At 57.1% G+C, this 56,819-nt stretch carries 53 protein-coding genes (1 of these 53 running past the window's edge); 24 read left to right on the top strand and 29 right to left on the bottom strand.

All coding sequences use genetic code 11. The features are described from left to right. Positions 1-123: 123 nt before the first annotated feature. The 3 genes from R0J87_RS12135 to R0J87_RS12145 form a co-directional block, all read right to left on the bottom strand. A complete protein-coding gene (locus tag R0J87_RS12135; protein ID WP_311065361.1) occupies positions 124-303 on the bottom strand; it encodes a PLDc N-terminal domain-containing protein in 180 nt (59 codons plus the stop codon). Positions 304-374: 71 nt separating this feature from the next. Continuing rightward, complete coding sequence (locus R0J87_RS12140) at positions 375-890, bottom strand: retropepsin-like aspartic protease family protein (protein WP_404463957.1); 516 nt, start codon at positions 888-890, stop codon at positions 375-377. Positions 891-916: 26 nt separating this feature from the next. Beyond that, on the bottom strand, positions 917-2,263 hold the full coding sequence (locus R0J87_RS12145) for an MFS transporter (protein WP_498886379.1): 1,347 nt from the start codon (positions 2,261-2,263) through the stop codon (positions 917-919). A 143-nt stretch (positions 2,264-2,406) separates the two neighbouring features. On the opposite strand from R0J87_RS12145, the gene R0J87_RS12150 reads away from it, so the two are divergent. Genes R0J87_RS12150 through R0J87_RS12160 form a run of 3 tightly spaced genes read left to right on the top strand, consistent with a single transcriptional unit; the run spans position 2,407 to position 5,211 of the window. Next, positions 2,407-3,195, top strand: coding sequence for a substrate-binding periplasmic protein (locus R0J87_RS12150; RefSeq protein ID WP_498886381.1), 789 nt, complete (start codon positions 2,407-2,409; stop codon positions 3,193-3,195). Further along, positions 3,188-3,925 (top strand): substrate-binding periplasmic protein, encoded by a 738-nt coding sequence (locus R0J87_RS12155; RefSeq protein WP_498886383.1) that lies wholly within the window; start codon positions 3,188-3,190, stop codon positions 3,923-3,925. Before R0J87_RS12150 ends, R0J87_RS12155 begins: the two co-directional genes overlap by 8 nt. Next, positions 3,922-5,211 (top strand): GGDEF domain-containing protein, encoded by a 1,290-nt coding sequence (locus R0J87_RS12160; protein ID WP_498886385.1) that lies wholly within the window; start codon positions 3,922-3,924, stop codon positions 5,209-5,211. The genes R0J87_RS12155 and R0J87_RS12160 overlap by 4 nt, the downstream gene beginning before the upstream one ends. 34 nt (positions 5,212-5,245) lie before the next feature. Here the strand turns inward: R0J87_RS12160 and R0J87_RS12165 are convergent, their stop codons facing one another. Together R0J87_RS12165 and R0J87_RS12170 are read right to left on the bottom strand one after the other, a co-directional pair. Further along, positions 5,246-5,392, bottom strand: a complete 147-nt coding sequence (locus tag R0J87_RS12165; RefSeq protein ID WP_311065367.1) for a hypothetical protein — start codon at positions 5,390-5,392, stop codon at positions 5,246-5,248. Between the two features lie 44 nt (positions 5,393-5,436). Then, positions 5,437-7,062 (bottom strand): BCCT family transporter, encoded by a 1,626-nt coding sequence (locus tag R0J87_RS12170; protein WP_498886388.1) that lies wholly within the window; start codon positions 7,060-7,062, stop codon positions 5,437-5,439. 241 nt (positions 7,063-7,303) lie between these two features. Between R0J87_RS12170 and R0J87_RS12175 the strand changes: the two genes are divergently transcribed. Continuing rightward, positions 7,304-7,657, top strand: coding sequence for a hypothetical protein (locus tag R0J87_RS12175; protein ID WP_498886390.1), 354 nt, complete (start codon positions 7,304-7,306; stop codon positions 7,655-7,657). On the opposite strand, the gene R0J87_RS12180 is transcribed toward R0J87_RS12175, so the two are convergent. The 6 genes from R0J87_RS12180 to trmB form a co-directional block, all read right to left on the bottom strand. Beyond that, a complete protein-coding gene (locus R0J87_RS12180) occupies positions 7,654-8,547 on the bottom strand; it encodes an AEC family transporter (RefSeq protein WP_498886392.1) in 894 nt (297 codons plus the stop codon). The two genes, R0J87_RS12175 and R0J87_RS12180, sit on opposite strands and share 4 nt — an antisense overlap. Positions 8,548-8,707: 160 nt before the next feature. Beyond that, complete coding sequence (gene glnE, locus R0J87_RS12185) at positions 8,708-11,698, bottom strand: bifunctional [glutamate--ammonia ligase]-adenylyl-L-tyrosine phosphorylase/[glutamate--ammonia-ligase] adenylyltransferase (RefSeq protein ID WP_498886393.1); 2,991 nt, start codon at positions 11,696-11,698, stop codon at positions 8,708-8,710. A gap of 53 nt (positions 11,699-11,751) precedes the next feature. Then, positions 11,752-12,123 (bottom strand): diacylglycerol kinase, encoded by a 372-nt coding sequence (locus R0J87_RS12190; RefSeq protein ID WP_404343466.1) that lies wholly within the window; start codon positions 12,121-12,123, stop codon positions 11,752-11,754. A gap of 26 nt (positions 12,124-12,149) precedes the next feature. After that, positions 12,150-13,631 carry a D-alanyl-D-alanine carboxypeptidase/D-alanyl-D-alanine endopeptidase gene (gene dacB / locus R0J87_RS12195; protein WP_498886395.1) on the bottom strand — a complete coding sequence of 494 codons (1,482 nt, stop codon included), beginning with the start codon at positions 13,629-13,631 and terminating at the stop codon, positions 12,150-12,152. Positions 13,632-13,642: 11 nt separating this feature from the next. Further along, positions 13,643-13,972, bottom strand: coding sequence for a DMT family transporter (locus R0J87_RS12200; protein ID WP_498886397.1), 330 nt, complete (start codon positions 13,970-13,972; stop codon positions 13,643-13,645). Beyond that, complete coding sequence (gene trmB / locus R0J87_RS12205) at positions 13,969-14,634, bottom strand: tRNA (guanine(46)-N(7))-methyltransferase TrmB (RefSeq protein WP_498886398.1); 666 nt, start codon at positions 14,632-14,634, stop codon at positions 13,969-13,971. The genes R0J87_RS12200 and trmB overlap by 4 nt, the downstream gene beginning before the upstream one ends. A 220-nt stretch (positions 14,635-14,854) precedes the next feature. Between trmB and R0J87_RS12210 the strand changes: the two genes are divergently transcribed. The 7 genes from R0J87_RS12210 to R0J87_RS12240 all read left to right on the top strand — a co-directional run bounded on the left by R0J87_RS12210 (position 14,855) and on the right by R0J87_RS12240 (position 22,051). Further along, positions 14,855-16,738, top strand: a complete 1,884-nt coding sequence (locus R0J87_RS12210) for a beta-ketoacyl synthase (protein ID WP_498886562.1) — start codon at positions 14,855-14,857, stop codon at positions 16,736-16,738. Next, a complete protein-coding gene (coaD, locus tag R0J87_RS12215) occupies positions 16,735-17,229 on the top strand; it encodes a pantetheine-phosphate adenylyltransferase (RefSeq protein WP_404343474.1) in 495 nt (164 codons plus the stop codon). Before R0J87_RS12210 ends, coaD begins: the two co-directional genes overlap by 4 nt. Positions 17,230-17,300: 71 nt before the next feature. After that, positions 17,301-17,549 carry a YfhL family 4Fe-4S dicluster ferredoxin gene (locus R0J87_RS12220; RefSeq protein ID WP_039182874.1) on the top strand — a complete coding sequence of 83 codons (249 nt, stop codon included), beginning with the start codon at positions 17,301-17,303 and terminating at the stop codon, positions 17,547-17,549. Positions 17,550-17,599: 50 nt separating this feature from the next. Then, the gene (locus tag R0J87_RS12225; RefSeq protein ID WP_498886401.1) at positions 17,600-18,916 is read left to right on the top strand and encodes an MATE family efflux transporter; all 1,317 of its coding nucleotides are present in this window, start codon (positions 17,600-17,602) and stop codon (positions 18,914-18,916) included. Positions 18,917-19,089: 173 nt separating this feature from the next. Then, complete coding sequence (locus tag R0J87_RS12230) at positions 19,090-20,400, top strand: short-chain fatty acid transporter (protein ID WP_404343479.1); 1,311 nt, start codon at positions 19,090-19,092, stop codon at positions 20,398-20,400. Positions 20,401-20,492: 92 nt separating this feature from the next. Then, positions 20,493-21,011 carry an acyl-CoA thioesterase gene (locus R0J87_RS12235; RefSeq protein ID WP_311065380.1) on the top strand — a complete coding sequence of 173 codons (519 nt, stop codon included), beginning with the start codon at positions 20,493-20,495 and terminating at the stop codon, positions 21,009-21,011. A 35-nt stretch (positions 21,012-21,046) separates the two neighbouring features. Further along, positions 21,047-22,051, top strand: a complete 1,005-nt coding sequence (locus R0J87_RS12240) for an ion transporter (protein ID WP_498886402.1) — start codon at positions 21,047-21,049, stop codon at positions 22,049-22,051. Here R0J87_RS12240 and R0J87_RS12245 read toward each other — a convergent pair whose 3' ends face one another. Beyond that, positions 22,052-23,446, bottom strand: coding sequence for an aminotransferase-like domain-containing protein (locus tag R0J87_RS12245; protein WP_498886404.1), 1,395 nt, complete (start codon positions 23,444-23,446; stop codon positions 22,052-22,054). A gap of 96 nt (positions 23,447-23,542) precedes the next feature. Between R0J87_RS12245 and R0J87_RS12250 the strand changes: the two genes are divergently transcribed. After that, positions 23,543-24,148 (top strand): LysE family translocator, encoded by a 606-nt coding sequence (locus tag R0J87_RS12250; protein WP_253502092.1) that lies wholly within the window; start codon positions 23,543-23,545, stop codon positions 24,146-24,148. Here the strand turns inward: R0J87_RS12250 and R0J87_RS12255 are convergent. Together R0J87_RS12255 and R0J87_RS12260 are read right to left on the bottom strand one after the other, a co-directional pair. After that, positions 24,145-24,504 carry an I78 family peptidase inhibitor gene (locus R0J87_RS12255; RefSeq protein WP_498886406.1) on the bottom strand — a complete coding sequence of 120 codons (360 nt, stop codon included), beginning with the start codon at positions 24,502-24,504 and terminating at the stop codon, positions 24,145-24,147. The two genes, R0J87_RS12250 and R0J87_RS12255, sit on opposite strands and share 4 nt — an antisense overlap. Before the next feature lie 97 nt (positions 24,505-24,601). Further along, entirely contained in the window at positions 24,602-24,733 is a 132-nt protein-coding gene (locus R0J87_RS12260; RefSeq protein WP_498886408.1) for an entericidin A/B family lipoprotein, read from the bottom strand. A 166-nt stretch (positions 24,734-24,899) separates the two neighbouring features. On the opposite strand from R0J87_RS12260, the gene R0J87_RS12265 reads away from it, so the two are divergent. After that, on the top strand, positions 24,900-25,319 hold the full coding sequence (locus tag R0J87_RS12265; protein ID WP_498886410.1) for an HIT domain-containing protein: 420 nt from the start codon (positions 24,900-24,902) through the stop codon (positions 25,317-25,319). Positions 25,320-25,321: 2 nt separating this feature from the next. Here R0J87_RS12265 and R0J87_RS12270 read toward each other — a convergent pair whose 3' ends face one another. Genes R0J87_RS12270 through R0J87_RS12285 form a run of 4 tightly spaced genes read right to left on the bottom strand, consistent with a single transcriptional unit; the run spans position 25,322 to position 27,991 of the window. Further along, a complete protein-coding gene (locus tag R0J87_RS12270; RefSeq protein ID WP_498886411.1) occupies positions 25,322-26,326 on the bottom strand; it encodes a nickel/cobalt transporter in 1,005 nt (334 codons plus the stop codon). A 59-nt stretch (positions 26,327-26,385) separates the two neighbouring features. After that, the gene (locus R0J87_RS12275; RefSeq protein WP_498886564.1) at positions 26,386-27,009 is read right to left on the bottom strand and encodes a DUF1007 family protein; all 624 of its coding nucleotides are present in this window, start codon (positions 27,007-27,009) and stop codon (positions 26,386-26,388) included. 47 nt (positions 27,010-27,056) lie between these two features. After that, positions 27,057-27,431 carry a hypothetical protein gene (locus R0J87_RS12280; protein ID WP_498886412.1) on the bottom strand — a complete coding sequence of 125 codons (375 nt, stop codon included), beginning with the start codon at positions 27,429-27,431 and terminating at the stop codon, positions 27,057-27,059. After that, entirely contained in the window at positions 27,428-27,991 is a 564-nt protein-coding gene (locus R0J87_RS12285) for a hypothetical protein (protein WP_498886414.1), read from the bottom strand. Before R0J87_RS12285 ends, R0J87_RS12280 begins: the two co-directional genes overlap by 4 nt. Before the next feature lie 117 nt (positions 27,992-28,108). Here R0J87_RS12285 and R0J87_RS12290 point away from each other — a divergent pair, with 117 nt between their 5' ends. Beyond that, the gene (locus R0J87_RS12290; protein ID WP_498886416.1) at positions 28,109-29,242 is read left to right on the top strand and encodes a glycerate kinase; all 1,134 of its coding nucleotides are present in this window, start codon (positions 28,109-28,111) and stop codon (positions 29,240-29,242) included. A gap of 235 nt (positions 29,243-29,477) precedes the next feature. Beyond that, on the top strand, positions 29,478-29,954 hold the full coding sequence (locus tag R0J87_RS12295; protein ID WP_083024364.1) for a Dps family protein: 477 nt from the start codon (positions 29,478-29,480) through the stop codon (positions 29,952-29,954). Between the two features lie 84 nt (positions 29,955-30,038). Here R0J87_RS12295 and R0J87_RS12300 read toward each other — a convergent pair whose 3' ends face one another. Beyond that, a complete protein-coding gene (locus R0J87_RS12300; protein ID WP_498886418.1) occupies positions 30,039-31,496 on the bottom strand; it encodes an aminoacyl-histidine dipeptidase in 1,458 nt (485 codons plus the stop codon). Positions 31,497-31,528: 32 nt separating this feature from the next. Beyond that, a complete protein-coding gene (locus R0J87_RS12305) occupies positions 31,529-33,733 on the bottom strand; it encodes a tRNA(Met) cytidine acetyltransferase TmcA (protein WP_498886420.1) in 2,205 nt (734 codons plus the stop codon). Positions 33,734-34,065: 332 nt separating this feature from the next. Here R0J87_RS12305 and dctP point away from each other — a divergent pair, with 332 nt between their 5' ends. The 3 genes from dctP to R0J87_RS12320 all read left to right on the top strand — a co-directional run bounded on the left by dctP (position 34,066) and on the right by R0J87_RS12320 (position 37,057). Beyond that, complete coding sequence (gene dctP / locus R0J87_RS12310; protein WP_253507664.1) at positions 34,066-35,169, top strand: TRAP transporter substrate-binding protein DctP; 1,104 nt, start codon at positions 34,066-34,068, stop codon at positions 35,167-35,169. 62 nt (positions 35,170-35,231) lie between these two features. Then, positions 35,232-35,735, top strand: a complete 504-nt coding sequence (locus R0J87_RS12315; RefSeq protein WP_083024367.1) for a TRAP transporter small permease subunit — start codon at positions 35,232-35,234, stop codon at positions 35,733-35,735. Next, positions 35,732-37,057, top strand: a complete 1,326-nt coding sequence (locus R0J87_RS12320; protein ID WP_498886423.1) for a TRAP transporter large permease — start codon at positions 35,732-35,734, stop codon at positions 37,055-37,057. Before R0J87_RS12315 ends, R0J87_RS12320 begins: the two co-directional genes overlap by 4 nt. Positions 37,058-37,133: 76 nt before the next feature. Here the strand turns inward: R0J87_RS12320 and R0J87_RS12325 are convergent, their stop codons facing one another. Together R0J87_RS12325 and R0J87_RS12330 are read right to left on the bottom strand one after the other, a co-directional pair. Next, positions 37,134-38,141 carry a LacI family DNA-binding transcriptional regulator gene (locus R0J87_RS12325; RefSeq protein ID WP_498886425.1) on the bottom strand — a complete coding sequence of 336 codons (1,008 nt, stop codon included), beginning with the start codon at positions 38,139-38,141 and terminating at the stop codon, positions 37,134-37,136. Positions 38,142-38,166: 25 nt separating this feature from the next. Continuing rightward, complete coding sequence (locus tag R0J87_RS12330; protein ID WP_498886426.1) at positions 38,167-39,105, bottom strand: 3-hydroxyacyl-CoA dehydrogenase; 939 nt, start codon at positions 39,103-39,105, stop codon at positions 38,167-38,169. A 236-nt stretch (positions 39,106-39,341) separates the two neighbouring features. On the opposite strand from R0J87_RS12330, the gene hisD reads away from it, so the two are divergent. From hisD to R0J87_RS12345, 3 genes are all read left to right on the top strand, one after another. Next, a complete protein-coding gene (gene hisD / locus R0J87_RS12335; protein WP_498886428.1) occupies positions 39,342-40,652 on the top strand; it encodes a histidinol dehydrogenase in 1,311 nt (436 codons plus the stop codon). Further along, a complete protein-coding gene (locus tag R0J87_RS12340) occupies positions 40,649-41,401 on the top strand; it encodes an SDR family NAD(P)-dependent oxidoreductase (RefSeq protein WP_498886429.1) in 753 nt (250 codons plus the stop codon). Before hisD ends, R0J87_RS12340 begins: the two co-directional genes overlap by 4 nt. 170 nt (positions 41,402-41,571) lie before the next feature. Then, complete coding sequence (locus tag R0J87_RS12345; protein WP_498886430.1) at positions 41,572-43,272, top strand: ABC transporter permease; 1,701 nt, start codon at positions 41,572-41,574, stop codon at positions 43,270-43,272. A 13-nt stretch (positions 43,273-43,285) separates the two neighbouring features. Here the strand turns inward: R0J87_RS12345 and R0J87_RS12350 are convergent, their stop codons facing one another. Next, positions 43,286-44,383, bottom strand: a complete 1,098-nt coding sequence (locus R0J87_RS12350; RefSeq protein ID WP_404343518.1) for an ABC transporter ATP-binding protein — start codon at positions 44,381-44,383, stop codon at positions 43,286-43,288. Between the two features lie 224 nt (positions 44,384-44,607). On the opposite strand from R0J87_RS12350, the gene R0J87_RS12355 reads away from it, so the two are divergent. Continuing rightward, on the top strand, positions 44,608-45,633 hold the full coding sequence (locus R0J87_RS12355; protein ID WP_498886432.1) for a Fe(3+) ABC transporter substrate-binding protein: 1,026 nt from the start codon (positions 44,608-44,610) through the stop codon (positions 45,631-45,633). A 116-nt stretch (positions 45,634-45,749) separates the two neighbouring features. Here the strand turns inward: R0J87_RS12355 and polA are convergent, their stop codons facing one another. Then, the gene (gene polA, locus R0J87_RS12360) at positions 45,750-48,515 is read right to left on the bottom strand and encodes a DNA polymerase I (RefSeq protein WP_498886434.1); all 2,766 of its coding nucleotides are present in this window, start codon (positions 48,513-48,515) and stop codon (positions 45,750-45,752) included. A 174-nt stretch (positions 48,516-48,689) separates the two neighbouring features. On the opposite strand from polA, the gene R0J87_RS12365 reads away from it, so the two are divergent. Next, entirely contained in the window at positions 48,690-49,646 is a 957-nt protein-coding gene (locus R0J87_RS12365) for a homoserine kinase (RefSeq protein WP_498886436.1), read from the top strand. After that, on the top strand, positions 49,646-51,568 hold the full coding sequence (gene speA, locus R0J87_RS12370) for a biosynthetic arginine decarboxylase (protein WP_498886438.1): 1,923 nt from the start codon (positions 49,646-49,648) through the stop codon (positions 51,566-51,568). The genes R0J87_RS12365 and speA overlap by 1 nt, the downstream gene beginning before the upstream one ends. 123 nt (positions 51,569-51,691) lie before the next feature. Here the strand turns inward: speA and R0J87_RS12375 are convergent, their stop codons facing one another. From R0J87_RS12375 to R0J87_RS12395, 5 genes are all read right to left on the bottom strand, one after another. After that, the gene (locus R0J87_RS12375; RefSeq protein WP_404343528.1) at positions 51,692-52,357 is read right to left on the bottom strand and encodes a fumarylacetoacetate hydrolase family protein; all 666 of its coding nucleotides are present in this window, start codon (positions 52,355-52,357) and stop codon (positions 51,692-51,694) included. A 127-nt stretch (positions 52,358-52,484) separates the two neighbouring features. Further along, positions 52,485-53,468: an ectoine hydroxylase gene (thpD, locus tag R0J87_RS12380; RefSeq protein WP_498886439.1), complete on the bottom strand. Its 984-nt coding sequence runs from the start codon at positions 53,466-53,468 to the stop codon at positions 52,485-52,487. Positions 53,469-53,701: 233 nt separating this feature from the next. Continuing rightward, complete coding sequence (locus R0J87_RS12385; RefSeq protein WP_498886440.1) at positions 53,702-54,505, bottom strand: Crp/Fnr family transcriptional regulator; 804 nt, start codon at positions 54,503-54,505, stop codon at positions 53,702-53,704. Positions 54,506-55,451: 946 nt separating this feature from the next. After that, a complete protein-coding gene (locus R0J87_RS12390) occupies positions 55,452-55,955 on the bottom strand; it encodes a ferritin-like domain-containing protein (protein ID WP_498886442.1) in 504 nt (167 codons plus the stop codon). Positions 55,956-56,000: 45 nt separating this feature from the next. Further along, positions 56,001-56,819, bottom strand: the 3' portion of a protein-coding gene (locus R0J87_RS12395; RefSeq protein WP_498886443.1) for a manganese catalase family protein. It continues 18 nt past the right edge of the window; only the last 819 of its 837 coding nucleotides appear in the window; the start codon falls outside the window, past its right edge; the stop codon is at positions 56,001-56,003.

Genomic DNA, 56,819 nt, shown 5'->3' on the forward strand with positions numbered 1-56,819 from the left:
TCCGGTATCAGAGAGTCACTGATACCGGAATATCGCATTGTCAGTTCATTGATGAAACTCTTAACTGACTGGCATTAGGCCATAGGGCCTGCCTTTTTTGTACGCGTACCGCCGTTAGTCTAGCTACCCTTTGGGTCCAAATAAGAACCAAGCGATCAGACCCACCAGGGGAAATACCAGTAGCGCGAGAATCCATAGTAACTTAGCCAGCCCGCTGGCCGAGCTTTTGGCGACTTTAACAATGGCCCATACCACAATTACAAGCCAAATAAGCCCCAGTAAACCGCCGACTTCAATACCCATTGTCACTCCTTGCGTTTTAGCATCCATGAGCCTTTAGCTAAGCACATGACTGCTATGCGCACAAGTTGGCCTTACGGTTCGTGCAGGCGTAGCACCATTTCTCCACCGCGAATTTCAATCGCGAGCTGGTTTAAAAAGCTCATGCCCAGCAGCACGGTATCGCGCTCCATGCCGGGACTAATCGAGCCTTGCACATTGCGCATGGTTATCCCACCCAACACCACTTCATCAAGCTGCGTTAGGTTGCCCTCAACACGCCCGTTAGCCGTGTTAAACCACGCGCTGCGACCAGGCTCAAGGCGCAACCTTTTGGCAAGTTCACTCGGCACCGCCACATAGGTGGCACCGGTATCTAGTAAAAACGTAACCGGCTCGCCGTTGATTTGGCCTGGCGCCTCAAAATGCCCCGCCCGGTTGCGCTTCAGAGACACGGGGCCATTATCGGGTGAAGTGTTCATGATATTGACGTTGGGATGAAATATATCGTCCAGCCCACCCTGTATCCACCATGTCCCGACCGCCATCAAGAGCACCCAAAACAGCAGCATCATCACAATGCTGCCGCGCTGTGACCTGTGTGTCACCATCGCTCACCTCATGCCATTAAGACGCATTAAGAGCTTTTCCAGGCGATGGCCGCCTCGCGACCACGGCGCTCATTGACACCTACACAAATCACCATCGCTGCGATAAATAGTCCAACACATAAAAGAATAGACGCTTGGAGACCAATCAGCGTTTGCAATACACCCAGCATCACAATGCCCAACACACCCGCCAGCTTGTTCGCCAATCCCCAGAAGCCGAAAAACTCTGCCGACTTCTCTAATGGCGAGAACACACCCACCAGCGCGCGACTGGCTGATTGGCTAGAGCCTAAACTCAGGCCCGCTAAACAGCCGACCACTAAAAACAGGTGTTGTGCCTGCCACTGCCATCCAAACTGCTGATTGAGCCACGCGGTTAACTCAGGCGTTGCCCAAATCGCGATAATCGCCGCCACCCACAGTGCCAGCGTCATTTGATAGGTGTGCTTGGCCCCCAGCTTATCTTGTAAAAAACCGAACCCAATGGCTCCAGCAGCTGCCGTGACCTGGACAATAATAAACATAATATTGCGTACACTCTCATCCCAACCAATGACCTGAGCCCCGTAGATAAAAGCAAAGGCAATAATGATGTAAACGCCTGCCATGGAAAACAGCAGCGACACTAAGAAGATGCTTAAATCTTTGAAGTAGCGAAGCTCTTTAAAAGTCCCCAGCAACCGCTGTTGAGCAATATGACGATAGGAAACGCCTGTAGGTTTAGCCACTCCGCGCTCTTTTAGCCACAAAAAAGTGGGAATGGCGGCTACTAGAAAGAAGCCTGCTGCAAAGGGGCCAACCCAGCGAATACGCTCAAAATTGTCCGCCGTGGCCTCTCCTAGCACGATCAGCGTGAACCCAGCCGCCACCAGGCCACCGATGTAACCCAGCGCCCAGCCAAAACCAGAAATTTTGCCCAGCGCATCCGGCGGGCCAAGCTCTGGCAAAAAGGCGGCAATAAATGACTCTCCCATGGAGTAGGCATAGTTGGAGAGCACAATAAGCAGCAGGCCAAGCACCACATAGCCAGGTTCGACAAAATAGAGCATGGCGGTGGTCGCCACAGTTGCCGTATAGCTAAACAGCAGAAAGCGCTTTTTCTCAGCGCGATAATCCATAATGGCGCCACACAAAGGCGCACTCACTACCACCATTAAATAGCTGATCGCTAAGGCTAAGCTCCATAAAAAGTTCGCTAAGCGGTAACTATCGTTACGCTCACCGACAATCACCGTGGTAAATAGCTCACCAAATACCACGGTAATTATGAGCAGCGTGTAGGCTTGATTGGCAAAATCAAACATTGCCCAACCGAAAATTTCTCGCCGCGTGGCATAGGTAGTGGCGGTGGGCGTAGCAGTTGCAGACGGCATATCAGCACTCGCTTAAAAAGAGTCGTAAGATTATCTGTCAACAATGCCACACGGCTATGGACAGCGTTAACAGAATAGAGGTGACAGAAACACAAAGTTACTCTAACTTTGCTAGATTAAATTAATAACAGGGACGCAGTTAGATGGCGCATGGCAACGTTATAAAAAAGCGTTTACTCGCCACCCTTTCACTTTTGTTAGGGTGCGCATGGATCGCCTCTCCTCTCTCTGCAGATACTCCCACTGCATCATTAGCGTCGCTTACGTTTATTACTGAAGAGTATCCGCCCTACAATTATTTAGAGGGTGACCGCTTAGCGGGCACGTCTGTCGACCTTTTGCAGGCCATGCTGGCCCACACCGATACGCCCCTCGATAGAGACAATATACGCTATTACCCCTGGGTGCGTGGCTATGAACTCGCTCTTCACCGGCCGAATACAGTGCTCTTTTCAACCACGCGTACGCCTAACAGAGAGCCGAGGTTTCATTGGATAGGCCCTATCGCCAGAGACCAAGTCGTACTGCTGGCGCGACAAGGTGCGAACATCCAAGTTGCGTCGTTAGAAGATGCGATCGATCAGGGCTTAAGCGTGGCGGTGATCCGCGAAGACATTGGTGCCCAAACGCTGATAGAAGCCGGCTACCCTGAGTCACTGGTACGCCCAGCCATCGACAATCGCAGCGCACTGCACATGCTGCTTAATCAACGGGTCGACCTATGGGCCTATAGCGCTGACGTTGCCACCTGGATTGCCAAACAGGAAGGGTATCCCGGTGAGATGGTGGTGCCGCTCTACACACTCAGCGAATCTTATCTATACTTTGCACTCAACCCTGATACAGACCCGCAGCTTGTGGCCCAGCTGCAGCAAGCCTTTGAACGCGTGAGATCCCTTTCAGTGGCCATACAGGCAGGTAGCGATGGTTAAACAGCCGCTCACCCAACCAAAGCCTTACTGGCTCCTTGTGGCGCTAAGCATATTAATGGTTAGCCAGCCCAGCACGTCCGTTCGTGCACAAACCCCGGCACTGACGATTAATACCGAAGAGTACCCTCCGTTTAATTATCAAAACGCGCAGGGAGTTGTGGACGGCGTTGCGACCCAGCAGTTGCGTAACGCGCTGCACCATGCCGGTATTGAGGCTAACTTTCGGATCCTGCCTTGGGCACGTGCCTACACTGAGGCTAAGCTGCGAGATCATCACTGTGTCTACTCCACCACCCGAACGGCTGAAAGAGAGCAGCAGTTTCATTGGGTGGGGCCGCTGGTGATTAACGAGTGGTCGGCCTTTGGCCTCGTCGAACGGCAGTTGGATGTGTCACAGCTCAGCGAGTTGCACGAGTGGCGGGTAGGCAGCTTCCGTGAAGACGCCGTGGGGGACTACGTCACCCGTCAAGGCATTAACATTTTACGCGCGCCCACCGAGCGAGAAAACATGGCCCGTTTGGCGGCAGGACTGCTGGATGTGATTGTGACAGGCAGAGCCACGGGGGAGTACCTTGCGCAGGAACAAGCGCTCGCTATTGAGCACTTATTCACCTTTCATTACGCGCCGCTTTACCTTGCCTGCCACCCTAGCGTTGAGCGCACCGTCATTGAGCAGCTTCAGCGCCATCTTGATGCTCCGCCGATAACTCAGCAGGAGCAATCGCCTTGAGCACCGTTAAGCCTTCTTTCAAGCCCTCTATCAAACCCTATCTCGCCAGTGGCCGTTTGACACTCAAACAAGCCTTACTGACGCTACTCATCGCCATTGTCATTAGCTTGGTGGCGGGAAGCATTGAGCTCCTCGGACATGCCAGCAGCATGCGTGAAGACGTTCAGAAGCGCACCTTACAACAGTTAGCAATTGTGAATGGCGCAGCCGCCGAAGCGGCGTTTCAGCTTAATCCTGATTTAGCCCATCAAATCGCCTTTGGCTTATTTAGCAATAACGAAATATCCCAGGTGGCTATCCGGGACGACTTTGGACGTACCCTGGCAGAGTTCTATCCCACACGTCCTATGCCCTCTAGCTGGCTCAGCCAACAGCTCTTTGGGGATATTGTTGATCACGAAATGCCGTTGCGCTATTACATGGGCAGTGAAGCCCCAGAAACTACGGTGGGTGAAATAGCCCTCTCGCTGGATACGGTGTACCTCACCCGAGAGTTTTTAGCCCTAGGTTACGCCATCGTAGCCAGAAGCGTTTTGGAAGCCTTTTTACTCAGCGGCCTAGTCATTGCGCTGTTTCATATTTTTATTACTCGCCCACTGTTAAAAGTGCACGCCGCCATTACCCAAACAGACCCCACGCGGCCTGGCCAGTGGCCTAAGCCCACTCTTAAAGGGCATCACGATGATGAATTGGGTCATCTGGTAGAGAGCTTGGATCACCTGCTGAATGCATTCCAGTCAGGCTTAGAGCAGCGTGACCACCTGCATCAGCTTTCTCAGTATGACGGTTTAACCGGCGTGGCAAACCGTCGTCACTTCGATATGTTTATGGCTCAGCAGTGGCAGTGGGCAAACCGGGCCAAGCGACCGCTATCGGTGATTTTTATTGATATCGATAACTTTAAAGAGTTTAACGACCACTATGGCCATGCCATGGGCGACGACACGCTGCGTGCAGTCGCTTCTGCGCTAAATCAGTGTATTGATGCCAGCCGTGACCTTCTGGCTCGTTACGGCGGCGAAGAGTTTATCTGCGTACTGCCCGGTAAAGACGAAGCTGAAGCAGTGCGTATTGCACACTGCCTGCGCCAATCAGTGCTCTCTCTTGCCATACCTCATGCCTACTCCAGTACCCACTCACACCTGACGGCGAGTATGGGCGTGGCGACCATGTCCTCTTCCCAACCATTAAGCGCGGATGACCTGCTTAGCCAAGCTGACCAACAGCTTTATTTAGCCAAGCGACGCGGACGCAACCGCATTGAGATACACGAACGCCCGGCGTAGCCAGGCGTTCGTGAAGGCATCAATAGGCGCTGCGTTACAGCAACCAGTGAGCAATAACTGCTGATACGCCCACTACCATCGCGGTTACGACGGCAACGGTGACCACCCGATCTAACCAGCGGTCGAAGGCAACCCCTTTAGGCTGCCGACGCGTTGCCCCGTGACGTCCCTGTCGAGCCATTAGCACGCTGTTTCCATAGGTGCTTCCTCTACTGAAGCCGTTGTTTAGCTATTAATGCGCCGGTTAACCACGCTGGGCGCACGGCGCAGACGCTCTTCTTCCCCTAACTGCTCTGCCTCAAAGGCGTCGGCACCCACAGGGGTTTCGCCGTGGCGACGGTAAAGCTGGGTCAGCATCGCTTTGCGATCCGCGCGCAGTTCACGCACCAGCACAATCACCATCATATACAGAATAAAGGTAAACGGCAGCGCTGACAGCACGGCTGCGGATTGCAGCCCAGAGAGGCCGCCAGCCACAATCAGTGTCAGGCAAATCGCGGCAATCAGTACGCCCCACACCACGCGCTTATAAAGCGGCGGATTGATGGAACCATTATCGGTCATTTGCGCCACGATGTACGAAGCAGAATCAGCTGACGTCACCAAAAAAATGAAAATCAGCATCATCGCAACCACCGACAGCACGCCTGAGAACGGCATTAAATCAAACATCTCAAACAGCGCGACGGTAATATTGGCTTCGGTGGCCGCCGCAAGACCGACGTCGGTGCCGTTCAGCTCAAGATTCAGCGCCGCACCGCCAAACACGCCGATCCATAGACATGCCAGCAACGGCGGTACAAACAGCACCCCAAAGACGTACTCTTTAATCGTACGGCCGCGAGAAACACGCGCCACAAAGGTACCTACAAACGGAGACCAGGCAATGACCCACGCCCAGTAAAAAATTGTCCAACTGCTAGCCCATTGGTTATCGCTATAGGGTGAAATGCGCAGGCTCATGCCAATAAAGTTTTGCAGATAGTCGCCTATGCCCAGCGTAATCGTTTCCAAAATAGCAATGGTCGGGCCGGTGACCAGTACATACAGCATTAAGCCAATACACAGCACCATATTTAAGTTAGACAAGCGCTTAATGCCTTTATCCAATCCAGACCATGTAGACGCCATATAGGCACAGAACATCACAAATAGAATGACAAACTGCCAAAACCCATTCTCCGGCAAGCCAAATACCGCGTTAAGACCGCCATTCATTTGTAATACGCCAAGCCCTAGCGACGTCGCCACCCCCATCACGGTTGCCACCACGGCAAATACGTCCAACCAAGAGGCATAAGGACGTATACGGGGATGCTTAGCCGTCACCGAAGAGAGCACGGAAGACACCAAGCCCGCCTGCCCCTTACGGAACTGGAAGTAAGCAATAATCAGCCCCACCACGGAGAATGCCGCCCACTGGTGAATGCCCCAGTTAAAGTAGCTGTACTGAATAGCATAGCGAGCAGCGGCTTCGCTTTCAGCCGGCACATCGCCGTAAGGCGGGTTAATGTAGTGCGTCATGGGCTCTGCCATGCCGTAAAACACTAGGCCAACACCAAAGCCTGCGGCCAATAGCATGCTGATCCATGAGAAAAAGCTGTAGCTGGGTGTACTGTCCTGGGGCCCCAGACGCACTTTGCCGTATTTACTAAGCGCAAGGCCAATTAGAAATACGACAAAGCCAAATACCGAGAAGAGATAGAACCAGCCAAATAGCTCGGTAACCGTTGTGAGAGCGGCTTCAGCAGCATTACCAAACCCAACGGGAAACGCAGCCCCCACAATCACTAAGCCGAAAATAATCACTGCCGATGCGATAAACACCGACTTCCCTCCATGATTCGTCATAGCACCACCCTGGTTAATGAAAATACTGGTTAATAAATGCGTGGATGTTATAAAAACACGGCACTTTATTTTAGTGCGCCCACTTAAATCCTAACATCCGAGGCTAGCAATCGCATGTTAAGGGCTTAATACAGCAGAATTAGCGCCAACTGATATATTCGTTTTAACGCTCAAAAAAGAAGCAGTGAACTTGCATGCTTCGCTATGTTCCAATGGGTGCAAATGAACGATGGAGGCTTTCATGCCGCATATGAATCGCGATCAACGTAATGCCGCTTGGCAGGCTGCCAACCAGTGGCGCGCCAGAGCTGCACAAACGCAGCCTAACGGGCTAATGGGCAGCTTAAAACTGCTGTTGACGTGGCTAGCGTTTGGCGCACTAATGATTGTTGGCGTTGTGCTGGGGCTATTTTTCCTGCTGATTGGCTGGGCGATGATGCCGTTTGTTCGCCATAAGATGAAAAAGCGTATGGAACAGATGCGCGCTGATCACGCTCAAGATATTGGCGGCGGTTACGCTGGCGAGCAGCCTTCTAGACAGCACGATGCCCTGGAAGGTAGCTACGAAGTCAAAGACGAACCCCGCCGCCACTAAGGCGGCGGCTGGATCCAGGCAAAGGCGGCGGCAAGCGTTAGCGGCATGACAATCAAACTGCCTAAATTGCCAATCAGCACCAACGAAGCGACCTTGTGCGGAGCTAGCTTGTACTGCTCCGCCACTAGGTAGTTCAACACCGCTGGCGGCAGTGCCGCAAACACTAGCAGCACAGCGGTTTGCAGCGGGTTAAGCGGCAGTAGCCACATAAGCGGGAGCGCAATGACTAGCCCCGATAGCGGGCAGAGCACAGCCCCCAAAAGTCCCGTTCGCCAATCGCTAAAGTCAATCTCCAGCAGGCGCACGCCCAGCGCAAAGAGCATTAGCGGGATACACACACCGCCTAACATATGCATGGCTTCTAGCAGCCAGCCGGGAAGTGCCACGCCCCCCACGTTGACCAACAGCCCCGCAACGCTGGCGGCCACAATCGGCATACGCAGCATCCGCCACAGCGAGGTGCGCGGGTCTAACATATAGAGCCCCACCGAGAAGTGCAGCAGCATCTCGACGATAAACACCACCACCGCAGCGGGAAGCGCTTCCTGCCCAAAGGCCAGCACCAGCAGCGGCACGCCCATATTGCCAGAATTATTGAACATCATTGGCGGCAAGAAGACTTTGCTATCCAGCGAAAGCCACTTCACCACCGGCCACAGCACTAACCCCGACCCCAGCACCACCGCGGCAGCCGCAGTGGCAAGCCACGCGTACTCCGCCAACGGCGCTTGGCGGTCAGCCAGCACCGCAAACACCAGTAGCGGAACAAACAGCTCCATATTGAGGGTGTTTAAACTGCGAATATCGGGAGTGCGGTAGCGCCCATAGGCGGCACCGCTACCCGCAATCAAAAACACCGGCAGCAGTGTCGCTAAAATTTGCCCAATCATCAGCGGGCTACCTCAATGGGCAGCCGCATGGGGGTTTGGGTGTGCATTCCTTCGTCCTTATTGTTATTTGTGTCACGAGCGTTATAGGCGCCGCGAGCATCTATTCATTGTTAACAGGCTAGCTTTTATCGATGCTACTGAAAAATGCTCTGCACGCCAATCAGGGCTCTAGAAAACGTTGCCACAGGGAGGTGACCACTCGTCGATGCGCAGCAAATTCGCTGACCAGCCCCAGCGCCTTTTCACCGGTTAATGCGGCCCGATGGGTACGGCTACGATAGGCCAGATACGCCTCGCGCAACTGCTCAGCTTCCGCTGAGGTGATGTGGCCGCTCTCTGCTAAGGTCTCCAGAATGCGAATATTATCGCTATAGGTGATCAGCGCGGGCGTTTGATGGGAGAGCGCGAGCACCGCGTACTGGCAAAGAAACTCGATATCCACCATGCCGCCAGCATCGTGCTTCAAGCTAAACGTGGCGTCTGTGCTGGCATTTTCGCTATCGCCCCGCTCAGACTTGGCGCCCTCGCCTTTCGTGCCCAAGTGATCACGCATTTTATGGCGCATGCTCACCACATCATCACGCAGCGCCTGCGGGTCGCGCTCGCGGCGTAAAATCGAGCCACGCAGCTCGTCAAACTTATCAGCCAGCGCCTCACTGCCCGCCACCACTCTGGCCCGCACCAGCGCCTGATGCTCCCAGGTCCAGGCGTTTTGATGCTGATATTCGGCAAACGCGTCCAGCGACGTGACGAGCAGCCCCGCATTCCCTGATGGACGAAGGCGCATGTCCACTTCATAAAGACTGCCCGCCGGGGTTACCGCGGTCAGCAGATGAATGATGCGCTGGCCCAGGCGAGTGAAAAACACCGGCGTATCCAAAGGCCGGGGGCCATCGGTACTGCCTTTACCGTCGTTATCGTGCAGGAACACCAGATCGAGATCAGAGCCGTAGCCCAGCTCAATGCCGCCCAGCTTGCCGTAACCAATAATCAAAAAGGCAGCTTCGCGGTTATTACACCCCGCAGGCGCGCCGTGCTTGCGGGTGACATGTTTCCACGCCATCGCCAGCACCGCGTCTAAAATAACTTCCGCGATATAGGTTAAGTAATCGCTTACTTTCATAAGATGACGCGTACCGGCCACATCTGAGGCGGCCACGTGCAGCATCTGCGCATGCTTGAACACCCGCAGTGCTTCTAGCTGCGCTTCTTCATCATCCTCAGGCAAACGGTTGAGCGTTTGGCGCAGCTCGTCGGCAAGGCGCGATTTATCGGCAGGCGTGTAGAGCGTATCAGGGGTAAGCAGCTCATCCAGCAGGATGGGGTAGCGTGCCAACTGCTCGGCAATCCAAGGGCTCGCCGAACATAGGCGCATCAAGTGTTCAAGGGTATGCGGATTTTCGCGCAGCAGCGCCAGATAGGCCGTGCGTCGTAGCACCGCCTCGATCAACGGCTGCACCCGAGCCAGAGCCGTATCCGGCGTATCGCTCTGCGCCACGGCAGCCAGTAACAGCGGCATCAGTGCATCCAAGCGCTCAAAACCAATACGCTGCATGCTCTGCACGGCGCGCGAGTGGTAAAGGCTTTTCAAGCGTTTGAGCGCTTTTTCCGATTCGTTAAAGCCCGCTTCGCTGAGAAGGGCCTGCGCCTCATCCTCTTCGAGCTCACCGCGCCACAAAAGCCGCCACTGGGAGAGGCTGGCGTCGCTTTGCTCTTCATCGGCCTCTTCTTCAGGGTCCGCGATCACCGCATCAAAATGCTGGCGCACCCGCTCGCGGACTTCATCTAGCTGGGCGATAAGCCCAGGCCAATCCTCGTGCCCCATGGCGAAAGCAACGCGCTCGCGGTTCTCATCGTCGTTGGGCAGCATCTGAGTTTGGCGATCTTCCAGCGCCTGAAGGGCATGCTCCACATCGCGTAGGAAGGCGTAATCTGGCAGTAGCTCGTCCACCACGGTTTGGGGCAGCAGCCCAAGCTCCGGCAAGCGCTTGAGCGCTGTTTGCAACGAGGTGACCTGCAGCTCAGTATCGCGCCCGCCACGAATCAGCTGAAACGCTTGCACCACGAACTCCACTTCGCGAATGCCCCCCGGCCCCAGCTTGATGTTGCTTTGCATGCCTTTACGCTTCACTTCGCGATTAATCATCGCCTTCAGCTCGCGCAGCGACTCAATGGCCCCGAAATCCAAATAGCGGCGATATACAAACGGCCGCAGGCTGGCCAGCAGCTCTTGGCCCGCGTCGATATCTCCCGCCACCGGGCGCGCCTTCAGCATGGCGTAGCGTTCCCACTCACGGCCTTGGTCTTGATAGTAGCTGGAGAGCATCGAAAAGCTGCCCACCAGCGGGCCGCCGTCACCCAGCGGGCGCAAACGCATATCCACGCGGAATACAAAACCATCCGCCGTCATGGCATCAAGGGCGGCGATCAGGCGTTGGCCAAGCTTGGTGAAGTACTCTTGATGCTCTAGCGGTTTGCGGCCGCCTTCGGTCTCACCCTTTTCAGGGAAGGCAAAAATCAGATCGATATCCGACGAGAGGTTGAGCTCCCCCGCGCCCAACTTACCCATTCCCAGTACCACCAGCCGCTGAGGCTCACCATCACTGCGAGCGGCGGGCGTCCCCCAGCGGGTTGCGTAAAAACGCTCCAGCCAGCCAAGCGCCGCTTCGGTGCACACTTCAGCCAGCCAAGAGACCGAGCGGGCGGTGTCCCACATGGTGGCACCGTCGGGGCGATTTAGATCGCGCCAAACAATGCCCAGCATGCGCGCTCGGCGAAAGCGACGCAGTGCGCGGTGTAGCGCGTCTTCGTCCTCGGCGCTCGCTAGGGCGTCGTCTAACCACTGAGTCAGCGCCTCTTTGCTGGGGGCGCTATCCAACTCCCCTGCCGCGTCCAGCTCGGCCAGCCAGTGGGGAAAGCGCGCCAGCGTATCAAGGGCGAAGGTGGAAATCGTTACCACCCGGGCCAGCGCTTCCTGACGGTTCGAGGAGAGTGCCTCCCAACCGCTGGAGGGCAGCGGCTGCTTGGTCATTGAGGCGATGTTATCCGCTTGGCTCAAGGCCTCGCCCAGACGCTGCTGGGCCTGGGCGGCAGCCGGTGCGAGCGCTTTGGGTAGCGTGGCCGTAGGGAATAACGCATCGTGGGTCTGCATAAGCACCTCTTTGCCAAGCGGTTGTTATGATTATTACCGACATTCTGGGCCAACTAGCCCATCCATTTTTCCCAGCCTAACAGCCCCCAGGTCAGGCCCGCCATCATCAGCGACAGCATCACCGCCGCCGAGCCAATGTCCTTAGCACGCCCAGATAGCTCGTGGTGTTCGGTGCCAATACGGTCGACCACGTTTTCAATCGCGCTGTTTAGTAGTTCGACGATCAGCACTAAAAACAGGCTGCCGACCAGCAGCAGCCAGCTTACTGGGCCTTCGCCGATCCACCAGGCAAACGGCAGCAGCACGGCGGTAATCGCCAGTTCCTGACGAAAGGCCGACTCATTGCGAAACGCCGCCTTCAGGCCTTTCCAGGAGTAGCGTGTGGAGTGCAGTAAATGGGTTAACCCCGTGTGACGTGGCTTCATGCCCGTTGCCTCACCTAAGCGTTTAATTAATTAGCTAAAATCATTGCATCTAGATCTAACGACAGCGGGTCAAGCACCTCAGGCCAGCTTAGGTAGGGCGTGCTGCCGCTACCGTTCACTAACACGCTAAACACCCCCCAGCGCCCTTGGGCCGTGCGGAAATAGCCCGCCGCTGCACGCACGGCAAACGGCTGGTTGAGCGTGCCGGTTTTCAGCATGACGTTATTTTGGAACGTGGGCGAGCCGCGACGGATAAAGCGCATCACGCCGTTGGCGGGCGACTGGAAAGAGGCCACAAAGCTTGGAAATAGCGCGCTTTGGCGGAACATATCCTCCAGCATCACGTTAACGCCATGGGCTGAGGTGCGGTTATCGGTGGTTAAACCGCTGCCACTATGCAGCGCCACAGGGCCATGCCCTGGCAGGCTCTGTACATACGCTTCAATCGCCTGACCCGACTGGCGCAGCTGTGCTTGGGGCGTTTCCACCAAATTCAGCGCCAGCACATCGGCCATATAGTTGTTGGAGTAATTCATCGTGCGTAACAGCAATTCCTGCAGCGGCTGACTATCCACGGCGGCAAGACGCTGGGCGCTGCTTGGTGGCTGAGTAGAGCTAACCCGCCAGGGGTCGCGCACGCTCACTCCTGCCTGATTGAGCATACTCAGCAGCACCTGGGCGGTTTTTTCAGCCGCATCTCCGGCACCGCGGTAAACATCCCGCGCCGCTGCATTGGTAGAGATTTGCCCCGTCAAACGCATCACATCGCCACGCTCATCGGTGATTCGCTCGGCGCTAATTTCCGTGCCACTGTTCGCCGGGCGCGTTACCACCTGATTATCAATCACGATCAACGGTGCCTGGCTATCGCACAGACCCACTCGCGCAGGTTCACCGGGGGTCGCGGCAGGCGCTACGTTGACACACCACGTACCAAAATTGACGCCTGCCGAGGTTAGCGGCGCGCTGTAGGCATTGGTGACTCGGGTACGCGCGTTGCAGCGATCAGTGGTGATGCACTCTACTGGGCCAAAGCGCCACTGGCTGACCACAAGCGCACCGTCGACGTGCGTCACTCCGGCAAGCTGCAGGCGCTGGACGAGCCGCCATAAGTCTTCCGTAGTGAGCCCAGGGTCGCCGCCACCCTCAAAGACCAAATCACCGCGCAGAACGCCATTATCCACCGCACCGGCACTGACAAACTGGCTGGTAAAGCGATGCTGTGGGCCAAAACGATTCAGCAGTGCAGCGGCCATATAGGCTTTCGTCACTGAAGCAGGTGAGAGCTGACGCTCTGGGCTGAGACTGCCCAGCAGCGGATTGCTGCCGCTATCGGCATCTAACAGGCGCGCTTCAGCGCTAATGGCAAAGCCCTTGGCCTCTAACTGGCTTAGGCGGCTGAAGTCTGCCCATAGTGCTGAACTGGCACACAGCGCAGCCGCTGCCACGCCTGCCACCACGCTGCTACGCAGCCATTGGGTAGATAAAGTACGAAAAAAACACGTCACAGTGGGCTACCTCAATGCACATTCATTTTAGAAAAGACCTGGAGAGTGACCACACCGGCCACAATCAGGCTAATACCGAGTACGGCAGGCAGGTCGGGCTTTTCGCCAAACACGATAATGCCCACCAGTGTGACCAGCACAATACCTAAGCCCGCCCAAATGGCGTAGGTAATGCCCACCGGCAGCGTACGTAACACCAGGCTGAGCAGATAGAACGCCACCCCATAGCCACCTACTACCAAGATGCTAGGCAGGGGACGAGTAAAGCCCGCCGAGGCTTTTAGGGCGCTGGTGGCAATCACTTCCGCGACGATAGCGAAAATCAGATAAACAAACGTCATGAACGCTCCAGGTCAATGCATAACCGCCATAATGCCTGACCACTCTGGTCGTATTTGGCTTCAAACGGTGTCAGGTAGTCAGCGTTGGGTGTTACCTGAGTGATGCTCGCCTGTTGGCCGTTCACTACCGCCACGGCTTGGGCAAACTCTTCCACATACAGCTTCCAGTTCGAGCGCAGCTCTAGCCGCCCGCCAAGCGCTAACAGTGTGGGGAAAACGGGATGCCCATGCCAGCGCATTTTCAGGTGTGCCGCTTTAGGGTACGGGTTGGGATAGAGAAGGTAGTGACGCTCAGGGGCCCAGCCAGCATCCAGCGCTAGCCGCCAAAAATCCACCAAGTCAGCGCGTACCAACAGCGCGTTATCGGGCAACTCACCGTGCGCCCGCCCCAGCCGATCCTCGCTGCGATCAACCCCCACTACTTTATGCTGGGGGAACTGTAACGCTAACCGGCGGGTCGATAGCCCGACCCCGCAGCCCGCATCGAGAATTAGCGGTGCCGGACGCTGCTGGCACCATGCATCGGCATGTTCAAATGCTTGGCGCGTATGGTCGGCAATCGGTTTACGCAGCGGATGCGCTAAGGCACGCGCGACCCGGCGCGCCACATCATGATGCGGTCCAGGCTGATTGGACGTCACTGGCCGTGAGGTGTACTGCATGCCATCCCCTGCATTAAAAAAGCGTGATTCTACCAGTCTCCCGCGTGCGCGGCATGACGCCGTTGCACGCCCGGTGCTATGATCACGCCAGAGTATTTTATGAAACTGAACATTAAGCTCAGATCGGCCATGTGTTTCAGGGCGATCTGACAATAACTGTTATTAAAAACCACCGCACCACGAGGAACCCGGCTTGTCACACTTACCGGTGATTGTCGGCATGGGCGGCATCAATCCCGCCGGCAGAACCTCGGGCCATCAGGCCTTCCGCCGCACCGTGCTTGATGCTCTTCCAGCTGACCAGCAGCGCCAAACCCTGGGGGGGCTGGCCGCGCTTATGCGCCTTGCCGAGCACTCCGATAACGGATGGCACGACAGTGCAGGGCAGCCCATTGACGACCCTGCCCAGAGGCTGCGCGATCAGGTGCTTAACCACACCTTAATCCGCCGCAATGAAGACCCACGTTTTCTAGCACCGGGCATGCCCGCCAATCGCCGAGCCGACCTCGCTTTGGCCGAGCCGCTGTGCGTGACGCTTCGCCGTCGTCAATTGCCAGAGCAGTTGCCGGATGGCTGGCAGGTCCGCGAGATAGATGCCCGTGAGGTTGAAGTCACGATTCCTGCGGGCACGTTTGACGTGCTGCTGCCGGATGCCCAAGAACCCAAAGTACGCGCCGCCGCGCAGCTGCCTTCTGGCTTTGACCCAGCAAGCCTATACCGCAGCGTGCACCACCCGCGCGGGCTATCCATGGCGGTTTTTGGTGCTAGCGACTGTTTAGGTGCCAGCGGCCTCTCCTGGGAAACTCTGCGCCAGCAGCTCAACCCTGACCATATTGCCGTTTACGCAGGTAACTCAATTGGCCAGCTAGACGACCAAGGCTGGGGCGGGCTGCTAAAAAGTTTGGTCAGTGGCCAGCGCGCCACGTCTAAACAGATGCCGCTGGGCTATGGCCAAATGCCTGCCGACTTCCTCAACGCCTATGTACTAGGCAGCGTGGGCGGCACCGGCGCGGCACTGGGTGCCTGCGCCAGCTTCTTATATAACCTGCGCCTGGGGATCGACGATATCCGCGCTGGCCGTCGCCGCGTAGTGATGGTGGGCACAGCCGATGCGCCGATCACGCCCGAGATTATCGAAGGCTTTCGCGCTATGGGCGCGCTGGCAGACGATGCCAGCCTAAAAGCCCTGGATGCGCTAGAGCTGCTCACCGATGCCGATTACCAGCGAGCCTGTCGCCCCTTCGCCCGTAACTGCGGCTTCACGATGGCAGAGGCTAGCCAGTTCGTATTACTGATGGATGACAGCTTGGCGCTGGAGCTAGGAGCTGACATCTTAGGGTCGGTGCCAGAGGTGTTCGTTAACGCCGACGGCTACAAGCGCTCTATTTCGGCACCTGGCATCGGTAACTACATTACGCTGGGCAAGGCAGCCGCTTTCGTGAAAGACATGCTAGGAGAAACTGCCTTAAAACAGCGCACCTTTTTGCATGCTCACGGCACCAGCACGCCTAAGAACCGCACAACGGAATCCCACGTATTCGACGAAATTGCACGTGCCAACGGCATCGAGCAGTGGCCTGTGGTGGCTATTAAAGCGTTTATCGGCCACTCGCAAGGCTCGGCGGCGGGCGACCAGTTGGCCAGCGCCTTAGGCAGTTTTGCCCACGGCCTGCTGCCCGGTATCCCGACGCTAGACGCAGTGGCTGACGATGTCTACGCCGACCGGCTACGCTTCTTCACCACGCCCCAGACGTTTAGCGCCGATGCGGCGTTTATTAATGCCAAAGGCTTTGGCGGCAATAACGCCACCGGCGTAGTGCTCTCGCCAGACGTTACCGAGCGGCTGCTTACCAAGCGCCATGGCAGTGCGGCTATCGATGCATGGAAAGCGCGCCGGGAGAGCGTGCGCGCTAACGCCGCCGCTTATCTAGCCCAAGCAGACCATGGCCATTACGCACCTCGCTATCAGTTTGGCGAAGCCGTACTGGAAGGCCCAGAGCTTGAGATTCACGCAGACCGCATTAAGATCCCCGGGTACGAGCATGCGGTTTCGCTGGCCGCCGATAATCCGTTTGGTTCGCTAGATGAGGAGACGCCGACATGAGCACCCGCCGCGAAAATATCGCCGTCTACCCAGGGACGTTCGATCCGATCACCAACGGTCATTTCGACCTGATCGAGCGCGGCGCGCGCATGTTCGACAAAGTGGTGATTGCCGTGGCGGCCAGCCCCGGCAAACGCCCAAGCCTGGATTTAGAGGAGCGAATTGCGCTGGCCCAATCGGTTTGCGCATCGCTGCCGAATGTCAGCGTGATTGGCTTCTCGACGCTGCTCACTACCATGATGCACGAACAGGGCGCGACGATTATTCTGCGCGGCCTGCGCGCGGTCTCCGACTTTGAGTACGAGCTGCAGCTGGCCAATATGAATCGCGCTCAAAATCCTGAGCTTGAGAGCGTGTTTCTTACCCCGGCAGTGGAAAACTCTTATATCTCCTCGACCATCGTGCGGGAAATTGCCAAGCTGGGTGGCGATATTTCCCCGCTGGTGCACCCGCAGGTCGCAGAGGCGCTGCGTAAGCACTACACTACCTAGCTATCGATATTGTTGAGTAAAACACTCGGGTATCTAAAACCCGAGTGACACGCCATTCGTGAGGTATGCCCATGGCCCTGATGATCACCGACGAATGCATTAACTGCGACGTCTGCGAACCGGAATGCCCCAACGACGCGATCTCTCCCGGCGAGGAGATTTACGTGATCAACCCCAATCTGTGCACCGAGTGCGTCGGCCACTTCGACGAGCCTCAGTGCCAGCAGGTGTGTCCGGTGGACTGTATTCCCCTCGACCCAGAGCGCCCCGAGACCCAAGAGCAGCTGATGGAGAAGTACCGCATCATCACTGCCGCTTAACTCGCCCACTTAAGATGTGCCTGTACGTCTGCAAGCGAAGGTTACTCTGAATGCGTATTTGGACCCTCGCTTGGCCCATCATTTTGTCAAATATCACCGTGCCCTTGCTGGGCCTGGTAGATACCGCTGTGGTCGGGCACCTGCCCGACTCCCGCTATTTAGCCGGCGTTACCCTTGGTGCCACCCTATTTAGCTTCCTTTATTGGGGCTTTGGCTTTTTGCGTATGGGCACCACAGGGCTGGTGGCCCAGGCGATAGGGCGCGAGTCGACTAGTGACGTGCGCAACTTGCTAGGCCAGTCGCTGATCATGGCAGGTGTCATCGGCACACTATTAATCGTGTTTGGCACACCGCTCATCTCGCTTGGCCTGTGGCTTCTAGATGGCAGCGTACAGGCCACGCCGCTGGCCCGCGAGTATGCCGAGATTCGCCTCTGGTCTGCCCCTGCCGTACTGGCCAATTACGCCATACTGGGCTGGTTCTTAGGGCAGCAGAATTCCCGCGTCACGTTGATGATTCTAGTGCTGACCAATAGCGTCAATATCGTGCTCGACCTATGGTTTGTGGTAGGTCTGGGGATGACCAGTAACGGCGTAGCGCTGGCCAGCGTGCTCGCCGACTACAGCGCGCTGATGTTCGGGGGCTACTTGGTGTTGCGTCAGCTGGGGCATCTTGAAGGCCACTTTCAACGCCAACGGCTGCTGGCACTCAAGGCTTACTCAGCGCTGTTCAACGTCAACGCCAACCTGTTCGTGCGTACCCTGGGGCTGCTGTTTGCCATGGCATTTTTTACGGCTCAAGGCGCCCGTCAGGGCGATACCGTGCTCGCTGCTAATGCCGTGCTGCTGCAATTTATTATGCTCACCAGCTACGCCTTGGATGGCTTTGCCCACGCGGCTGAGTCGCTGGTAGGGCGCGCCTACGGGCGTCGTGATTGGCAGGAATTTGCCGCCACGGTGCGGGCCACGGCACAGTTTTCTTTCTGGACCTCCGCCGCTGCCGCGCTGCTCTTTGCGCTGGGCGGCAACCAGCTCGTGGCGCTACTGACAGGGCTTAGCGAGGTACGCGCCACCGCCGCCAGCTATTTGCCGTGGATGGTCGTCATGCCGCTGATTGCCGTCTGGAGCTACCTGCTTGACGGCGTGTTTATCGGCACCACGGCAGTACGCGAGATGCGCAACAGTATTTTTGCAGGCCTTGCAGTCTACCTGCCAACCTGGTGGCTATGCCAAGGGCTTGGCAATCATGGCTTATGGCTGGCGTTTACGCTCTTTACTCTCACCCGCTCGGCCGTGCTGATTGGCTACTACCGCCGCTACCGTCTTACCCGCTGGCGTGACTCCCCTATCAAGACTCCTCTTCGTTAAGCAGCGTTGAACCCCGCAACGGGCATGACCTAAAAACTGCGCTAACGTAACCTTATGCATAAAAATGCACAAAAGCTAAGCGCCCTGCGCGTTGGCCGTTGAGGGGTGAAAATTGTGCCGCACCGCCGTATATTAGCCGCGCACTTCCTAATAACGAATAAAGTGAGCACTCCATGCTAAAACTCATATCAAAACCAGCGGTTAAGCTGGTCGAGCGTTATTTGCCAGACCCGTATATCTTCGTTCTATTGTTGACTCTCGTTGCCGCTGTGGCCGCCATTGCGGTGGAGCGCCAAACGCCCTTGGCTGTGCTGCGTATGTGGGGCGACGGCTTCTGGGGCTTACTGACCTTCTCGATGCAGATGCTGCTCGTGCTGGTCACCGGCTTTATGCTGGCAAGCTCGCCACCGGTAAAACGCATTCTGCAAAAAATTGCCGGCACTGCGAAGTCGCCCGGCGGCGCGATTATCCTCGTCACGCTGGTCTCTTTAGCCGCTAGCTGGATCAACTGGGGTTTTGGCCTGGTCGTCGGTGCTCTGTTCGCCAAAGAGCTGGCGCGTGTGATTAAGGTTGATTACCGCCTGCTGGTGGCCAGCGCTTACTCGGGCTTCGTGGTATGGCACGGCGGCTTGGCAGGCTCGGTGCCGCTGACGATTGCTACCGAAGGCCACTTCTCTGCCGACCAGATCGGTGTGATTGGCACTGGCTCGACTATTTTTGCCTTCTTCAACTTGGCCATAGTGGTGTGTCTGTTTATCGCCGTACCGCTGGTCAACCGTATGATGCTGCCCGATGAAAAAGACAGCGTGTACGTCGACCCCAAACTGCTCGACGACGAGCCAGAACCCGTGGGCCGTATTACTCGCCCTGCTGAAAAGCTCGAAAACAGCATGCCGCTGGCGCTGCTGGTGGGCGTGCCGGGCCTGCTGTTCCTGCTGGATCACTTCTTGCTGCGCGACGGTGGTTTGAACTTGAACGTGGTGAACTTCATGTTCCTGTTCCTGGCGATTGTGCTGCACCGCACGCCCCGTAACCTGCTCACCAGCCTGAACGAAGCCATTAAAGGCGGCGCGGGTATCGTCATTCAGTTCCCCTTCTATGCGGGCATTATGGCGATCATGGTGCAGTCGGGCCTTGCACAGAGCATGTCAGAGTGGCTGGTCTCGTTTGCAACCGCTAACTCGCTGCCGTTCTGGTCGTTTATTAGTGCCGGTATCGTGAACCTGTTTGTGCCTTCCGGTGGCGGTCAGTGGGCGGTACAGGCGCCGGTCATGCTGCCTGCTGCAGAAGCGCTGGGTGCCGATATTGCCCGCGTGGCCATGGCGGTGGCCTGGGGTGATGCCTGGACCAACCTGCTGCAGCCGTTCTGGGCACTGCCAGTGCTGGCGATTGCAGGTTTAAAAGCCAAGGACATTATGGGTTTCTGTCTCATTCAACTGTTCATCACCGGTATCATTATTTCTGTAGGCTTGGTTTGGTTCTAAGCCTCTAAGCATTACATCTACGCCCGCCCTTGCTATGTCTAGCGCTATGTCTAGCTGAGGGGCGGGCATTTTTCGCTTTTAAGGTGACGTTTATGTCCGACACTTCCTCCGAATACAGCGCACTCCCCGGCCAGCATGAGCTCTCCATGACCGTGTTGATGACGCCGGATATGGCCAACTTCAGCGGTAAAGTCCACGGGGGTGCTATCCTTAAAAAGCTCGATGAAGTGGCCTACGCCTGTGCCAGCCGCTACTCCGGCCACTATGTGGTCACGCTATCGGTGGATCAGGTATTGTTTAAACAGCCGATTCACGTGGGAGAGCTGGTCACCTTTCTTGCCAGCGTCAACCATGTCGGCCGCTCCTCCATGGAGATTGGTATCAAGGTAGTGGCAGAGGATATCCGCCAGAAGCTGATTCGCCATACCAACAGCTGCTATCTCACCATGGTCGCGGTGGATGCCGACGGCAAGCCCGCCCGAGTGCCCCCACTGGCATTAGAGACCCCGCTTCAGCAGTTGCGCTTCGATAAAGCCGCGCTGCGCAAGAAGCTACGCAAGCAAGCAGAGCGCGAAGAGGAGCTTACCCAGCAACAGCACCATCAACGCTAAGCAAGCGCCTCTCCCCACTACGACAAGGAGTCATCATGCCTACTAGGCAGCGCTACCCCCACCTGCCCAAGGCCGTTGAGTATGCGCATATCGGCTGGGATTTTCTGATCCTCGCCGCCGTTATTATTAACTTAAGCCTGCTGCTGTTTGACTCGCTGTTTCTAATTGGCCCGATCAACCAAGCGATTGCCAACATCACACCCGGTTTTCACCGTTTTTACGATACGACGATTCACAGCCGATTTATTGCCATTGATTTGGTCTTTGTCAGTTTCTTTATCGCCGATGTGCTGCTGGGCTGGGCCGTGGCGATTGCCGAGCGACGCTATCACCGCTGGTTCTTTTACCCCTTTGTGCACTGGTACGACGTGCTGGGCTGCATTCCCCTCAGCGGGTTCCGTTGGCTGCGCGTGTTTCGCGTTATAGCGCTCCTGCACCGTTTGCATCGGCTGCGCCTGATTAACGTCACCCGCTGGTCGATCTATCAATTTTTCGCTAAGTACTACGATATTCTGCTGGAAGAGCTGTCTGACCGTATTGCGCTACGCCTGCTGGGCAATGTTCAGCAGCAAATCGTTGCCAGCGACTCGCTCACCGAGCGCGTCATTGAGCGGGTGATCATGCCGCGTAAAACCCAGCTGATCCATGAAATTGCCGAACGCTTAGAAGCCACGGCAGGCAGGGCATATCAGCAAAATCGCGCCGCCATTATGGCGGCCATTGATGATCTGGTGAGCCGCACGCTACGGGAGAGCCCGGAAATTCAACGGCTGCACCGTTTACCCATGGGGCAAACCGCGTCCAGTGCGATGCAGGCATCCATTAGCAACGTGGCCCAGCGCTTGGTGGATGAAATGGCCCAAGGCATGTACTCCCCCGCCTTCCGCCAGCTCGTGGAGCGCACGGCTGAAAGCGGCTTCGACAGCTGGCTTAGCGTCGACGACACCAGCGCCAAAGTGACCGAGCAGGTGCTTTACGACGTACTCGAAATGCTTAAAGAGCAGGTACGCCACCAAGGCTGGAAAGACCGCTACGACTAACTAGACCGTTGCGGTTGCCAAGGGAGGCTGCTCAAGGCTCGCTCGAAGGATCGCCAGCGCACGCTTGAGCGCCGTTTGGTCGGCAGCGGCCCCGATGCAAATTCGCACCGCCTGGGGTGCGGGGGCGCTGCCCACGCAGAAGGGTTCCGCGCTGGTCACTTTAACGCCCTGCTGATTGAGCCGCTCGCACAGTTCTAGCGCCCGTACGCCATCGGGCAGCGTTAGCCATACGTTGCTGCCGTTAGGCTGGCGGCTCAGCGAATAGCCCGCCAGATAGTCCGTCACGATCTGCTGCCGCGCTGCCAGCTCCTGGGTTTGCCACGCCAGCAGCTCATGTGCGGTGGGCTGGCTCACCCAGTGGCAGACCAAATCCACCATCAGCGGTGGCACCATCCAACTTTGCGCCCTCAATGCCGCCGCCAGCCGCTCCAACAGCGCAGGCGGCGCGCGCAGCACGCCCATACGCAGCCCGCCTGCCAGCACTTTCGCCGAGCTAAACACAAACAAGGTTCGCTCTGGCGCCAGCTCATACAGCGGTGTGCCGCGATGCTCAACGGGTAGGTACTGCACGCCATCCTCCAGCAGCCATATATCGTAGCGCCTCGCTAAAGCCACGAGCTGCTCCCGGCGCGCTTCGCTCAGGCAGAGGCCGGTGGGGTTGTTTTGATCGGGGGTGAGGTAAATCAAGCGGGGCGGCTGGCGGGCGCACTGCGCCTCTAGCGCCTCCATACACATCCCATCCTGATCAAAGGGAATGGCGACCACCTTGAGATGCGCCTGCTGGGCTGCGCTAATCGCCCCTGGGTACGTCAGCGCATCGGCGGCGACCAGCTCCCCCGGGCGCAAAAGCGTGCCGAACGCCAGGCTAATGCCGTGCTGCCCGCCTTGAGTAATCAGCAGTTCGTCAGCACTCAGGGTCATGCCTAACTGCGTGAGCCACTGGGAGAGATAAGCGCGGTGGTGGTCGCTGCCCTGAGAGCTTGAGTAAGCCACGCTGCGCCTGAGCGCATCCGCCGAGGTGCTTAGCGCACTCAGTGCCGTGCTCATCGCCTGCTCTCGCAGGGGGTGGGGCGGCGGTAGGCTGAGGCTTAAATCAATCGTGTCGTCATCGGCTTGCGTGGCGGGCTGACCGCCAAACACACGGGCTGGCCCGCGCTGTTTCACGTAGGTGCCGCTGCCTACCCGGGCGCTCAACCAGCCGCGATGCTCTGCTTCGGCATAGCCACGGGTGACCGTGCCAACGGTGACGCCTAACGCATCCGCCAATCGTCGCTGGGGCGGCAGCTTGTCATCTGGCGCTAATTCACCGCTGGTAATGGCATCACCAATCGCCTGGGCAATCGCCCGATAGCGCGGTCCGGTTATGTGTTCAAGCGTAGGCACCCAAATTGTCATGGTGACAATAAAACCTTTGACGTGAAAATTAGCCACATTATGCTAACAAAAACGCCCACTAACAACTCAATCATCAAAATTGTATGGATACAAAAAATGAACAGTGAATGGCTAATCCTTGGCCCTGCCGCGCTCTATATGATGTCGATGACGCTCACCCCTGGGCCCAATAACATCATGCTTACCGCATCGGGGGCTAACTTTGGCTTTCGGCGCACCATGCCGCATATGTGGGGGATTTTAGGAGGCTGCTTTTTACTGTTTGCCGGCATTGCGCTGGGGTTAGGCGTATTGTTTGAACGCTTCCCAGTGGTGCAAACCACGCTGCGCTGGGTAGGGAGTGCTTATTTGCTCTACCTTGCCTGGAAAATCGCCACCGCACCGCCGCCCAATTTACACGGTAGCCAGCATGGGGTGCCGCTGACATTTTGGCAGGCGGCCATGTTCCAGTTCGCTAACCCAAAAGCGTGGGTGATGGGGCTGGCGCTGATGGCAGGTTTTCTACCGGAAAGCGGCCAGCCGGTCATTAATGCCTTGGTGCTGGCCGGGTTTGCGGAGCTGGTGGCACTGCCCTGCATTGCCCTATGGGCCGCGTTTGGCAGCGCTATCGGGCAGTGGATTAAAAGCGACCGGGCATGGCGCGGGTTTAACATCACCATGGGCGTGCTCACCGCTGCCTGCGTGTGGCTGATTTTGCGTTAGCCGCAGCGCAGCGCCTCAATCATGTCGTTGCTTTCCAAGTGAATATTGAGCCGATCGTCACGGTAGTCCATGGTCGCGGCGCTGCCGGGGCGCAGCACACGCACCTGACGAGCGCCGCTCTGCTCTTCTAGCGTCGCCACGTTGGCCTCGTCAAAGGGCGCACCAATCGCGTACTGCACGGCGCTGGCATCGCATGTTTGGCTGGTTGGCGTGGTTTGATCAACCGTCGGCGGCTTAGGCGCGGCGGACTCATGGGGCGCGCTGCTACACCCGGCTAGCAGCATCACGGCCAGCGCACTGCCCAGACCTTTTATATGGCGCTGCGTGGTGGTCATCCAAAGCTTTCCTGGCGTCATTATTTACCTCCCTACACAAATCCCTGTCTCGATAGCAGTGCGGGCCAGGCATTGCTGCCTAGCCCGCACATTGCACAACAAACCGTTAGACCGAAGCTTAGCTCGCAGCATCCTGTACTGCTTGGCCGCCCTCTTCAACGTCTTGTCCTGCCCCTGCAATGGTGTTGCAGCCCGCTAGAGCACCCACAGTGATGAGTAGAATAAAGCTCGTCGCCAATAATTTTTTCATCGTGTTCTCCATAACAAATCATTCAACATCGGGAAGCTCCGGCGGCAGCCTTACCGCCTGGGAGTGTTTTCAGCGTAACAGATTTTAATAATTTCGCCTGTTTTCGCTGAGTTATCCGCTGCCTGCTATGATGCTTGCCAAACCGTTTGGCTTAGGAGCGCTCCGCTTGGCAACCTTTGAACTCGACCCACGTTTAGAAGCAGATACCCTACCCTTAGCGGATCTTCCGCTCTGCCGCGCGCTGTTGATGAATGACGCCCGCTACCCCTGGGTCGTGCTGGTGCCCAGAGTAGCATCGATCAGCGAAGTGTTTGAACTCAGTCAAGAGGAGCAAGCGCAGCTCTGGCAGGAGGCCACTCAACTGGGAGCGGCCATGAAAGAGGCCTTCCAGGGCGACAAGCTCAATATCGCCACGCTGGGCAACGTGGTCAGCCAGCTACATATCCATTTAGTGGTGCGCTTTACCGATGACGCCAGCTGGCCTGCGCCAGTATGGGGCAATGGCGCTCCCACGCCTTACGAACTCGCCCAGCAGGGAGAGCGACGGGAACAGCTGCTAGCGCAAATTGAGGGGCTGGCACTTTAGACTTAACCGCCCAGCAGCGAGCCACGCGCGGGCGGCTCGTTGAGTAGCGGGCCGCTGGCAGGTTGGGCCGCCCCGGCCAGCGCCAAGGAAATCCCCAGCGCAATAATCACCGCCCCACCGGTGAGTGCAGCCCAGCCAGCGGCTTTTTCGACCCGCTGCTGGCTCTGCTTTTGTAGCCGCTTGGTGGCCCACCCTCGGGCCACAATACTCGCCAGGGCCAGTATCGACACGGTAATGCCCGTGCCCAGCGACATCGCCACCACCGACGCGACCCCCACGTAAAATTGGCCCAAAAGGCTCGCGGCACCTAGCATCAAGATCGCTCCGCTGCAGGGGCGCATACCAATCGCCCCGACGGTCATCAAGGCCGTACGCCAATCCAACGCCTGCTCGGGTTCAAGGTGATGGGCACCGCCACAGCAGTGGGTATGGTCGTGGCTGTGGCTGTGGCTGTGGTCATGAGCATGCGTGTGCTCTATTAAGGGCTCATTGCGAGTCGCGTAGGCGTGGCGCAGCTGCTTCACCGCCCGCCAGCAGAGCCAAGCCCCTAATAGCGCTACCAGCAGAAAGCTGGCCTGCTCCACCCATACCACGCTGCCCATGGCTTGGCGCGTCACCCAGCCTAGCCCGTGCACTAACACCGTTACCATTGCAATGGCAGTGGCTCCTTGCAGCAGCGATGCGGCAAACGAGAGCCCAAGCGCCCGGCGAGTCGCGCCACCATGAGACGCCAAATAGGTGGCCAACACCGCTTTTCCATGCCCAGGCCCTGCGGCATGAAACACGCCGTAGGCGAAGCTCACGCTAAGCAGCGTTAGCCACGTACCGGTGGAAGGCGTGCGTGACAACTCGGTAATCGCCAGGGTCAGGCTGCGGTGTAGTTCTCGCTGCCACGTAAGTAGCTGCAGGCTGACACCCTGTAAGTTCGCCTGTACCGCCCACACCAGCAGCGCCACGCCTAATAGCACCAGGGCACCGGTGGCCAACTGTCGTCCCGTTAACGGCATTTCCCCTCCGCACAAAAGATATAAAGTAACACTTTATACATGACCGCCCTAGCTGGCCGCTAGCGGCAATCGACCCGCCCCGTTTCCGCAAAGTGGCGACCCAGCCCTGGCTCACCCTCTTCGTCCGTATCCAGCAGCGCCGCTTGCATAACCAGCTCTGGGTCTGGGTCGGCGGGCAGTACGCTTAGCGCGCACTCAGGTTCGCCGTTGAGAATCAGCGCCTGTGGAGAGGGCTCGTCGCCCTCCTCCTCGTGTACCATCTCGATGTAGTACGTGGGGTCAAAGACTTGGTACTCCAGCACCTGACCGCTCAGGGGCTGGGGTGAGGCCAGCGGTAAAATAAACATAAACGTTAAACGGCCGCCTCGCTCCAGTGCGGTGTACTCGGTCACATCACCAAAGGACTGTTTTTCGCTGCCGATGCGCACTTCGGTAAAGTAGTGTTGGGCCGCCAGATTATCGCGAATTTCTCCGCCGAGCTGGTCAAGCCCCTCTTCCATGCTGCCGCCCGGTACCTGCTGCAACTCCTCAAACACAACCAAACTATAAAAAGGGTCCATCCGCCATGTTTGGTGCAGCCCGGTTGCCACACCGTTATCATCGGTGATGACCCGCACGCTCATATCGATCCAGCCGTGGGGGTGCGCCATGGCTAAATGGCTAGCCAACAGGCTGCCTGCCACTAACGCCTGACAGGTGCGCCGAACCGATACCCGTGGCCATGCTCTTATCACGGTAATTCTCCTAATTTGCGCTGTAACTCCACGAGCCAGGGATCTAGCACATAAGGCGGTATCGGCTGGCTACCGCGCAGTGCTGACACGCTGACCAGACTTCCCCCTTGAGCTTCGCTTACTTGAAGCTGAATCCGATAACCGGGCCAGCGTGCCAGGCTTGACTCGGCGCGCCCTAAGGTCAAGTCAGCGTGGCGTATCACATAGCCCTGCTCCATCATCAGTGCCACCGCCTCGCGGAAGGTTTGCTCCATTGGCGCGCTATAGCGCAGCTCGCGCGGTTCAAGGGGTTGCGTGGTGGCACAGCCTGCCAGCCATAACGTGGCGCATAGCGTGAGCGCTACCCATGAGATATGGCGGAATGGTGTCATGATGCCCCCTGCGGCGTGACGGATGACGAGAAAGCTTCCTGGAAACGGCCACAGAAATCATCGTTACTGGCGCTATAGGACTCTCGCAGGTCGCCAAGGTGATCAAAGCGGCGAATGTCCCTTGAAATGCGCAGATGGCCATCGCGGGCAAGCAGCGATACCCGCTCTACTTCAACGGGCTGCTGGCCAAAACCTGGGCCGAAGGAGCCACCCACGCCAATCCCTACGCCGCGACCAATACCAAACCCGCCAAACAGGCGGAAGCCGCTGCCGCTGCCATAGTCGTAGTCATAGCGGTCGTAGTAGCCGATCAGCTCGCGCTCCCGGGAGGCACTCACTAGCCCAAGTTCAGTATCAGTGGTCTCCAACGAAAACCCCCAGGCTTCCAGCACGTCGATGCTATCCGTCAAAACGCTCAGCGTTTCATCTGACGCAGACTGACCAGTGGGGAAGTAGCAAGCCGCCGCAGGCGCAGGCTCCGCTTGGGGCAGCCGGTCAGGAACCGTCTGACATCCCGCAAGCGCCAATAGGCAGGTGATGCTAATGGGTATGGCCTTCATGATAAATCCTCTCGCTACCTTCGTGGCTGGTGTGTCACCAAGCAGCGCGCTAAGCTCGCCAACAGACATAAAAAAGAACGACAACACGCTGAGACAACGTTTTAAGGAGGTTGTGCGATGAAGGTACTGCTTTGCCCAGACAGTTTTAAAGACTCCCTAAGTGCCGAACAGGCTGCCCAGGCCATGGCACAAGGTATTCACCGGGCAGCGCCCAACGCCATCACACACCTCTGCCCCCTGGCGGACGGCGGCGAAGGCAGCCTAGATGCCTTAATTGCCGCCACCCATGCCGAGCGCCGCACGCTCACGGTGCAAGACGCCCTTGGGCGGCCACGCCAAGCCGCCTGGGGCTGGCTTAGCGAGCAGCGTACCGCGTTTATCGAGCTGGCAGAAGCCAGCGGCCTACAGCATCTGACCCGCCAAGAGCGCAACGCCCTGCACACCACCACCTTCGGCGTGGGCGAACTCTTCCTCGCCGCCCTTGACGCCGGGGCTACCCATGCCCTGCTACTACTCGGCGGTAGCGCCACCAACGACGCTGGAGCCGGGATGCTCCAAGCATTAGGGGCCACTCTACTTGACGCCAAAGGCCAGCCGCTACCGCCAGGCGGTGCAGCGCTCCAGCAGCTCGCGACCCTGGATCTCTCAACGTTAGACCCGCGTCTTGCCGAATTACGCGTAGAGGCCGCCGTGGATGTGGATAACCCGCTGCTGGGCGAACGCGGCGCCAGCGCCGTCTTCGGCCCACAAAAGGGCGCGACAGACACCGATGTGGCAACGCTAGACCGCGCGCTCGGCCACTTTGCCGACCTCACTGCCAAAGCGCGGGGCAGCGATGATCGAGGGCTGCCAGGGGCGGGGGCGGCAGGCGGCATGGGGTTTGCGGCGCACTGCTTTTTGAACGCGACGCTAACGCCGGGCATTGAGATGATTATGCAGCAGGCGAATTTTGCCCAATGGCTCAACGATGCAGATTTAGTGATTACTGGCGAGGGCCGCCTAGATGGCCAGAGCTTGGCGGGCAAAACGCCGATTGGCGTCTCCCGCGCCGCTAAACGCCAGGGCAAGCCGGTGATTGTGCTCGCGGGTAGCCTGGGCGACGGCTGGCAAGCCTGCACGGAAGAGGGCGTTACCGCCGCCTTTGCGCTGGCCGATGGCCTTATGACATTAGAACAGGCGCTACCCCGTACGGCAGAGCTTCTGGCAGACCGCTGCGAAAGCATCGCACGCCTGTGGCTGGCAAGCCGCTGAGCATGTTTTTAAGCGAGCCTTGAAGATAAGCCCCTTGAAATGACGCGCCTGCGCCTACATCTCTTTATTCATCAGCGATGAGTCAGCCGTCGCCAGCTCACCGCTCTAATGGTAGGGCGCCATAGCTGCGATGCAAAAAACCTGTTTTGCATCGCAAGCACAGCGTCCTAAGCTAGATCAAACGATTTGATGGCCGTACTTTTTCAGCGCGGCTCCAACCATGGAGGAGCACACAATGGATGATATGAACAGCATTGGCCTACACGAAGGCAGCGCCAGCCAGCTGGCAGAGAAACTCAATCACCTGCTGGCCAACTATCAGATTTTTTACATGAATGTGCGTGGCTACCACTGGAACGTGAAGGGCAACGATTTCTTTGAACTGCACGCCAAGTTTGAGGAGTTCTACACTGACCTGCTGACCAAAGTAGACGAAGTGGCCGAACGTATTCTTACCCTGGGGCATAAGCCGGTACACGCCTACAGCGATTACGTGAAGCTATCGAGCATTCAGGAAGACAAAGACGTTCACGATGGTAAAACCTGCGTGAAGGGAGTTCTTACCGGCTACCAAACGCTGATTGAGCTACAGCGCGAGCTGCTCTCTTTGGCTTCTGACGCCGATGATGAAGGCACTGCGGCCCAAGCGGGCGACTACATCCGCGAGCAGGAAAAAACCGTGTGGATGCTTAACGCCTATTTAGGTAAATAAGTGCGTTAAACAGCCCTGGTTAACAGGTAGTGAATAAAAACGGCACCTCGGTGCCGTTTTTATTGTTGCGGGTGAGTGGCATGTTTACTTCGCCAGCGCTTCCACCAGATCGCGCAGCATGGCCCAGAACTCCGCCACAGACGCTATTTCCACTCGCTCATCCGGGGAGTGCGCGCCGCGAATCAGCGGGCCAAAGGAAATCATATCCAGGTGGGGGTATTTGCTGCCTAAAATGCCGCACTCAAGCCCAGCGTGGATCACTTTCACCTCGGCCGCGTGGCCCATCAGCGCCGCATGGCGTGCCTTAAACGTCGCCAGCAGCGGGCTTTCGGGGTTGGGTGCCCAGCCGGGGTAGCCGTTCTCGACTTTTACCCGTGCGCCCATCAGACCAAACAGCGCCTGAAAGCGCCCGGCCATTGCCTCGGCAGCGCTGTCGTGCAGTGAACGCACTAAAGCGCAGAGGTGGAAGCGCCCTTGCTCAACGCTTAGCACGCCTAGGTTATTGGAGGTCTCCACCACGCCGGGCACGTCTGCGCTCATGCGCTCGACGCCGCAGGGGGCGGCATGAAGCGCGGCAAGCAGCATGGCGCTGGCGTCCAGGGTCAGCGGCTCGGCGTCGGCCTGTTCGGCACGGGCGGCGGTCAATACCAGGCTGCTGTCACCGCTGCCTAGCTCGGCTTTGAGAGTAGCGGCCAGCTTCTCGACAGTTGCCAGAGCGGCGTCCATATCGTCGGCGGGCAGCGCTACCTGGGCAAAGGCTTCACGGGGAATGGCGTTGCGCAGCGTGCCACCCTGGTAGCTCACCAGGCGGGCATCGAAGGCCTCCAGTGCCCACAGCACGCGCACCAGCAGGCGGTTAGCGTTCCCCAAAGGCTTATGGATATCCATGCCCGAGTGGCCGCCTTTCAGGCCAGTGAGCGAGAGCGAAAGCAGCTGCTCATGCTCCTGCAGGGCAGCGCTGGGCAGTTGCGCATCGACCACCACATCCGCGCCGCCCGCACAGCCGATATACACCTCGCCTCGGTCTTCGCTATCCAAATTCAGCAGCAGCGAGCCTTCCAACCAGTTTTCGGCAAGATTCAGCGCACCGCCCATGGAGGTCTCTTCCTCCAGGGTGAACAGCGCTTCCAGCGGGCCATGGGTCAGTTCGGGGTCTTCCAGCACGGCCAAAATGGCCGCTACGCCCATGCCGTTATCTGCGCCCAGCGTGGTGCCTTCCGCGTGAAGCCAGCCCTCTTTGACCACGGTGCGAATGGGGTCACGGGTAAAGTCGTGCTCATGCCCCGCGTTGGCCTGGGCCACCATATCCAGGTGCCCTTGCAGCACGATACCCGGCGCGCCTTCACAGCCGGGCGTGGCGGGCTTGCGAATGCGCAGGTTGCCGAATGCATCACGGTCGTGGGCCAGCCCTTGAGCATCGGCCCAGGCTTCTAACGTCGCCACCAAGGCGGCTTCATGGCCGGAGGGGCGCGGCGTGTTACACAGGGTGCGAAAGTGCTGCCATACAAGGCGTGGTTCGAGCGCTGCTAGATGTGCGTTCATGGAAACTCTTCATTATCGATAACCGGCTTACTTTACCGCTCTGGCTCACTGGGGAAAAGCGCGCATGCTTCGATCACCTGCTGCACAGCCTGACGTAAGCGTTGTACGGCCTCTTTTTGAGCCTTCGCTAACGGCTGATTTTGGTAGGCCCAAGCAGCGAGCTGCTGATGCGCCTGCTGGGCCTCGCCTAGCGGCTGCTGGCTGGCTTTTCGCGCCAGCGCCTGTAGCGCCGGACGAGCCAGGGCGGGGTCGCGGCGGGCATAGGCGACATCGTGAATGGCTTGGTGCTCGGCTGCGCTAAGCGGCTGCCCGGGGAGCGAGGTGAGCAACAGCGCCACCACCGGAGCGGGCAGTGTTGCCAACTCAAACGCCAACAGGCCGGGTAGCGAAGCGGCAAAGCCTGCGGTTAATTCACCGAGCACCGACTGACCCTCTTGGTTGAGCGCTTTGGCGACCATCACGGCGTATTCACCAGTGGCGGCCTCTCGGGTAATGCCTAAACGCACCGGCACAAACCCCAGCGCCAGCCAAAATTGGAGCAACCCTGCCTCAGCCCCAAAAGTAGCCCCATACAGGGCAATGCCTTGCTGAGCAGCGCTAGCGATATCCTCTTCCAGCAGCTGCCGCCCCAGCCCTTCGCGACGGCGCTGTGGGTGGGCAGCAATGCGCGCCACCCGCCGCCAGCGGGCGGTTAGCGCCTCACGGCTGCCGCAATGCGCCGCCAGCGACTGCGCCAACAAATGCCCCTGAGGTCTGCGCTCGCCTCGCGCTACCTGCTCAGCAAGCGCGGCATCAAAGCCGCCCTCCTCTCGCGTGACCAGTACCGCTTGGGGGTCAGCCCCATCGCTGCCTAGCATCATGCGCAGCGCCGTGCCGGGGCCATCCAGCAGTTGGCGTAAATCACTCGGCGTGGTGCGGTAGTGGGACTGCACCAGCAGGCCAAACAGCTGTTCCAGCAAAGTCCCCCGCTCCGCTAGCTGCGCTTGGCTAAGCACCATGCTGGGAAGCCGCTCGCCCGGGTGTGCCTCTGCTTTGGGCAGCGGTGCATCGAGTAAAAGCAGGTGCTGAATGACGGCTTCCAGCGGGTCACCGGCTGACCAGCGTATTGGCGTTTGCAGCGTCAATTCACGCCACTGGGGCGCTTGGCGGTCCAATACATCGCGAAAACGTAGCGCAAAGCCGCGCCCCGAGCCTTCGTAGCCATGCACCGTCGTGGCAAACGCAATGCGCGGAAAGGCCACCAGCCAGCGGGCCAGCAACGACGCCGGAATGGCGGCGGCTTCATCCACCAGCAGCATACTACCGCTGCCTCCTAGCGTGCCCTGCTCTATCTGTTCTATCAGTACATCCGGCGGCAAAAAGCGCAGCCGGCTGCCGTTGGGAAGCGACACCTCGGCGGGGCCATGCTGCGTCACCTCAGGGCACAGCGCCGCCACTCGGCTAAAGACGCTCTCCACTGCGCTAAGCCGAGGGGCCGTAAGCAGGAGCTCTACGTCACCGCTTTGCTGCAGTAGCCGCGCGCAGGCTATGCCCAAAGCGGCACTTTTGCCTCGGCCGCGGTCGGCAGTCACCACCAGCGGGCGGCGGCGTTTGAGCTTGACCAGCGCGCTCACTGCGCTGGCCTGGTCTAAAGTGAGGCAGTCAGCATCGTTCCAGTGCGCGGCGGCTGCTTGCCGTTTGCTCAACGCGGGTAGCCATAACGCACCACCAACGGGCCAGCGGATCACGGCGTTAGACTCGCCCAACTGACAGGCCAGCCGCGCTAAATAGTGCGCGCTGAGCGCTTCCCACTGCCAAGGGTAATCGGCAAAGCGAGCATAGTCGGGGTCGGGCTGGCTACCCCAGGCATCAGGCGTCACCAGTACCAAGAGACCACCTGCACTGACGGTGCCTGCCAGCGCCCCCAGCGCATCAGGGTCCAATCCCTGGTGGCCGCTGGCATCAAAAACGATCAATTGATGTTCTGCCCCTAAACGCGTGCGCGCTTTACGGCTTGGTAAGCTTGGCGATACGAGGGCCTGCTGGGTGTCGCCTACCCACAGCGGTGCCTGCCAGCCAGCGGCCTGCCACAGCGCCAGCGCCTGCTGGCGAGCCTGTTCAGGCGAGCCTTCAAGCCACACTAATCCACGCCAACCACGCCGTTTAAGGCGAGTGGAATAATGAGTGAGCAACGCCGTCTGCTGTGCGACAGCAGCGCAGGGCTCTGGGATAGACTCGGCGTGGTATGACCCACCCATGGCAGCTCCTCAGGCAAGAATTCTCTTACAACTTTGGTTTAACAAAGCCGCACTTTTCAACGTTTTCTCACCCTTTAGCGGCCATAAAAAAACGCACGACATCTCAATAAACCAATGTTTTATATATAATTTTTAAAATAAAACGCCGACTTTTTCCGCGTTAACTTCCTAGAATTACTGATATTGCGTTGCAGCGGGTGGAGTGTGCTAGCTTAGCGATGCAGCGCAGCGTTGTTTTACTTTACGTAAACGTCAGCCTGCTCGCTGTACTTTCCTGCTTTCAGGTCTCCAACACTAATAACGCTAACCGCCAAAGTACCAGGAAACACACAATGAAAAAGATCACAAAATTCGCATTGACCAGCCTTGCCGCTGGCGTCGCTTTCGCCGCCCTCACGTCTACCGCCCAAGCCCAAGAGCAGTGGACCATGACCACCACTTGGCCGGAGAACTTGGATCTGATCAAGATTGACCAGCACTGGGCCGAGCTGGTCAACCAGCTGGCCGGTGACGAAGTGCAGATCAATTTCCGTGCAGGCGGCACGCTGATGCCTGGCACCGAAGTGTTTGATGCCACCGAAACCGGTGCGATTCAAGCCGCGGGTGACTGGCCTGGCTACTGGGCGGGCCTGAACCCAGCGTTCTCGCCGCTGGCCACAACGACCAGCCTGTTTAACGCAGTTGACTATATCAACTGGATTCAGCAGTGGGGCGGCCGTGAACTCTATGAAGAAATCTATGGCCAGTACAACATGATGTACCTGCCCTACGCCGCTCTGAATAACGAGTCAGGCTTTATGGGCCGCACGCCGATTGAGAGCATTGCGGACCTGGAAGGCAAGCGCCTGCGTCTTTCTGGCCGTGACCAAGGTCGCGTGCTTGAAGAGCTAGGCGGTTCACAGGTTACGCTGGCCGGTGGCGAAGTGTACCAAGCCATTGAGCGCGGCGTGATTGACGCGGGTGAATTCTCCACCCCCGGCGTTGACTTCAATGCAGGCTTTGCCGAAGTAGCCGAGTACTGGGCCACCCCAGGCTGGCACCAGTCCGCTAGCGTATTCGGCGTCATGATCAACCTGGATGCGTGGAATGCGCTGTCAGAAGAGACTCAACAGAAGCTGAGAATTGCGGCTGACGCCACCATGGCATGGTCACTGGCTTGGTCTGAGCGCGAATCCACAGACGCTACCCAGAAATTTATTGATGCTGGCGTTACCATCAATCAGTTCTCTGACGAAGACTTGGCGCGTATCCAAGAGATCACTAACGAAGTGATCGTGCGCGGTGCCTGTGAAAACCCAGACCACGCCAAGGTATACCATTCCATGGTGACCTACCTTGAAGACTACGCACAATGGCGTGACGTGTCGGCTCCCTTCAACATGAGCCGTACCATGGAGAGCCTGCCCTCACTGGAAGAGATCGAAGCCTGCCTATAAGGCGCTTCTGTGCCGCCCCGGGGGACCGGGGCGGTTTTTTGTGCTGACTGCGGAGATCTTCCATGAACGCGATTGCCAAGGCGATCGATGCATTTAACGAGCTGTTTGGCCGTATAGTCGCACCGTTAATTGCCATCATTACCCTGATTGTTCTGTACGACATTGCCTCACGTTTTTTCTTTGGCCGCCCCAGCGACTGGGCGTTTGACGTCACCAAAATGCTGTTTGGTGCTCACTTTATGCTGATGGCCGCTTACGGGCTGCGCCACCACGCTCACGTCGAGGTCGACGTAGTGAAGCGTCTGTTATCTCGCAAGAAACAGGCTGTGTTTGAAGTGATTGGATACCTCGTCTTCTTCGTTCCGTTTATTTGGCTGTTGCTCACCTACGGCTGGAGCTTCTTTGAGCGCTCTTTTTCCCGTGGTGAAACGACTTACGGCATGGTTTCAATTCCTGTTTATCCGGTAAAAGGCGTTATCGTCGTGGCAGCAGTGCTTATTTTGCTACAGGCGGTTGCCATCGTGCTGCGCGCCATCATGCAGCTGCGTGAGGAGAAATCCGCATGAGTGCCGAACTGCTAACGCTAGTAATGTTTGGTGGGCTGCTAGTGGGCCTATTTATGGGCCATCCGCTGGCGTTCGTGCTGGGCGGTATGGCGGTGATTGGTGCCTACCTCGGTCCTGGCATTAATACCCTGGGCATTATTATTAACAACGTCTATGGCAACGCCATGGATAACTATGTACTGGTCGCCATTCCGCTGTTTATTTTGATGGCACGTTTTCTCAACGACTCTGGCGTGACAGAAAAGATGTTTGACGCCATGCGTTTGCTGCTGGCGAACGTGCGCGGCGGCCTCGCCTTAACCGTCGTTGTTGTTTCTGTACTGCTGGCCGCCACCACCGGCATCGTCGGGGCCTCTATTGCCGTGATGGGCATGATCGCCATGGTGCCCATGCTTAAGTACGGCTACAACAAAGAGCTAAGCGCGGGTGTCATTATGGCCAGCGGCTGCCTGGGCATTCTGATTCCGCCCAGCATTATGCTGATTCTGATGGCCAGCTACTCGCCTGTGTCCGTGGGTGCGCTGTTTGCTGGTGCGTTAATCCCCGGCCTACTGTTAGGCGTGATGTACGCGCTGTATGTGGTGCTTATCTGCTGGCTGAAACCCAGCTACGGCCCCAAAGTGCCGAAAGAGGAGCGCGCGGAAGTCAGCACCAAAGAGCTGCTCATTATGCTGGGCAAGTACGTGGTGCCGCCGATGTCGCTGATTTTGGGCGTACTGGGCGCACTCTTTACCGGCATTGCCACCGCCACGGAAGCATCCGCAATTGGCGTGTTTATCGCGTTTGTGCTGTTTTTAATCTTTGGCGACCGCAAGCTCTCAACCTGCTACAACACGCTCATCGAAGCGGGCAAAACCACGACCATGGTGATGTTGGTACTGGTGGGGGCAACGGCATTTACCGGCGTGTTCTCGATTGGCGGCGGCATGACCGTGATCAGTGACTTTGTACTCGCCATGCCGGGCGGCACCTTTGGTGCGCTGCTGCTGATGCTGTTCCTGGTCTTTATTCTGGGTATGTTCCTGGATTGGACCGGCATCGTGCTGCTGAGCTTCCCGATTATGCTGCCGATCATTGCTCAGATGGGCGTTGACGTGCTGTGGTTCGTGGTAATGGTTGCGGTGGTGCTGCAGACCTCCTTCCTCACGCCGCCGTTTGGCTATGCACTGTTCTATCTGAAAGGGGTCGCCCCGCCAGGGGTGGAGATCGTTGACCTCTATAAAGCAGTCATACCGTTTGTCGCGATCATTATCGTCGCGTGCATCCTGATGTCGATCTTCCCTGCTCTGATCACAGGGCTACCCAGTATGCTGTTAGGCTAACCATCGCTAACGCAGCCTCTTTACACGCCGCCTTGTTCTCACAAGGCGGCGTGTTCGTTTCGGGTTGGTGAATCACTCAACGCTGCGAGCGGGCACTGTCTCGTACAATGGGCGTCACCGGCAGCACTTTGCGTTCGCCGGTCACCTGCCCGCTGGCAATTTGCCCCAGCAGTAACGCGGTGGCTTCGTCGACCATGGCTTCAATAGGCTGTTGCACGGTGGTGAGCTGATAGCTGGGCCACGCGGCGACCGGAATGTTATCAAACCCCACCACCGCCACCTCATTGGGAACCTGCAAACCTAGCTCGGCCTTCAAGGTATCGATCACCGCAATGGCCATATGATCGTTGGCCGCAAACACCGCATCGGGATAAATGTCTGCTTTAAAGAGCGCTCGCGTGGCGGCTTGTGCGGTAGCGAAGTTATAGTCGCCGACTGCTTCCGCCCAACAGGCCACACCGTGCTCGGTAAGTGCATCTAGAAAACCCTGCCGCCGCTGGCTACTGGTGGAGGAGTCTGCCAACCCTGCCAAAAATGCAATGCGCTCGAAGCCGCTTTCCACCAAATGTTGGCCCACCCAATATCCGCCGCGATAGTTATCGCTGGCGACTTGGCTAACGCCTTCAAAAGCGACCGTGCGATTGATCATCACCACCGGAATGCCCCTGGCAACACACTCTTTGGCCAGGGACGACGACAGCGTGGCGGCTAACATTAAGATACCGTCTGCTTGGCTTTGCAGAATATCCGACATGACGCTGGCGGTTTCCTGCTCATCGCTGCTCATAAACAGCAGCAGGTGATAGCCGTGCTGCTGAAAACGCCTTGATGCGTACTCCAGCATTTGCGCATAAAAAGGGTTATCCAACTGCGACATCACCACCGCAATGGTGCGCGATGAGCGGGTAATCAGCGAACGGGCAATCGCATTGGGTCGATAGCCGAGCTGCTGAGCAGCGGCCAGCACTTTCTCCTTCGTTTTGGGTGCAATACTCGCGTTTGGGGAGAAGCAGCGGCTCACCGCTGATTGCGACACTCCGGCAAGGTTAGCCACTTCCTGGGAGGTTACTGGCCGTTTTCTCATGATTACCTCTGTGATAGGCAGGCCGCTACGACGCGGGCTGCTGGCGCTTGTGGCCCATGAGCGCCATTAAACGCCGGTCACGCCACACCTGGCGTTCAGCGAGTTGGTGGCTGGCCAACGCCGCGCGTCGTTCGTCGTCTAAGCGCTGTAACGTGGCGTCTTCCCACGGGTTATCGCCGCTACGCTGAAGGTCTACATCACGATACAGCGGGCCATAGCGGGCGGCGTAGTCGACCACACCGGCAGGCGCATTTAAATCAATTGTTTCAAAGGGACCCATAAACGACCAGCGCAGGCCCAGGCCATGCTTCACGGTTTTATCCAGGTCTTCTGCGGAAACATAGCCATCGCGAAACAAACGCAGCGCCTCATTCAACAGCGCCCCCTGCAAACGGTTCAGGATAAACCCTTGCACCTCTTTTGCCACCAGGATGGGCTCTTGCCCCACCTGATGCATCAGCGCCATGGTGCGCTCGACGGTGTCGGTACTCGTGGTGTCACTAGGCGCGACTTCCACCAGTGGAATTAGGTAAGGGGGATTCACCGGGTGAGCCACCAAACAGCGCTCTGGATGCGTTAAATGGCCCGTAAACCGCGACGCAACGATGCCTGATGTCGAACTCGCCAAAATCGTCTTCGCCTCCACCACGGCTTCTAACTGGGTATACATCGCCTGCTTGACCGCTACATTTTCTGGCCCACACTCCTGCACATACTCAACGCCAACCATGGCAAGCGCCAGGTCTGGCTGGCATTCAATACGCGCCAAAATAGCCGCAGGCTCCTCATCAACTAACCCGGCCCGATGCAGGTCTTGCAATGACGCAGCGATCAGCTCACCCGCACTTTCAAGCTGCGCGGCATCCACATCGTATAGCCGCACCGGCAAGCCGGCCCGCGCAAACACAATCGCCCACGCACGACCAATTAACCCAGCCCCTACCACTGCCACTTGAGTCGCCATTATTCGTCCCGCCTTTGTTGTTAGCATGTTATGAGCAGCGTTTTACCCCTCACGATAACGGCCCGCTCAGCACGCGTTATCGCATCTCAACATAGCACGGCAACAAAGCATTTGCATTCGTATGCAACAGCGCCTAGCCTTACGCAATGCCAGCGTCCAAACGATGTTCTCATAACAATGCTGGCCGTGATTCCTTCACATTCCTGCGACCACCACAATACCAATAAGGAGCGTTTATGATTCGCCACCTCAAAGCCGGTGCCTCCGTTGAAACCCGCGCCGAAGCCGACCGCCAAGTACGTGAAACCGTAGAAAAAAACTTGGCAGACATTCAAGCCCGCGGCGACCAAGCCGTGCGCGACCTATCGGAAAAGTTTGATCACTGGTCACCTGAAAGCTTTCGCCTGAGCGAGGCCGATATTGCACATGCAATGAGCCAAGTCGTCGAACGCGATTTGGAAGATATCCGCTTTGCCCAGGCGCAAATCCGCCGTTTTGCAGAAGCCCAGCTGGCCTCCATGCAGCCGGTGGAAATTGAGACCCGCCCAGGCGTCATCCTTGGCCACAAACATGTGCCGATCAACGCAGTGGGCTGCTACATCCCTGGCGGTGCTTACCCCATGGTGGCATCAGCCCATATGAGCGTTCTGACGGCAAAAATCGCCGGTGTGAAGCGCGTCATTGCGGCAGCCCCGCCTTATAAGGGAAAACCGCACCCTGCGATTGTGGCGGCTATGCATTTGGCCGGTGCCGATGAAATCTTAGTTCTGGGCGGCGTGCAGGCCGTTGGCGCGATGGCCATTGGCACCGACACCATCGAGCCGGTCGATATGCTGGTAGGCCCAGGCAACGCGTTTGTTGCCGAAGCTAAGCGCCAGCTATATGGCCGTGTGGGTATTGACCTATTTGCAGGCCCCACCGAAACGCTGGTAATTGCCGATGAGAGCGTCGACGGCCTGCTGTGTGCGACCGACTTACTGGGGCAAGCGGAACACGGCCCCACCTCTCCTGCGGCGCTACTCACCAACTCTGAAAAACTGGCACAGGACACCTTAGCGGCCATTGAAGAACTGCTACAAAAACTGCCCACCGCCGAGATTGCGCGCCAAGCGTGGGAAACCCACGGGGAAATTATTGTCTGCGACAGCCATGACGAAATGCTGCAAGTCGCCAACGACATGGCCTACGAGCACGTGCAGGTGATGACAGAAGACCCAGACTTTTACCTTAACAACATGACCAACTATGGGGCGCTGTTCCTTGGCCCGCGCACCAACGTTGCTTACGGCGACAAGGTCATCGGCACTAATCACACTCTGCCAACGAAAAAAGCGGCGCGCTATACCGGCGGCCTGTGGGTCGGTAAATTCTTAAAAACCTGCACTTACCAACGCGTATTAACCGACGAAGCCTCAGCTGAGATTGGCAGCTACTGCTCACGGCTATGCACCCTGGAAGGGTTTGCAGGCCACGCTGAACAGGCCAACGAGCGGGTACGCCGCTATGGTAAGCGAGACGTTCCTTACGCCTCAGCGGTGGATGCATGAACCTACCGCGCACGCCCAGCCTGCAGTTAACCGGAAAGCGCGCGCTGGTCACCGGCGCAAGCCAAGGTATTGGCTTTGCTTGCGCCTGCGCGCTCGCTCAGGCGGGTGCGTGTGTCACTTTGGTAGCACGCAATGAAGAGACGTTAAATAGTGCTGTCAGCGCCCTGCGTGCGGCTGGCTTACAGGCCAAAGGGCTTGCCTTGGATGTCAGCGACCACGACGCACTGCAAAAAGCGATAGCAGGACAAGCGTTCGATATTCTGGTCAATAATGCGGGCACTAACCGGCCCAAACCGCTCAACGAGATCACCGACGATGACTATGCAGCGGTCATGGATCTCAATGTCCGTGCTACGTATTTCATCACCCAAGCCGTGGTGAAGCATATGCCTGCGGGCGGCAGCGTGATCAATACCTCATCGCAAATGGGCCATGTGGGGGCGATCAACCGCAGCCTCTACTGTGCGTCTAAAGCCGCCGTAGAAGGGATGACAAAAGCCATGGCAGTGGAGCTAGGCCCAAGGGAAATTCGCGTAAACACCTTGTGCCCGACCTTTATCGAAACCCCCATGACGAAGCCCTTCTTTGAAGAGCCCGGCTTTAGGGAGCGTGTGCTGGCTAACATCCCCTTAGGGCGATTAGGCCAGATTGAAGACCTGATGGGCCCGGTGGTGTTTTTAGCTTCTCCTGCGTCCGCCTTGGTCACGGGCAGCGCGCTAATGGTCGATGGCGGCTGGACTGCACACTAACCGCTCGCTGTCTGTCGTATAGCGCCTGTCACAACGAACCCTGCCCTTCGGCAGGGTTTTTTAATCGTCTGAGGGTTAGCTGCACCCTACTGGCGCAAGTGATACTATTTGCACCCGCTATTTTTTCGCATTGACGAGCCACGCTGCCCCTCGTCCAAGGAGACAACGACGTGTCTACGCCTGCTCGCCGGTCACCATCGGCTCTGCTTTCAGGTTTTGCTTCACGCTTTACGCTGTCGCTTAACCCTTGGTCAATTGCCCTGTTTTTCATTGCTTTGGTGGTCGCCCTGCCCATTCTGGTGGTGCTCGGCCATATCGTGATGCCCACTGAGGGCGTGTGGGAGCACCTCGCCACCACCGTTTTGCCGCGCTATCTATCGAATACATTTTGGTTGGTGCTATGGGTAGGGTTAGGGACGCTGGTGATTGGCACCGGGACGGCTTGGCTGGTGGTGATGTGCCGCTTTCCCGGTAAGCGCTTGTTTGAGTGGGCGCTACTACTGCCGTTGGCTGTGCCGACTTACGTCATCGCCTATGCCTACACTGATTTCCTGCAGGTGGCGGGGCCGCTACAAAGCCTGCTGCGGGAGTGGTTTAACTGGCAGGTCGGCGACTACTACTTCCCCAATGTACGCTCGTTGGGGGGCGCTGCCACGCTGATCACCTTCGTGCTTTACCCCTATGTATACCTGCTGGCCCGCGCTTCCTTCTTAGAGCAGTCGGTGTGCGTATTGGATGTTGGCCGCACGCTAGGGCGCGGCCCTTGGCGGCTATTTGCCAGCGTGGCGCTGCCGCTGGCACGCCCGGCGCTGGTGGGCGGCGTCTCGCTGGTGCTGATGGAAACGCTCAATGAGTTTGGCGCGGTGCAGTTTTTTGGGGTGGATACCTTTACCACGGGTATTTACCGCACCTGGTTTGGCCTAGGCGAGCCAATTGCTGCGGCCCAGCTGGCCGCCTGCTTACTCACCTTCGTGATTGCCTTTGTGCTACTGGAGCGCTGGTCGCGGGGTAAGCGTCGCTACTTCCATACCACCAACCGCTATCAGCAGCTGCCGGAGTATCGCCTGCACGGCTGGCACGCGGTGGGCGCAACGCTGGCCTGCCTGCTGCCCATTACCGTTGGCTTTTTACTGCCCAGCGGCATTCTGCTGGAAATGGCGATTACCACCGGCGACAGCCTGTTTGGCACGCGCTTTGTCGGCTTTGCGATCAACAGTCTGAGCCTTGCCACGGTGGCCGCGCTGATTGCCGTAGGGCTGGCAGTGCTGCTGAGCTACGGCGTGCGGCTGCACAATTCTCCCAGTGCGCGGTTGTTTACCCGCATTGCGGCCATGGGATACGCCATCCCCGGATCGGTGGTGGCCGTGGGCATTTTGATTCCGTTTGCCTGGCTGGATAACGCGCTCAACACTTGGCTTCATGCCCATTACGATAAGATCATTGGCCTGGTGTTTAGCGGCACGGCGTTTATTTTGATTTATGCCTATGTGGTGCGCTTCCTGGCGGTGTCGTTTAACGCCGTCGAGGCGAGCCTGGGCAAGGTAACGCCGAGCATGGACGCAGCCTCGCGCACCCTAGGGCAAACCGCCGGCGGCACGCTGCGCCGCATTCATACGCCGCTGATGCGCAGCAGCCTGCTGGCTGCCGGAATTCTGGTATTTGTGGATGTAATGAAGGAGCTGCCCGCCACGATTATTCTGCGGCCGTTTAACTTCGACACGCTGGCGGTGCGCGCTCACAGCTTGGCGTCTGATGAGCGCTTGGCAGAGGCGTCTACCGCATCGCTCACCATTGTAGTGGTGGGGATTTTACCGGTGATTCTGCTCAGCTTGGCAATGCGCCGGGCGCGGCCGGGCAGCCAAGCTGAGTAATGAAGACGCGCAACTAACGCGGAAAGATAAACACCTGGGAGTGGTCGAGGTCGATATCGATCGGCTGGCCCTCCTGGGGTAGGAAAACGCCCGGCACCCGTGCGTGCAGGTGAGCTTCCTGACCATCCACACCGTGGGCGCAGAGGTGAATCAAGCTAGTGCGACCCAGCAGTTTCGCCATCACCACGTGGCTGTGGCTGTGCGCCTCCGCTGGTAAATCGCGCTCTTTAATGCGCAGCGCCTCAGGGCGAATCATCACCTGGGCGGCGCTGCCTTCTGGTAGCCAGCTGGCATCCACTGCGCCCACCGGCGTTTGCACGACCCCGCCTTGCACCACGCCTTCCAGCTCGTTCACTTCACCGAAAAAAGTCACCACAAACGGATCAACTGGTGCGCAGTAAAGCTCTCGCGGCGTGCCCGTTTGAACGATTTGGCCATCTCGCATCAGCGCGATACGGTCAGCCATAAACATCGCTTCTTCCGGGTCGTGGGTTACCAGCAGCGTGGCCGAGCCCAACTTTTTCAACACGTGCAGCGTATCGTCGCGGATACGGTCTCGCAGCCGAGCATCCAGGCTTGAGAAGGGCTCGTCCAGCAGCATCAGCTTAGGCGTGGGTGCAAGGGCACGCGCCAGCGCCACACGCTGCTGCTGGCCACCTGAGAGCATGTGCGGATAGGTGTCGGCGTAATCGGCCATACCTAGCTGCGCTAGCAGCTCAAGCGCACGTTCACGGCGCTGACTACCGGGGAGATGCTTTAAACCGAAGGTGACATTTTCCACCACGCTCAGATGGGGAAACAGTGCCGAATCTTGAAAGGCCAAGCCGACGTTGCGCTTTTCCGGCGGCACATGGCGCTTACCAGGGGCGGCAATGGTCTGCTCTTCCAGGCTGACCGTGCCTTCTTGGACGACTTCCAAACCCGCCGCGATGCGCAGCAGCGTGGTTTTACCGCAGCCAGAAGGGCCTAGCAGGCAGACTACTTCGCCCTGAGCAATATCAAGATCGATGCCTTTAACGACTTTATTGGCCGCAAACGTATGCTGAACACCGCGTAGCGACAGCGCCGATGCGGGCGCCGCCACCTCAGTAAGTGACACAGTTGCCGTCATTCGTTCACCCATGGTTTGTTCGTTGAGAGCGTTTTTACGCGCTGCCATTGCGAACACGGTTGAAAGTTATTTGCATTCTATTTTCTATTGGCACCAGATGCACGCTTATGCATAAAAAGTGATGAGTGTCATTAGCATTTCGCTTGACGCGCGTCGAACAAGGCGTTTCAATACGAACCGGCGCTAATGCAACTTATTATCATAAACATTCAGGGTAATTTTTTATGAAAAAAGCACGTCTGACGGCTTCCGTCGCCGCCATCATGGCCGGTTCTGCGTTTGCCAGCAGCGCACTCGCTAACGAAGTTAACATCTACTCTGCGCGTCACTACGACTCTGACGAAATTCTCTACCAAGCGTTCACTGACGAAACCGGTATTGAAGTGAACGTGCTGGAAGGCGACGCCAACCAGCTGATGGAGCGTATGCAGCGTGAAGGCGTGGCGAGCCCTGCTGATGTCATGCTGACCGTGGATGCGGGCAACCTGTGGCGTGCTGAGCAAGACGGTCTGTTCCAAAGCGTTGAGTCTGATGTGCTCAACGAGCGCCTGCCAGAATCCATGCGTCATCCGGAAGGCATGTGGTTTGGTTTTAGCCAGCGTGCACGCGTTATTTTCTACAACCGCGAAAACTTCGACCCAAGCCAGATCTCTACCTACGAAGATCTCGCTGACCCGCAGTTTGAAGGCCAAGTGTGCATTCGCTCTTCCAACAACATCTATAACCAGTCCTTGCTGGCATCGATGATTGAGCATCACGGCGAAGAAGGCGCGCAAGAGTGGGCCCAAGGCGTTGTGAATAACATGGCGCGTGACCCGGAAGGTGGTGACACCGACCAAATTCTTGGCGTTGCCAGCGGCGAATGTGGCGTAGCCGTGGCTAACCACTACTACTACGTGCGTATGCTGCACTCTGACGATGCAGCCGAGCGCGAAGCCGCCCGCAAAGTCGGCGTAATTTTCCCCAACCAAGATGACCGTGGCACCCACGTCAACGTCGGCGGCGCGGGCCTCGTTGCCAACGCACAGAACCCGGAAAACGGCATTCGCTTCCTGGAGTTCCTGGCCTCTGACCAAGCGCAAGAAGTGCTGGCCGACCGTAACTATGAGTTCCCGGTCGTTGAAGGCGTGAAGAAAAACCCGGTACTGGAGTCTTGGGGCGATTTTGCCAAAGACGACATCAACATCAGCATCCTGGGTGAGAACAACCCGGAAGCGGTACGTATTTTCGACCGCGTTAGCTGGCGTTAAGCGCGTCTTAAGCACCCGCGGTTTTTAAAGCCCGGTGTCTAAGTAACGCACTAACAACCACCCCCGCAGCGAGCGCTGCGGGGGTGGTTCGTTATTGGCGGGTACTCACTCGTTCGTTAGTGGGCTTCATCCCAATTCGCGCCGCTTTGCGCTTCCACAATCAGCGGTACGCTGAGCGAGGCTGCGGCCTGCATGCGTGCCTGCACTTGCTCAATAAAGCGCTCTACCTGCGCCTCGGCCACCTCGAACACCAATTCATCGTGTACCTGCATGACCATCAGGGCATCGAACTCTCCTTCCGCTAGCCACGCATCCACATCAATCATCGCCTGTTTGATGATATCCGCCGCCGTGCCCTGCATCGGCGCGTTGATAGCCGTGCGTTCGGCCCCCTGGCGGCGGTTGCGGTTTTGCGAGTGAATCTCAGGCAGATATAAGCGCCGCCCCATCACGGTTTCCACAAAGCCATCTTCCGCTGCCTGGGTACGAATGCGGTCCATATAGCGGGCCACGCCGGGGTAGCGATCAAAGTAACGGTCGATGTAGGTTTGCGCCTGGTTGCGGTCGATGTGCAGCTGGCGGGAAAGCCCCCAGGCGCTCATACCGTAAATCAAGCCAAAGTTGATGGCTTTAGCACTGCGGCGCTGGTCGGCGGTGACCTTTTCTAATGAGGTACTGAAGACCTCCGCCGCTGTAGCCGTGTGGATATCGCGACCTTCGGCAAACGCTTCCAACAGGCCTTTATCTTCTGAGAGGTGCGCCATAATGCGCAGCTCAATCTGCGAGTAATCCGCCGCCACGATGCGGTAACCGGGGCGCGCCACGAATGCTTGGCGAATCTTACGGCCCTCTTCGGTACGGATGGGAATGTTTTGCAGGTTGGGGTCCGACGACGAAAGCCGCCCGGTGGCCGTGACGGCCTGGTGGTAGCTGGTGTGTACGCGCCCGGTGGTTTTGTTGAGCAGGCGTGGCAGCTTATCGGTGTAGGTGGACTTCAGTTTGGCAAGCCCACGGTGCTGCATAATAACTTTGGGCAGCGGGTAGTCGAGCGCTAGCTCTTCCAACACCGCCTCCGCCGTTGAAGGCGCACCTTTGGGGGTTTTCTTGATCACCGGGATTTTCTGCTCTTCAAACAGAATCTGGCCCAGCTGCTTGGGCGAGCTTAAATTAAACTCGCGCCCTGCCAACTCAAAGGCTTCGCTCTCTAGCTCGCGAATGCGCTGCTCTAGCTGCTGGCTCTGCTGATGCAGGCGCTCGGCATCCAAGGCCACGCCGTTACGCTCAATGCGCGACAGTACATTGATCAGCGGCAGCTCTAAGTGATCCAACACCTGTGCCAAGCGCCCTTCTTGCTCTACCTGCGGGCGCAGCACTTCTTGAAGGCGCAGGGTGATATCCACGTCTTCACAGGCGTAGTGGGCCGCCTGCTCTAGGGCGATTTGATTGAAGGTCAGCTGCTTGGCACCTTTGCCGGCAATCTCTTCAAACGAAATGGTTTTTTCGCCCAGATACTTCAGCGCCAGCGAATCCATGTCGTGGCGGGTCACGGTGGAATTCAGTACATATGACGCCAGCATGGTGTCCGCCAGCGGCCCGACAACAGCAATGTCATAGTTCGCCAGTACGGAGATATCGTACTTGAGGTTTTGGCCAATCTTGGTTTTGGTTGGGTCTTCCAGCAGCGGCTTTAACGCAGCCAGCACGGCGTGGCGGTCAAGCTGTGTGGGGGCATCCAGGTAGTCATGAGCGAGAGGAATATAGGCGGCTTCCCCCGCCTCCAGCGCAATCCCTACCCCGACAATATCGGCATCCATATAGTTAAGGCTGGTGGTTTCTAAATCGAAGCAGAACCGCTCGGCGTTTTGCAACCGCGCAAGCCACTTCTCCCACTGCGCTTGGTCGGTAATCACGTGATCGTCGCGCTGGGTGGGGGCAGCAGCCGGTTCATCGCTGGCGCTTTCAGGGGTAGGCTCGCCGCCTTTTACATCGTCAACGCCCTGGTCTTTCCCTTCCAGCAGCTCGGCAAGCCACTGCTTAAACTCCATCTCTTTATACAGCTCGACCAGCGCTTCGCGGTCTGGGTGGGCAATATCCAAATCATCCAGGCCCACGGGCAGGTCACAGTCAGTTTTAATGGTGGCCAACTGATACGACAGAAACGCCTGCTCGCGATGCTCTTCCAGCTTTTTGGGCAGCGTTTTGGCACCGCGAAAGCTTAGGGTAGTAACGCGCTCTAAATCGCCATAAATCGTGTCTAAGCCGCCGCCCATGCCTTGCAGCAGGCCAATGGCGGTTTTCTCGCCCACCCCAGGCACGCCAGGAATGTTATCTACCTTGTCGCCCATCAGCGCGAGGAAATCGATGATCAGCGCAGGCGGTAGGCCGAACTTCTCCTCCACGCCCGCCTCATCCAGCGTTTCCTCTTTCATGGTGTTAACCAGGGTGATGTGGCGATTGACCAGCTGCGCCATGTCTTTATCGCCGGTGGAAATCACCGCATCGCGGCCTGCTTGGGTCGCGTGGTGAGCCAGTGTGCCTATCACGTCGTCCGCTTCTACCCCTTCAATACACAGCAGCGGCAAGCCCAAGGCCTTTACGCAAGCATGCAGCGGTTTAATTTGGCTGCGCAGGTCATCTGGCATGGGTGGGCGATGGGCTTTGTACTCGCTGTACATCTCATCGCGGAAGGTTTTGCCCGGCGCATCAAAGACCACAGCCATCGGGCTTTCCGGGTAATCTTTGATCAACCGTTTGAGCATATTGATGACCCCCTTCACAGCCCCGGTAGGCTGGCCGTTAGAGGTCGTTAGCGGCGGCAGCGCGTGAAACGCGCGGTAGAGGTACGAAGAGCCATCAACAAGCACGATTGGAGCACGGGCCATAACCAAATTCCATAGTCAGCAAAACAGTGAGAACGTCTATTCCCCAATAATACGCGTTCGACGCTCTGGCTGCAGAAAAGCCCCGCGAAAGACGCCACTCTTGCCGACACAACGCTGCCAACTGGCGCGCCAAGCCGCTACAATAACGGGCTTAGCAACCTGGGCGAGATTCTCATGGCTGTATTTACTCCGCTGAGCGACGCACAGGTCGCCGCGTTTTTAGAAAAATTTGATGTCGGCAGTTTTGTCGCTCTGCAGGGAGTGGCGGGCGGTACGGAAAATTCCACGTTTTTCGTGACCACGGACCGCCGCGAGCTGGTGTTGACCCTGTTTGAACAGGGTGAACATGAAGAGCTGCCCTTTTTTGTTGAGTTACTGGATTACCTAGACGAGCACCGTCTCCCGGTGCCCGGCACTATTCACGACCGCGAAGGCATTGCGCTGCATAGTTTAGCGGGCAAGCCTGCGCTGCTGTTTCCGCGCCTGCCGGGCAAGCACCCCAGCGCCCCTAACCTGGTCCAGTGCCAAGCGCTGGGGTCAACGCTTGGGCGGTTACATAAAGTGTCGCAACACTTCCCCGGCCATCGCCCTAATCCCCGCGATCTTCACTGGCTGCGTGCGGTGCACCATAAAGTGCTCACCTACATCAGCCCCGACGACCAGACGCTGATGAAAAACGAGGTCGATGACTTCGAAGGGGCGTTTGGAGCGTACGGCAAACTGCCCCAGGGGGCGCTGCATGGCGACCTGTTCCGCGATAACACGCTGTTCGAAGACGACGCGCTGGGCGGCATTATCGATTTCTACAATGGCTGCACCGGCGACTTGCTGTTCGATCTGGCGATTGTGATTAACGACTGGGCGTCCAATGAAGACGGCACGCTGAACGCCGAGCGCTACAACGCAATATTAAGCGCCTACCAAGCGCGTCGCCCGCTGACCGAGCATGAGCGCGCGCTCTGGCCTACCATGCTGCGCATGACCGCGCTACGCTATTGGTTGTCGCGGCTGTTAGTGGTCTACGTAGACCCACCGGCACACGACTTAACTCCCCATGACCCCGAGCGCTTCCGCGTGATTCTCAAAGCACGCATCGCGTTTGGCGCACTTCCGATTCCAGAGGCTTCTTAATGAGTGATATGGCAACGACCAGCAGCCCCGCCGTGCGTGCCCGCCGCACTTGGAACATGGACCAGTGGGGCAGCGGCTACTTTGACGTAGACGACCACGGCCAAGCCCTGGTACACCCGCTGGGCAGCGATGCAGAAGGCCCGGCGCTGCCGATCAGTGCATTAGTGCGCCAGCTGCAAACCGCCGGGCTGCGTCTGCCGGTACTGGTGCGCTTTAGCGATATTCTCCATGACCGCGTAGAGCAGCTGTGTGGCGCGTTTGATGCCGCCATGCAGGACGTGGATTACCAAGGCGGCTACACCGCGGTCTATCCGATTAAGGTCAACCAACAGCGCCGTGTGGTCGAAGAAATTCTGGCCACCTCTGAGCGCGGCAATGGCCGGGTGGGTTTGGAAGCCGGTAGCAAGCCTGAACTCCTGGCGGTGCTGGCCCTCTCCGATGGCGGCTCTTCGCTGATCGTGTGTAACGGCTACAAAGACCGTGAATACGTTCGCCTAGCGCTCTTGGGAGAGAAGCTCGGCCACAAAGTGTATCTGGTGGTGGAGAAGCTCTCTGAGCTGGAGCTGATTTTAGAAGAGGCCCGCGAGCTGGATGTGACCCCACGCATTGGCCTGCGCGCGCGGTTGGCCTCGGTCGGCAAAGGTAAGTGGCAGAACACCGGCGGTGAGAAGTCGAAGTTTGGTCTTACCTCCAGCCAAATCCTTGAAGTGGTCGAGACCCTGCGTGCCCAGGATGCCCTGGCCAGCCTGCAGCTGGTGCATTTCCATTTGGGCTCGCAAATCGCCAATATTCGCGATATTCAGCGCGGCCTGCGAGAGTGCGCGCGTTTTTATCAAAACTTGATGAGCCTGGGTGCGCCCATCGACACGGTCGATGTGGGTGGCGGCTTAGGGATCGACTACGAAGGTACCCGCTCGCGCAGCTACTGCTCGGCGAACTACTCCATGCAGGAGTACGCCCGTAACGTGGTCAGCGCGTTTGCCCAGCTGTGCCAAGAGGCTGACCTGCCCCAGCCGCATCTGATCAGTGAGTCTGGTCGCTCGCTGACGGCCCACCACGCGGTGCTGATCACCAATGTGATTGGCGAAGAGCGCGTGAACGACACGCCACCCGAGCGGGCTGACCAAGAAGAAGACCCGCAGGTGGAAGAGCTGTGGCGGGTATACGACCAACTCGCCGATACCCAAGAACCACGGGTACTGGTCGAAGCCTGGCACGATCTGCTGCAAGCGGTTAGCGAGCTGCAAGACCGTTTCGTACTGGGGCTGAGCAATATCAATGCCCGCGCCGAAGGCGAGCGGCTTTATATGGCGGCCTGCGCACGCCTGCGTGGCAAGCTGGACACCCGCAACCGCGCGCACCGGGAAATTATGGACGAGCTGGCCGAAAAATTGGCCGATAAACTGTTCGTTAACTTCTCGCTGTTCCAGTCGGTGCCGGACGTATGGGGTATTGAACAGATTTTCCCCGTACTGCCCCTCTCCGGGCTGGATAAAGCGCCCACTCGCCGCGCGGTGGTTCAAGACATCACCTGCGATTCCGATGGCCGTATCGATAGCTATGTGGATGGCCAAGGGGTGGAAAGCACTCTGCCGCTGCCAGAGTGGGCCAACGACGACGAGCGCTGGCTCGGCTTCTTCTTGGTCGGTGCGTATCAAGAGATTTTGGGTGACCTACACAACCTGTTCGGCGATACCGACTCGGTGGATGCCGCGCTTGGTGAAGACGGTCAGTGGGTGCTCTCTAACCCCCAGGCAGGAGACACCGTTGCCGACGTACTGGCCTACGTGAACTTCGATGCCCGTGTGTTAAAGCAGAAACTCACCGAGCAGCTGATCACCAGCGGTTTCTCGACAGAAGAGCAGGCTCACTTCGCGGCCAGCCTGAGCGAGGGCCTGGAGGGCTACACCTACCTGGAGTAACCCGGCGCGTTTGCAATACTCTATTCAGGACGAGTCAATCGCACATAAAAGGCCACCGAGCGCATCGGTGGCCTTTGTTTTTGCAGCCGCTATTTTGCAGCCACTATCACGCTTTGCTGACCGTTACTCCACCACGCTGGTGTTAATTTCCAGACCGCCAGTGAGGGTCAAGCGCAGCGCAGCGCCACGGGGCAGTTCGCCCACGCCAGCCGGGGTGCCGGTTAAGATCACATCGCCAGGTTCTAGCGTAAAGTGACGGCTCATCTCAGCAACCAACGTAGGAATCGCAAAGATCATATCCGCGCCTTCACCGTGCTGGCGCTCTTCACCGTCGATTTCCAGCGTAAACGCCAGTGCGTTCCAGTTCGGCACGCGGCTTAGCGGAAGAAACGGCGACAGCGGGCAGGCCCCATCAAAAGCCTTGGCAATTTCCCAAGGGTGGCCTTTCTCTTTTAGCTTGGTTTGCACGTCGCGCAGGGTTAAATCCATCGCCAGGCCAATGCCTGCAATGGCGCGCTCCGCTTCGTCTTGAGTGGCGTGGGTTAACGTTTCCCCCACCAGTAACGCCAGCTCAACTTCATAATGTACATCGCCCCGTGAAAACGGCGGGTCGAGCGGCTTGGTTAAATCCACCACGCTGGTAGCGGGCTTGATAAACAGCAGCGGCTCACTGGGAACCGGGTTATCCAACTCTTTGGCGTGGTCGGCATAGTTGCGGCCGACACAGACGACCTTGCCCAGCGTGTGGGGAAACTCCTGACCATCGGTAAACTGTGGAACAAAACGCATGGCGGGTCTTCTCCTTCTCATTATGCGTGCCGCATTCGCAACGACAGGCGCATTAGTCTACCCCAGCTATGCGTATGTTCCACAGTTTCACCACCGCTTTTCCAAGACGCAGGCCAATCACACCCGTTTACTCGCCTGGATTCCAGCGCTCATCTGGGCCGTGGGCCAAGAACGGCGGGCGCTGTTTGGGAGCGGCAAAGGGCTCTACACAGCGATTATCAGGCCGGTTAAAAACGAAAAACACGTTACTGCGCGGGTCTGGCGAGAGATTTGCGTTAGACGCGTGCAGCGTGTTGCAGTCAAACAGCAGCAGGCCCCCCGCTTTGCCTTTGGGCGCATCAATACCGTATTTACCGACCAAGTGGGTCAGCGCTTCAGGGCTTGGTACGCCTACCTCTTGGGCTTTCAGCGAGCTTTTATGGTTATCCTCTGGCGTTTCCCCTAAGCAGGGCACAAATTCCATGTGCGAGCCGGGAATCAGCATCAGCGGGCCGTTAAACTCGTGGTTATCGGTCAAGATCAGCGATGCACTCACCGCATGCATATGGGGCATGCCATCTTCCGCGTGCCAGGTTTCAAAATCCGAGTGCCAGTTAAAGCCTTTCCCGGCAAAGCCCGGCTTGTAGTTAATGCGCGACTGGTGCACGTAAGGGTCATCGCCAATAATTTGCCGTGCGGCACCGGCTACGCGCTCATCGCTGGCAAGCGCGCCCAGCCGCTTGGAGAGCTTATGTACCGCAAACAGCGAACGCATCTCCTGGCTTTGCGGCTCCGTGACGCTGAATTCCTTGTCACGGTAAGCGTCGTTGCTCATTAGCGCGCTCAACTCTTCACGCAGCGCTGTCAGCTCTTCGCCAATGAACAGGTTAGGGATAAACAGATACCCGTTGCGCTCAAACTCATCCAACTGCGCTTGGGTAAGCGGCCCCGGCAATTGACGCCCTTTCACCACCCCATCGCGACGGGGCTGTGCCAGGGACTTAGGTGCTTGGGCTAGGCGCGTCGGGTAGGCGTCCACTACCTTCACATTACCTGCCGAGGGCGTATCGGCCATCTCGCTATACTGCTTGTGGGCCTTCACATTATTAAGTGGGGAATTACTGACTGTCATCTAATCCAATCCTTGTATGATTAAAATTCAGTTAAAACGTACTTCTTTAGAAGCACAGCGTGCCCAATAGGGTAGCTAATCAATTCACGCTTGCAAGCTAAGACTCCCTCTTTCATAACGTGGGTTATGACATTTTCCTAAAGATATTCACATCGCTAAAAACCACTACAACAACTTCGCTTAAAACCATCACCAGCCACTATCACTTTAATCTTTGATAGCGATAACTCATGCTACCCAAGGCATAAATGACCATAGATAAAATCTCGATCAAACCCGGTATTACGCGTCATCTCTTCTGGCTGCAGCAGCTTGACACTACTGCGGGTCTTGCGAATTAACTTTTTCTGCTCAAGCGCTGTCATACAGCGACTTACATGCACACTGGTCATGCCTAGCAATTCACCCACGACATCTTGTGTGACTGGAAAAGAAAAAACGTTACTAGCTAACAGCCCTTTAAAGGTAAAGCGGGCATAAACCTCTAAAAGAAAATGCGCCACGCGCTCTTCAGAGCGATGATGCGTACAACTTCTCAAACGCTCAATAGTAATATTTTCATTCACCATCACATACGAAGTAATTGCTTTTCTTACTTCCTCATTGGTTTTAAATAATTCATGCAAACCATCAATGGATACTTTTTCAAGCTTACAATTAGTTAAAGAAAGAATAACGATATCATGATTTTCAAAAAAACTTTCTCGCATGCCAACAATATCGCCAGGCATAAAGACGTTACAGATACCCTGCCCTCTTGTGCTAGTGGCATGTGAAAGGCTTGCCCACCCCTCTTTCACCACAAAAATATCGGCACGGCCCTCACATAGCGAAAATACCTTCTGGTTGCGTCGAAGCTCGACGGGTTTCTGTCGAATGTTCGCTAACGCTTCACGGGCACCAGTGCTTAGCTCCCCATAAAGGCCCAGCACGTCACCCAAACTTATACAAGAGCTATCACTACTTAGGCCACCCCTTACATCTTTGCGATTTCTATCTTCCAATTGCTTATGCTCTTCTGCAGTCACTTTATCCATCTCTACACTCCTTGTAGTTAGACAAAAGCTATACCCACCAGGATTATTGACAATGCCCACATTTAGGAAGGAAGATAACGCGCCAAAAATATAGACAAATATAAATAACTAAACAAGATGGTTTTATAACCCCAGCTATCAAAAGTCAAAAAACCCTTGATTATTAACATTTGTTAATGTTTTTTTCGCCATGAATCACCTTTATCTAACACAGCCTATATCAATAACTCTTTCACAACAAAATAAAAAACACACCAATTGAAACATCCATAGCTGTATATAAATCATTCAAAGCCCTGTATAAAATCATTATCTCCACTTAAAACATGTCGCACTGTGAACAATAAAAATAGCTTTTATAACATCAACACTCCAGAAATAGAAAAAAATACTAACCGAGCAACCATAAGAGCTATTTCCCCGATCACCTCGTAAAATAATTAAAAACACCTACCAAAAAGTGATAGCCTAACAAGAATGCATGCAAGAAAATTCATCAATACATAAAAACCAATCACCAGGAAATCAACGCAAATCTTTAATAATTCAAATCAACCATCTAATACGTGAATAAAGGATGACAAATCAGTTCTTAAAACAACCGAAAAATATTTAAACACTCCTACCAACGTTACTACTATCACTAATCATCAGGATATCAAACTATCTCACTTTTTCTTAGCTGCCACGTAACATTCGAGCGGGCATGCGCACATCAGACCCTATCGTTAATACAGAACCTCCTTATATAGAAGAAGTAACCACTCCTTGATAACAGTGCTTGCATGACCAAAACAATCATCCTTGGCACTGAACGCTCATACAGTCATCTCTGCCTCGATATCGTACATCAGTTTTATAAGCATAAAAAAACCCCGGCCTGGGCTACCGGGGAAAAGGGCGTGACTAGCCATCTCGCTCTGCGTTACTTCTTGCTCACACTGCCTTACTTCTTGACCTGCACGTCGTTGTCAGCGGCGCGGGTAAGGAAGGAGCGGGTGGTTTCATCCAGGTGCTGGTCGAGCCATTCGGCCATGGCCCGCTCTTCCTGCAGGATCTCGCGACATACGCGCACTACTTCTGGCTGGTTGGCCTGCTCCGCAGAGGCAATCAACGCCTTATAGCTGGCAATTTCAAAACACTCGAAGGCGTAGCTGGCAATACCCCCTTTCACCACTTCATCGCCTGCCATCATGCCGCCAATCGACTGCCCGAAAGCAGTAAGCTTGCCGCCCATGTCCTTCATGGCCGAGGTATCAATCCCCAGCTCATTCATCACCCGCTCCAACTTTTCCGCCTGGTGCTCGGTTTCATGCAGGTGCTGCTCAATACGTGCGCTCAGAGCGGGATAGTGTTCAATCCGCTTCGCTTGCGCTTTCAACATCTCTTCCGCCTGCTTTTCCATTGCATGGGCATCGCGTAACCAATCTTCCAGATACTTGGCTTCCATCGTGCGCTCTCCTTGTTCATCAGCGGCGTGGACAACAAATAATGCTTACTTTTTAGGGTCGATCTGCTCTTTTTGCGCCCCGGACTTCTCTTTTGCACCGCCCAGGCTCGGTTCTTGGCCTTCCGGCGCGGGCTGGTTGCGCACGCTGTACTGGTTTCGACCATCTAGCGAGATGCCTTCCGACCAGCGGCCTTTCGGTGCCTCTTTATCCAATAGCGTGTTGAGGTAGTAGTAAGAGTGCTGCATCGCCTCGTTATCTTCCGGCGTAGCGTTGGGAATCGGCAGCTGCTTCTCAAAGCCGCCCAGCTCTTCAATCACCGCCAGCCACTGCTGTTGGTGATAGGTATCGCGAGCAATCAAGAAGGAGAGGAAATCCTTCATGCCGTGGTCATCGGTCCAGTTATACAGGCGTGATGCCAGTACGCGGCCACCGGCTTCCGCCGTGGCGTTGGCCAGCATGTCGGCGGCGATATTGCCCGTGGCGTACACGTGGCTCATATCAAAGGGCACCCCGTTAGCATTCACCGGCATGGCCGAAAGGCCCGATGAGAGCAGGTGGCGCGGGTTAGCACCGCCCAGAATGGCATTCATAACCGGGTCTTTTGCAGTGGCCTCTTGGTAGGAGACCGGCGCGCCTTCCAGGTTAAGGGCAACCGCATGACCCAGCATTTCAATATGGGACAGCTCTTCTGTCGCGGTGGACATCAGCATGTCGCGGATACGGTCATCGCCGCGTGCGCCCATCGCTTGAAAGAAGTACTGCATGGCTACCCGAATTTCGCCTTCAATGCCGCCAATGGCTTGTTGCAGCAACATGGCAAATTCAGGATTGGGTTTATCGACTTTAACGGGATATTGTAACTT

Origin of the sequence: Halomonas sp. SIMBA_159 (assembly GCF_046536035.1) — a bacterium.
GTDB classification, from domain to species: domain Bacteria; phylum Pseudomonadota; class Gammaproteobacteria; order Pseudomonadales; family Halomonadaceae; genus Vreelandella; species Vreelandella venusta_A.

Bases quoted from the DNA above. Each gene is read 5' to 3' on its own strand.
- R0J87_RS12135 (WP_311065361.1), bottom strand. From the start codon at position 303: ATGGGTATTGAAGTCGGCGGTTTACTGGGGCTTATTTGGCTTGTAATT.
- R0J87_RS12140 (WP_404463957.1), bottom strand. From the start codon at position 890: ATGGTGACACACAGGTCACAGCGCGGCAGCATTGTGATGATGCTGCTG.
- R0J87_RS12145 (WP_498886379.1), bottom strand. From the start codon at position 2,263: ATGCCGTCTGCAACTGCTACGCCCACCGCCACTACCTATGCCACGCGG.
- R0J87_RS12150 (WP_498886381.1), top strand. From the start codon at position 2,407: ATGGCGCATGGCAACGTTATAAAAAAGCGTTTACTCGCCACCCTTTCA.
- R0J87_RS12155 (WP_498886383.1), top strand. From the start codon at position 3,188: ATGGTTAAACAGCCGCTCACCCAACCAAAGCCTTACTGGCTCCTTGTG.
- R0J87_RS12165 (WP_311065367.1), bottom strand. From the start codon at position 5,392: ATGGCTCGACAGGGACGTCACGGGGCAACGCGTCGGCAGCCTAAAGGG.
- R0J87_RS12170 (WP_498886388.1), bottom strand. From the start codon at position 7,062: ATGACGAATCATGGAGGGAAGTCGGTGTTTATCGCATCGGCAGTGATT.
- R0J87_RS12175 (WP_498886390.1), top strand. From the start codon at position 7,304: ATGCCGCATATGAATCGCGATCAACGTAATGCCGCTTGGCAGGCTGCC.
- R0J87_RS12180 (WP_498886392.1), bottom strand. From the start codon at position 8,547: ATGATTGGGCAAATTTTAGCGACACTGCTGCCGGTGTTTTTGATTGCG.
- glnE (WP_498886393.1), bottom strand. From the start codon at position 11,698: ATGCAGACCCACGATGCGTTATTCCCTACGGCCACGCTACCCAAAGCG.
- R0J87_RS12190 (WP_404343466.1), bottom strand. From the start codon at position 12,123: ATGAAGCCACGTCACACGGGGTTAACCCATTTACTGCACTCCACACGC.
- R0J87_RS12200 (WP_498886397.1), bottom strand. From the start codon at position 13,972: ATGACGTTTGTTTATCTGATTTTCGCTATCGTCGCGGAAGTGATTGCC.
- trmB (WP_498886398.1), bottom strand. From the start codon at position 14,634: ATGCAGTACACCTCACGGCCAGTGACGTCCAATCAGCCTGGACCGCAT.
- R0J87_RS12210 (WP_498886562.1), top strand. From the start codon at position 14,855: ATGGGCGGCATCAATCCCGCCGGCAGAACCTCGGGCCATCAGGCCTTC.
- coaD (WP_404343474.1), top strand. From the start codon at position 16,735: ATGAGCACCCGCCGCGAAAATATCGCCGTCTACCCAGGGACGTTCGAT.
- R0J87_RS12220 (WP_039182874.1), top strand. From the start codon at position 17,301: ATGGCCCTGATGATCACCGACGAATGCATTAACTGCGACGTCTGCGAA.
- R0J87_RS12225 (WP_498886401.1), top strand. From the start codon at position 17,600: ATGCGTATTTGGACCCTCGCTTGGCCCATCATTTTGTCAAATATCACC.
- R0J87_RS12230 (WP_404343479.1), top strand. From the start codon at position 19,090: ATGCTAAAACTCATATCAAAACCAGCGGTTAAGCTGGTCGAGCGTTAT.
- R0J87_RS12235 (WP_311065380.1), top strand. From the start codon at position 20,493: ATGTCCGACACTTCCTCCGAATACAGCGCACTCCCCGGCCAGCATGAG.
- R0J87_RS12240 (WP_498886402.1), top strand. From the start codon at position 21,047: ATGCCTACTAGGCAGCGCTACCCCCACCTGCCCAAGGCCGTTGAGTAT.
- R0J87_RS12245 (WP_498886404.1), bottom strand. From the start codon at position 23,446: ATGACAATTTGGGTGCCTACGCTTGAACACATAACCGGACCGCGCTAT.
- R0J87_RS12250 (WP_253502092.1), top strand. From the start codon at position 23,543: ATGAACAGTGAATGGCTAATCCTTGGCCCTGCCGCGCTCTATATGATG.
- R0J87_RS12255 (WP_498886406.1), bottom strand. From the start codon at position 24,504: ATGACGCCAGGAAAGCTTTGGATGACCACCACGCAGCGCCATATAAAA.
- R0J87_RS12260 (WP_498886408.1), bottom strand. From the start codon at position 24,733: ATGAAAAAATTATTGGCGACGAGCTTTATTCTACTCATCACTGTGGGT.
- R0J87_RS12270 (WP_498886411.1), bottom strand. From the start codon at position 26,326: ATGCCGTTAACGGGACGACAGTTGGCCACCGGTGCCCTGGTGCTATTA.
- R0J87_RS12280 (WP_498886412.1), bottom strand. From the start codon at position 27,431: ATGACACCATTCCGCCATATCTCATGGGTAGCGCTCACGCTATGCGCC.
- R0J87_RS12285 (WP_498886414.1), bottom strand. From the start codon at position 27,991: ATGAAGGCCATACCCATTAGCATCACCTGCCTATTGGCGCTTGCGGGA.
- R0J87_RS12290 (WP_498886416.1), top strand. From the start codon at position 28,109: ATGAAGGTACTGCTTTGCCCAGACAGTTTTAAAGACTCCCTAAGTGCC.
- R0J87_RS12295 (WP_083024364.1), top strand. From the start codon at position 29,478: ATGGATGATATGAACAGCATTGGCCTACACGAAGGCAGCGCCAGCCAG.
- R0J87_RS12300 (WP_498886418.1), bottom strand. From the start codon at position 31,496: ATGAACGCACATCTAGCAGCGCTCGAACCACGCCTTGTATGGCAGCAC.
- R0J87_RS12305 (WP_498886420.1), bottom strand. From the start codon at position 33,733: ATGGGTGGGTCATACCACGCCGAGTCTATCCCAGAGCCCTGCGCTGCT.
- dctP (WP_253507664.1), top strand. From the start codon at position 34,066: ATGAAAAAGATCACAAAATTCGCATTGACCAGCCTTGCCGCTGGCGTC.
- R0J87_RS12315 (WP_083024367.1), top strand. From the start codon at position 35,232: ATGAACGCGATTGCCAAGGCGATCGATGCATTTAACGAGCTGTTTGGC.
- R0J87_RS12320 (WP_498886423.1), top strand. From the start codon at position 35,732: ATGAGTGCCGAACTGCTAACGCTAGTAATGTTTGGTGGGCTGCTAGTG.
- R0J87_RS12325 (WP_498886425.1), bottom strand. From the start codon at position 38,141: ATGAGAAAACGGCCAGTAACCTCCCAGGAAGTGGCTAACCTTGCCGGA.
- R0J87_RS12330 (WP_498886426.1), bottom strand. From the start codon at position 39,105: ATGGCGACTCAAGTGGCAGTGGTAGGGGCTGGGTTAATTGGTCGTGCG.
- hisD (WP_498886428.1), top strand. From the start codon at position 39,342: ATGATTCGCCACCTCAAAGCCGGTGCCTCCGTTGAAACCCGCGCCGAA.
- R0J87_RS12340 (WP_498886429.1), top strand. From the start codon at position 40,649: ATGAACCTACCGCGCACGCCCAGCCTGCAGTTAACCGGAAAGCGCGCG.
- R0J87_RS12350 (WP_404343518.1), bottom strand. From the start codon at position 44,383: ATGACGGCAACTGTGTCACTTACTGAGGTGGCGGCGCCCGCATCGGCG.
- R0J87_RS12355 (WP_498886432.1), top strand. From the start codon at position 44,608: ATGAAAAAAGCACGTCTGACGGCTTCCGTCGCCGCCATCATGGCCGGT.
- polA (WP_498886434.1), bottom strand. From the start codon at position 48,515: ATGGCCCGTGCTCCAATCGTGCTTGTTGATGGCTCTTCGTACCTCTAC.
- R0J87_RS12365 (WP_498886436.1), top strand. From the start codon at position 48,690: ATGGCTGTATTTACTCCGCTGAGCGACGCACAGGTCGCCGCGTTTTTA.
- speA (WP_498886438.1), top strand. From the start codon at position 49,646: ATGAGTGATATGGCAACGACCAGCAGCCCCGCCGTGCGTGCCCGCCGC.
- R0J87_RS12375 (WP_404343528.1), bottom strand. From the start codon at position 52,357: ATGCGTTTTGTTCCACAGTTTACCGATGGTCAGGAGTTTCCCCACACG.
- thpD (WP_498886439.1), bottom strand. From the start codon at position 53,468: ATGACAGTCAGTAATTCCCCACTTAATAATGTGAAGGCCCACAAGCAG.
- R0J87_RS12385 (WP_498886440.1), bottom strand. From the start codon at position 54,505: ATGGATAAAGTGACTGCAGAAGAGCATAAGCAATTGGAAGATAGAAAT.
- R0J87_RS12390 (WP_498886442.1), bottom strand. From the start codon at position 55,955: ATGGAAGCCAAGTATCTGGAAGATTGGTTACGCGATGCCCATGCAATG.